The 51,221-nt window shown below is 70.2% G+C and carries 44 protein-coding genes, 1 tRNA gene, 1 pseudogene and 1 riboswitch; of the genes and pseudogenes, 17 read left to right on the top strand and 29 right to left on the bottom strand.

Annotation, left to right across the window (positions count from 1 at the left end; all coding sequences use genetic code 11):
• Positions 1-440: pseudogene (locus AB0J06_RS22070) on the bottom strand (glycoside hydrolase); the annotation flags it as partial.
• Between the two features lie 86 nt (positions 441-526).
• A riboswitch (cyclic di-AMP (ydaO/yuaA leader) is annotated at positions 527-667 on the bottom strand.
• Positions 668-1,106: 439 nt separating this feature from the next.
• On the opposite strand from AB0J06_RS22070, the gene AB0J06_RS22065 reads away from it, so the two are divergent.
• Positions 1,107-3,125, top strand: a complete 2,019-nt coding sequence (locus tag AB0J06_RS22065) for an N-acetylmuramoyl-L-alanine amidase (RefSeq protein ID WP_357430838.1) — start codon at positions 1,107-1,109, stop codon at positions 3,123-3,125.
• A gap of 73 nt (positions 3,126-3,198) precedes the next feature.
• Here the strand turns inward: AB0J06_RS22065 and AB0J06_RS22060 are convergent, their stop codons facing one another.
• From AB0J06_RS22060 to AB0J06_RS22050, 3 genes are all read right to left on the bottom strand, one after another.
• A complete protein-coding gene (locus tag AB0J06_RS22060) occupies positions 3,199-4,257 on the bottom strand; it encodes an NlpC/P60 family protein (RefSeq protein WP_357430837.1) in 1,059 nt (352 codons plus the stop codon).
• A gap of 369 nt (positions 4,258-4,626) precedes the next feature.
• Positions 4,627-6,834 carry a (Fe-S)-binding protein gene (locus tag AB0J06_RS22055; protein ID WP_357430836.1) on the bottom strand — a complete coding sequence of 736 codons (2,208 nt, stop codon included), beginning with the start codon at positions 6,832-6,834 and terminating at the stop codon, positions 4,627-4,629.
• Between the two features lie 251 nt (positions 6,835-7,085).
• Positions 7,086-7,349, bottom strand: coding sequence for a cell division protein CrgA (locus AB0J06_RS22050; protein WP_357430835.1), 264 nt, complete (start codon positions 7,347-7,349; stop codon positions 7,086-7,088).
• Between the two features lie 235 nt (positions 7,350-7,584).
• Here AB0J06_RS22050 and AB0J06_RS22045 point away from each other — a divergent pair, with 235 nt between their 5' ends.
• From AB0J06_RS22045 to AB0J06_RS22030, 4 genes are all read left to right on the top strand, one after another.
• The gene (locus AB0J06_RS22045) at positions 7,585-8,397 is read left to right on the top strand and encodes a DUF881 domain-containing protein (protein WP_357430834.1); all 813 of its coding nucleotides are present in this window, start codon (positions 7,585-7,587) and stop codon (positions 8,395-8,397) included.
• 572 nt (positions 8,398-8,969) lie between these two features.
• A complete protein-coding gene (locus tag AB0J06_RS22040) occupies positions 8,970-10,007 on the top strand; it encodes a class E sortase (protein WP_357430833.1) in 1,038 nt (345 codons plus the stop codon).
• Positions 10,008-10,011: 4 nt separating this feature from the next.
• Positions 10,012-10,320, top strand: coding sequence for a hypothetical protein (locus AB0J06_RS22035; RefSeq protein ID WP_357430832.1), 309 nt, complete (start codon positions 10,012-10,014; stop codon positions 10,318-10,320).
• Positions 10,321-10,324: 4 nt separating this feature from the next.
• On the top strand, positions 10,325-10,975 hold the full coding sequence (locus AB0J06_RS22030) for an aminodeoxychorismate/anthranilate synthase component II (protein ID WP_357430831.1): 651 nt from the start codon (positions 10,325-10,327) through the stop codon (positions 10,973-10,975).
• A gap of 57 nt (positions 10,976-11,032) precedes the next feature.
• Here AB0J06_RS22030 and pknB read toward each other — a convergent pair whose 3' ends face one another.
• The 7 genes from pknB to AB0J06_RS21995 all read right to left on the bottom strand — a co-directional run bounded on the left by pknB (position 11,033) and on the right by AB0J06_RS21995 (position 19,909).
• Positions 11,033-12,823: a Stk1 family PASTA domain-containing Ser/Thr kinase gene (pknB, locus tag AB0J06_RS22025; RefSeq protein ID WP_357430830.1), complete on the bottom strand. Its 1,791-nt coding sequence runs from the start codon at positions 12,821-12,823 to the stop codon at positions 11,033-11,035.
• Entirely contained in the window at positions 12,820-14,175 is a 1,356-nt protein-coding gene (locus AB0J06_RS22020; RefSeq protein WP_357430829.1) for a protein kinase, read from the bottom strand. The genes pknB and AB0J06_RS22020 overlap by 4 nt, the downstream gene beginning before the upstream one ends.
• Position 14,176: 1 nt before the next feature.
• A complete protein-coding gene (locus AB0J06_RS22015) occupies positions 14,177-15,679 on the bottom strand; it encodes a penicillin-binding protein 2 (RefSeq protein WP_357430828.1) in 1,503 nt (500 codons plus the stop codon).
• Positions 15,676-17,121 (bottom strand): FtsW/RodA/SpoVE family cell cycle protein, encoded by a 1,446-nt coding sequence (locus tag AB0J06_RS22010; protein WP_357430839.1) that lies wholly within the window; start codon positions 17,119-17,121, stop codon positions 15,676-15,678. Before AB0J06_RS22010 ends, AB0J06_RS22015 begins: the two co-directional genes overlap by 4 nt.
• Positions 17,122-17,200: 79 nt before the next feature.
• Positions 17,201-18,640 (bottom strand): PP2C family serine/threonine-protein phosphatase, encoded by a 1,440-nt coding sequence (locus AB0J06_RS22005; RefSeq protein ID WP_357430827.1) that lies wholly within the window; start codon positions 18,638-18,640, stop codon positions 17,201-17,203.
• Positions 18,637-19,119, bottom strand: coding sequence for an FHA domain-containing protein (locus AB0J06_RS22000; RefSeq protein ID WP_357430826.1), 483 nt, complete (start codon positions 19,117-19,119; stop codon positions 18,637-18,639). The genes AB0J06_RS22005 and AB0J06_RS22000 overlap by 4 nt, the downstream gene beginning before the upstream one ends.
• Positions 19,120-19,123: 4 nt before the next feature.
• A complete protein-coding gene (locus AB0J06_RS21995) occupies positions 19,124-19,909 on the bottom strand; it encodes a DUF3662 and FHA domain-containing protein (RefSeq protein ID WP_357430825.1) in 786 nt (261 codons plus the stop codon).
• Positions 19,910-20,149: 240 nt separating this feature from the next.
• Between AB0J06_RS21995 and AB0J06_RS21990 the strand changes: the two genes are divergently transcribed.
• The 5 genes from AB0J06_RS21990 to AB0J06_RS21970 all read left to right on the top strand — a co-directional run bounded on the left by AB0J06_RS21990 (position 20,150) and on the right by AB0J06_RS21970 (position 24,520).
• A tRNA-Leu gene (locus AB0J06_RS21990) sits at positions 20,150-20,235 on the top strand.
• Between the two features lie 107 nt (positions 20,236-20,342).
• Positions 20,343-21,458, top strand: a complete 1,116-nt coding sequence (locus AB0J06_RS21985; protein ID WP_357430824.1) for an NAD-dependent epimerase/dehydratase family protein — start codon at positions 20,343-20,345, stop codon at positions 21,456-21,458.
• Entirely contained in the window at positions 21,455-22,261 is an 807-nt protein-coding gene (locus tag AB0J06_RS21980) for a WecB/TagA/CpsF family glycosyltransferase (RefSeq protein WP_357430823.1), read from the top strand. Before AB0J06_RS21985 ends, AB0J06_RS21980 begins: the two co-directional genes overlap by 4 nt.
• Positions 22,262-22,352: 91 nt before the next feature.
• Entirely contained in the window at positions 22,353-23,744 is a 1,392-nt protein-coding gene (locus AB0J06_RS21975) for a hypothetical protein (protein WP_357430822.1), read from the top strand.
• Positions 23,741-24,520: a 3-ketoacyl-ACP reductase gene (locus AB0J06_RS21970; RefSeq protein ID WP_357430821.1), complete on the top strand. Its 780-nt coding sequence runs from the start codon at positions 23,741-23,743 to the stop codon at positions 24,518-24,520. Before AB0J06_RS21975 ends, AB0J06_RS21970 begins: the two co-directional genes overlap by 4 nt.
• Before the next feature lie 75 nt (positions 24,521-24,595).
• Here AB0J06_RS21970 and AB0J06_RS21965 read toward each other — a convergent pair whose 3' ends face one another.
• Positions 24,596-26,467 carry a S8 family serine peptidase gene (locus tag AB0J06_RS21965; RefSeq protein ID WP_357430820.1) on the bottom strand — a complete coding sequence of 624 codons (1,872 nt, stop codon included), beginning with the start codon at positions 26,465-26,467 and terminating at the stop codon, positions 24,596-24,598.
• Between the two features lie 215 nt (positions 26,468-26,682).
• Here AB0J06_RS21965 and AB0J06_RS21960 point away from each other — a divergent pair, with 215 nt between their 5' ends.
• Positions 26,683-27,270 (top strand): hypothetical protein, encoded by a 588-nt coding sequence (locus tag AB0J06_RS21960; RefSeq protein WP_357430819.1) that lies wholly within the window; start codon positions 26,683-26,685, stop codon positions 27,268-27,270.
• Here the strand turns inward: AB0J06_RS21960 and AB0J06_RS21955 are convergent.
• From AB0J06_RS21955 to AB0J06_RS21945, 3 genes are all read right to left on the bottom strand, one after another.
• Positions 27,238-27,645, bottom strand: coding sequence for a hypothetical protein (locus AB0J06_RS21955; RefSeq protein WP_357430818.1), 408 nt, complete (start codon positions 27,643-27,645; stop codon positions 27,238-27,240). The genes AB0J06_RS21960 and AB0J06_RS21955 overlap by 33 nt on opposite strands.
• Before the next feature lie 145 nt (positions 27,646-27,790).
• The gene (locus AB0J06_RS21950; protein WP_357430817.1) at positions 27,791-28,018 is read right to left on the bottom strand and encodes a DUF397 domain-containing protein; all 228 of its coding nucleotides are present in this window, start codon (positions 28,016-28,018) and stop codon (positions 27,791-27,793) included.
• On the bottom strand, positions 27,982-28,863 hold the full coding sequence (locus AB0J06_RS21945; protein ID WP_357430816.1) for a helix-turn-helix transcriptional regulator: 882 nt from the start codon (positions 28,861-28,863) through the stop codon (positions 27,982-27,984). The genes AB0J06_RS21950 and AB0J06_RS21945 overlap by 37 nt, the downstream gene beginning before the upstream one ends.
• Positions 28,864-29,442: 579 nt before the next feature.
• Here AB0J06_RS21945 and AB0J06_RS21940 point away from each other — a divergent pair.
• On the top strand, positions 29,443-29,730 hold the full coding sequence (locus tag AB0J06_RS21940) for a hypothetical protein (protein WP_357430815.1): 288 nt from the start codon (positions 29,443-29,445) through the stop codon (positions 29,728-29,730).
• 54 nt (positions 29,731-29,784) lie between these two features.
• Here AB0J06_RS21940 and AB0J06_RS21935 read toward each other — a convergent pair whose 3' ends face one another.
• Both AB0J06_RS21935 and AB0J06_RS21930 read right to left on the bottom strand, forming a co-directional pair.
• Positions 29,785-30,675, bottom strand: coding sequence for a PASTA domain-containing protein (locus AB0J06_RS21935; RefSeq protein ID WP_357430814.1), 891 nt, complete (start codon positions 30,673-30,675; stop codon positions 29,785-29,787).
• Positions 30,676-30,784: 109 nt separating this feature from the next.
• Entirely contained in the window at positions 30,785-31,483 is a 699-nt protein-coding gene (locus tag AB0J06_RS21930; protein WP_357430813.1) for a PASTA domain-containing protein, read from the bottom strand.
• A gap of 185 nt (positions 31,484-31,668) precedes the next feature.
• Here AB0J06_RS21930 and AB0J06_RS21925 point away from each other — a divergent pair, with 185 nt between their 5' ends.
• Complete coding sequence (locus AB0J06_RS21925; RefSeq protein ID WP_357430812.1) at positions 31,669-32,835, top strand: hypothetical protein; 1,167 nt, start codon at positions 31,669-31,671, stop codon at positions 32,833-32,835.
• Between the two features lie 50 nt (positions 32,836-32,885).
• On the opposite strand, the gene AB0J06_RS21920 is transcribed toward AB0J06_RS21925, so the two are convergent.
• Positions 32,886-34,367 (bottom strand): glutamate-cysteine ligase family protein, encoded by a 1,482-nt coding sequence (locus AB0J06_RS21920; RefSeq protein WP_357430811.1) that lies wholly within the window; start codon positions 34,365-34,367, stop codon positions 32,886-32,888.
• Between the two features lie 249 nt (positions 34,368-34,616).
• Positions 34,617-35,195: a YceI family protein gene (locus tag AB0J06_RS21915; protein ID WP_357430810.1), complete on the bottom strand. Its 579-nt coding sequence runs from the start codon at positions 35,193-35,195 to the stop codon at positions 34,617-34,619.
• A gap of 104 nt (positions 35,196-35,299) precedes the next feature.
• On the opposite strand from AB0J06_RS21915, the gene AB0J06_RS21910 reads away from it, so the two are divergent.
• Positions 35,300-35,800, top strand: coding sequence for a MarR family transcriptional regulator (locus tag AB0J06_RS21910; RefSeq protein WP_357430809.1), 501 nt, complete (start codon positions 35,300-35,302; stop codon positions 35,798-35,800).
• Positions 35,801-36,035: 235 nt separating this feature from the next.
• Here AB0J06_RS21910 and AB0J06_RS21905 read toward each other — a convergent pair whose 3' ends face one another.
• The 7 genes from AB0J06_RS21905 to AB0J06_RS21875 all read right to left on the bottom strand — a co-directional run bounded on the left by AB0J06_RS21905 (position 36,036) and on the right by AB0J06_RS21875 (position 44,936).
• The gene (locus AB0J06_RS21905) at positions 36,036-38,618 is read right to left on the bottom strand and encodes a helix-turn-helix domain-containing protein (RefSeq protein WP_357430808.1); all 2,583 of its coding nucleotides are present in this window, start codon (positions 38,616-38,618) and stop codon (positions 36,036-36,038) included.
• Positions 38,619-38,727: 109 nt separating this feature from the next.
• Positions 38,728-39,876 carry an acyl-CoA dehydrogenase family protein gene (locus AB0J06_RS21900; RefSeq protein ID WP_357430807.1) on the bottom strand — a complete coding sequence of 383 codons (1,149 nt, stop codon included), beginning with the start codon at positions 39,874-39,876 and terminating at the stop codon, positions 38,728-38,730.
• A gap of 69 nt (positions 39,877-39,945) precedes the next feature.
• Positions 39,946-41,478, bottom strand: coding sequence for an acyl-CoA carboxylase subunit beta (locus AB0J06_RS21895; protein ID WP_357430806.1), 1,533 nt, complete (start codon positions 41,476-41,478; stop codon positions 39,946-39,948).
• A gap of 150 nt (positions 41,479-41,628) precedes the next feature.
• Positions 41,629-41,811 carry a hypothetical protein gene (locus AB0J06_RS21890; protein WP_357430805.1) on the bottom strand — a complete coding sequence of 61 codons (183 nt, stop codon included), beginning with the start codon at positions 41,809-41,811 and terminating at the stop codon, positions 41,629-41,631.
• Positions 41,812-41,949: 138 nt separating this feature from the next.
• Positions 41,950-42,858, bottom strand: coding sequence for a hydroxymethylglutaryl-CoA lyase (locus AB0J06_RS21885; protein ID WP_357430804.1), 909 nt, complete (start codon positions 42,856-42,858; stop codon positions 41,950-41,952).
• A 118-nt stretch (positions 42,859-42,976) separates the two neighbouring features.
• On the bottom strand, positions 42,977-44,314 hold the full coding sequence (locus AB0J06_RS21880) for a biotin carboxylase N-terminal domain-containing protein (protein ID WP_357430803.1): 1,338 nt from the start codon (positions 44,312-44,314) through the stop codon (positions 42,977-42,979).
• Between the two features lie 28 nt (positions 44,315-44,342).
• The gene (locus AB0J06_RS21875; RefSeq protein WP_357430802.1) at positions 44,343-44,936 is read right to left on the bottom strand and encodes a TetR/AcrR family transcriptional regulator; all 594 of its coding nucleotides are present in this window, start codon (positions 44,934-44,936) and stop codon (positions 44,343-44,345) included.
• Between the two features lie 212 nt (positions 44,937-45,148).
• Between AB0J06_RS21875 and AB0J06_RS21870 the strand changes: the two genes are divergently transcribed.
• Positions 45,149-46,399, top strand: a complete 1,251-nt coding sequence (locus tag AB0J06_RS21870) for an MFS transporter (RefSeq protein WP_357430801.1) — start codon at positions 45,149-45,151, stop codon at positions 46,397-46,399.
• Here AB0J06_RS21870 and AB0J06_RS21865 read toward each other — a convergent pair.
• From AB0J06_RS21865 to AB0J06_RS21855, 3 genes are all read right to left on the bottom strand, one after another.
• Positions 46,350-46,913 (bottom strand): VanZ family protein, encoded by a 564-nt coding sequence (locus AB0J06_RS21865; protein WP_357430800.1) that lies wholly within the window; start codon positions 46,911-46,913, stop codon positions 46,350-46,352. The genes AB0J06_RS21870 and AB0J06_RS21865 overlap by 50 nt on opposite strands.
• A gap of 26 nt (positions 46,914-46,939) precedes the next feature.
• Positions 46,940-47,842: a sulfurtransferase gene (locus AB0J06_RS21860; protein ID WP_357430799.1), complete on the bottom strand. Its 903-nt coding sequence runs from the start codon at positions 47,840-47,842 to the stop codon at positions 46,940-46,942.
• 190 nt (positions 47,843-48,032) lie between these two features.
• Positions 48,033-48,800, bottom strand: coding sequence for an SGNH/GDSL hydrolase family protein (locus AB0J06_RS21855; protein ID WP_357430798.1), 768 nt, complete (start codon positions 48,798-48,800; stop codon positions 48,033-48,035).
• Between the two features lie 160 nt (positions 48,801-48,960).
• On the opposite strand from AB0J06_RS21855, the gene AB0J06_RS21850 reads away from it, so the two are divergent.
• Together AB0J06_RS21850 and AB0J06_RS21845 are read left to right on the top strand one after the other, a co-directional pair.
• On the top strand, positions 48,961-50,703 hold the full coding sequence (locus AB0J06_RS21850; protein WP_357430797.1) for a proline--tRNA ligase: 1,743 nt from the start codon (positions 48,961-48,963) through the stop codon (positions 50,701-50,703).
• 57 nt (positions 50,704-50,760) lie between these two features.
• On the top strand, positions 50,761-51,186 hold the full coding sequence (locus AB0J06_RS21845; RefSeq protein ID WP_357430796.1) for a CBS domain-containing protein: 426 nt from the start codon (positions 50,761-50,763) through the stop codon (positions 51,184-51,186).
• Positions 51,187-51,221: the final 35 nt, after the last annotated feature.

The raw sequence follows: 51,221 nt of genomic DNA, 5'->3' as shown, positions 1-51,221 counted from the left end.
GCGTCCAGCGGCGCCTTCACGCCGGTGTAGCGCGCCTTGAGTTCCACCACCGCGTGCACGTCCCGGGCCTGTTTGCGGGCGAACTGGTCGAGCAGCTCCAACTGGTCGGCGAACGCGGCCGGCGATCCGCTGGCGAGCATCGCGTTGACCGCCGAGGTGTTGGCGCCCTTGTAGGAACGGGCGGCCAGGACGCTGACCTTCGCCATCGCGACATCCACCTGGCGTTGCAGCGGGTCGATCTTCTTGGCCAGTGCGTCGGCCTGCTTCTTCTTGGCCGCTAGCTGCTGCCGGGTCGAGTTGTGTCGCTCGATGACCGGTTCGAGGTTGTTCCACGCCTGGTCGATCTGGCGTTCGATCTCGGTGACGGACGGCTCGGCGTGGGCGGGCGCTCCCGCGAGCAGGACGGCGACGCCGACGGCTGCGGCGATCGCGGCGGTCATGGCGCGACGCGTACACGTTGCCGTTGATCGTCGGCCGTGAGCCGCCGAACGTGACCACGGCCGCGGGGCAGGGATTGCCACCGGACTCCTTCTTTCCAGACCGCCTACCGGGTTAGCTGACGGGTTCGGGCGGGAAAGAGTGGCGCCCTACCGCGAAATGCGGATTCACCCCGGTGTTGCGTGGGTCCCCGGCTCGTGATGCGTGAACGACTCGGCGGTGTCGAGTCGGGGTCGCCCGGTTGGACGACCGGCTTCCGGCTCAACGATCTCCAACCTAGAGACGCCCGTTCTCCAGATGCAAGCGTGACGACTACTCAGTTCGGTACACATATCCACCAGTAGCGCATCGTGCGCTTCTGGCTACTCAATCAATGGAGAGGAATACGTCGTCTATCCGTCCGGCCTACTGATCGTTGTTGGGGCCGACGTTCTTGCCCCCGATGCGCAGCGGTTCATTGTTCGCGATCGATAGCGTCTCCGGCACCCCCACGCTGCCCCGGGAAACGCCGTCGACGACAAGGCTCAGCGGGAAGCTCGGCAAACCACCGCCGCCACCCGAGCTCGTGAAGGTTTCCTACGGGCGGCATCGACCATGCGCAAGCCATTGACGGCTGACACCGGACGGGCCAGGGTGACCGTGGAGCCATCCCCCTGAATGGAGGTTCGATGCAACGTCTCAAAGCACCAACGGGCAGGCTCATCCTGCTCAGCACCGCGGTGATCGGCGCGACCACACTCATGCCGGCCGGGTACGCGCCGGCCGCGAGCACGCCGGCCAACAGCCGTCAGCAGGCGTACGCAGCCGCGGCCGCCGCGTACGGGGTGCCGGAAAACGTCCTGCTCGGCGTCTCCTACCTGGAGTCGCGCTGGGACACCAATGCCGGCACGCCGAGCACCAGCGGCGGCTACGGCCCCATGCACCTCACCGACGCCGCCTACGTGGCCTCCCTCGGCGGCCAGCACCACGACGGGGACGAGGACCCGCGCGGCGACGACAGCCGGGCGGTCAAGAAGGTCGACTCGCACGACACCTCCACGCCCTCCATGGAAGGGCTCCAGACCCTCGACGCGGCCGCCACGCTCACCGGCGCGCGCGAGGAGTCGCTCCGCGCCGACCCGGTCGCCAACATCCGCGGCGGTGCGGCACTCCTCTCGTCGTACCAGAAGGCGCTCGGCGCGCCCCACGGCGCCGACAGCGATCCGGCGGCCTGGTACGGCGCGGTCGCCCGCTATTCCGGCGCCGACAACGCCAACGCCGCGGCGGTCTTCGCCGACGAGGTCTTCGGCACGATCCGCGACGGCGCCAGCCGGGTGACCGACGACGGACAACGGGTGACGCTCACGCAGCACGCGGGGCTCACGCCGGCGACGTCATGGCTCGAGAAGCTCGGCCTGCGCAAACCGGCGCGCCCGGACGGGCTGGAGTGCCCGGTGGATATCTCCTGCGAGTGGATCCCGGCGCCGTACGGGGAGTACCGCCTTCCCAACGGCACCGTCGACTACGGCAACCACGACCTGGGCAACCGCCCCGTGCAGCAGAAGATCGAGTACATCGTCATCCACGACACCGAGGGCTCCTACGCGGGCACGGTCAACATGGTGCAGGACGTCACGTACGTCAGCTGGAACTACTCGCTCCGCTCGGTGGACGGGCACATCGCCCAGCACGTCAAGGCCAAGGACGTGGCCTGGCACGCGGGGAACTGGTACGTCAACGCCAAGGCCGTCGGCCTCGAACACGAGGGCTTCGCCGGGGCGGGCACCTGGTACACCGAGGCGATGTACCGGACATCGTCGAAGCTGGTCCGCTACCTCGCGCACAAGTTCGACATCCCGCTGGACCGCAACCACATCATCGGCCACGACAACGTGCCGGGCACGATCCCGTCGACCGTGAGCGGCATGCACTGGGATCCGGGCCCCTACTGGGACTGGTCGCACTACTTCGACCTGCTCAAGGCGCCCTTCCGCCAGATCGGCACGCCGCGCACCGGCCTGGTCACCATCGACCCGGACTTCGCCACCAACCGGCCGGCGTTCTACGGGTGCAACCTGCTCCCGCCCAACCGACCGACCCCGCCGTTGCCGCCGTCGGAGCCGTGCCCGTCGCGCGGGTCGTCCGCGGTGATCCTGCACAGCGCGCCGAGTTCCGACGCGCCGCTGGTGAAGGACGTCGGTCTGCACGACAACGGTGGACCGTCCACCATGCACGTCTCCGACCACGGCGCCCGCGCCTCGGCCGGTCAGACGTACGCGGTGGCGGGCCGGCAGGGCGACTGGACCGCGATCTGGTACCTCGGACAGCAGGCCTGGTTCCACAACCCGGCCAGCGCCCCCGCCGCCAAGTGGTCCGTCGGCCTCGTCGCGACGCCCAAGCCCGGCAAGGCGACGATCCCCGTGTACGGCAGGGCCTACCCGGAGGCCGCGGCCTACCCGGCCGGCGTGCCCGTGCAGGCGCTCGCCCCGCTGCAGTACACGCTCTCGGCCGGCCAGCGCTACGCGGTCGGCAACGTCCTGCCGGGCGAGTACTACCGGGCGGTGAGCTTCGACGGCTCCGCGCCGGGTGACCGCACAGTGATCCGCGGCGAGATGAAATACGTCCAGATCCAGTTCGGCCACCGGATCATGTACGTCAACAAGGACGACGTGCAGCTTCTGCCGTCACCGGTCGGCGCTCCGCGCTGACCTCGGCGCACGAGAAAGGGCCCCTTCTCGACGGCCAGCGCCGAGAAGGGGCCCTTTCGCTGATCAGGGCGGGTCAGCCGGGACGGCGGAAGCCCGCGATCGGCAGGGTGTCGATGGAGGCCATCCGCACCACATCGCCAGAGGTCGGCGCGTGCACCATCAGGCCGTTACCGACGTACATGCCGACGTGGGACAGGTCGCCGCGGAAGAAGACCAGATCTCCGGCGCGCGCTTGGCTGCGGGTCACCGGGGTGCCCTCGTTCCACTGCGCACCCGTGTAGTGGGTGAGGCTGACGCCCGCCTTGCCCCACGCGAACTGAGTGAGGCCGGAGCAGTCGAAGCTGCTGGGACCGGTGGCGCCCCAGACGTAGGGCTTGCCGATCTGCGCGCACGCCGTCTTCACCGCGGTGCCCGCCTTACCCCCAGGGTATTCCGGAGGGCACGGACCGATGCGCAGCGATCCGCCGGACCCGCCGGCGCCGTACGCGGTGAGGCGGAGCTTCTGCAGCCGACCGATCTCGCCGTCGACCTGCTTCTTCTTCGCGGCCAGCTCCGCGTCCTGCTTCTGCTGCTGCGCGACGAGCGCGTCCAGCTTGCGCTTCTCCGCGTCGAACTTGTCCCGCGCGGCGGTCACCCCGGCGATCTGGTCCTGCTGCTGCTGGGTGAGCCGGTCAAGCATGGTGAGCTGCTCGGTGAGGGTGTTGGCCGAGCCGGTCTCGAGCAGCGCGTTGAGATCCGAGGAGGGCCCGGTCCGGTAGTACTGGTTGGCCATCTGGCCCACCCGGAAAAGGGCCAGTTCGGCCTGCAGCGACAAGGGGCGGATCTTCTTCTCCAGCGCAACCTGCTTCTTCTGGTTGGCCTTGAGCTGGCTGTGCACCTTGTTGTACTGCTCGATCACGGGCTCGAGCTGCTGCCATTGGGCGTCGATCTGCCGCTCAATCTCATCCACCGAGGGCGCTGCCTGAGCCTGCCCGGCGGGCAGCACGCCAACTGTCACGGCGGCCGCGAGGACGAGCAGGCCATGGGCCGCGGTACGCAGCCGACCTCGGTCGCGCGCACCACGTGGGTACGCCTGCTTGTGCTGATGTTCTCGGTTCTGTGGCTGGCGCGGATCTTCGAGCGCACGTGCCATCGGGCACCGACTCCTTCATCACCGAACGCTGGGGCCTCCCGCGGGGGAAGTGGAGGCCGACGTCCACAGCGGTCGGTGCCTCACATTAGGAGAGATCCCCGAGCAAATCAAGGCGACAAACCAGCCCTGTTCGCTGCGCTGTTACGTCAACACAATGCGTTGCACGAGAACGAATCTCGTAAATCACACAACGCCATTTGTGAATGTGTCTTTCCTCGCCCACGCGTGGCGCGGGCTCAGTCGGGCGGACCGCCGCTCGTTTCGGGATCGGCGACGAATTGACGCCGACATGCGGCGGCTGCGTTCATCGGAGACACCGACGCCGCACCGGCCTGTCGCCGGAGCGACAGACCGGTGCGGCGGGTGATGCTAGGCGCCGGTCGGCGCCGACTCGCGCTCCGGGGTCACCTCCGGCTTGACCGACCGGAGCAGGACGGTGGCGACATCGACGACCTCGACGTTCTCGCCGGCCTCACCGGTCGACTGCTTCCCGGTGACGCCGTCGCCGAGCATCGTGTAGCAGAACGGGCAGCCGACGGCGATCGTCTGGGCGCCGGTCGAGATGGCCTCCTCGACCCGGTCGACGTTGATGCGCTTGCCGATCTTCTCCTCCATCCACATACGCGCGCCACCGGCGCCGCAGCAGAAGGAGCGCTCGGAGTTGCGCGGCATCTCGGTCAGCCCATCGGCCACCGCCGAGCCGAGCACCTCGCGCGGCGGGGTGAAGACCCGGTTGTGCCGGCCCAGGTAGCACGGGTCGTGGTAGGTGACGCCGCCGTCGACCGGCTGGACCGGGGTGAGCTTGCCGGTGGAGACCAGGTGGGCCAGCAGTTGCGTGTGGTGTACGACCTCGAACTCCCCGCCGAGTTGCCCGTACTCGTTGCCCAGGGTGTTGAAGCAGTGCGGGCAGGTGGCGACGATCTTGCGCTTCGCCGGTTCGCGGTCGCCGAACGCCTCGTTCAACGTCTCGACATTCTGCTGCGCCAGCATCTGGAACACGAACTCGTTACCGATACGTCGGGCCGGGTCGCCGGAGCAGGTCTCCCCCTCGCCGAGAATCGCGAAGTTGACCCCGGCCTCGTTCAGCAGCGTGGCGACCGCGCGGGTGGTCTTCTTCGCCCGGTCCTCGAACGCGCCGGCGCAGCCGACCCAGAACAGGTATTCGAAGTCGTCGACCTCACCCACCCGCGGCACCTCGAAGTCCAGGCCCTTGGTCCAGTCCTCGCGGGTGTTCTGCGGGGCGCCCCACGGGTTGCCCTTGTTCTCCAGGTTGCGGAGCATGACGCCGGCCTCGGACGGGAAGCTCGACTCGATCAGCACCTGGTAGCGACGCATGTCGACGATGTGGTCGACGTGCTCGATGTCGACCGGGCACTGCTCGACGCAGGCGCCGCAGGTGGTGCAGGACCAGAGCACGTCCGGGTCGATCACGCCGCCGTCCTCGGCGCCGCCAATCAGGGGACGGTTCGCCTCGGCGAGCGCGAGCACGTCCATGTGCGCGAGCTGCGCGGCGGTCGCCTTCTCCTCACCGGTGAGGTCCTTGCCGCCGCCGGCGAGCAGGTAGGGAGCCTTGGCGTACGCGTGGTCGCGCAGCGAGAGGATCAGCAGCTTGGGTGAGAGCGGCTTGCCGGTGTTCCAGGCGGGGCACTGTGACTGGCAGCGACCGCACTCGGTGCAGGTGCTGAAGTCGAGCAGCCCCTTCCAGGTGAACTGCTCCACCTGGGCGACCCCGAACTGGTCCTTCTCCGGGTCGGCCTCCTCGAAGTCGAGGGGCTTGCCGTCGCTCATCATGGGGCGCAGCGCGCCGAGCCCCGACCCGGCCTTGGCCTCAGGGTCACGCTTGAAGAAGATGTTGAAGAAGGCCAGGAACCGGTGCCAGGCCACGCCCATCGTGACGTTCAACGCGATCACGATCAGCCAGGTCATCGAGATGGCGATCTTGATGAGGGCGGTGATGCTGAGCGCGGCCTCGGACGCGGGCAACAGCGCCCCGACCGCGTGGCTCACCGGGGTGGCCCACAACGGAAACTCGAAGTGGTCGGTGGCGACCTTGAAGCCACGGATGAAGAATCCGCACACCAGCACGGCGAGGACGACGGCCTCGACGAAGTAGCCCTGCCACATGGTCGAGCCGGTGAAGCGCGAGCGGCCACCCGGGCGGGTCGGGCGGTTCCAGACCCGGACCGCGATCAGCATCAGGATGCCGATGACGCCCAGCACCCCGATGGCCTCGGTGACCAGGCCGTACAGCAGCCACCCGCCGATGATCGGCAGTCCGCCCTTCGGATTGGCGACCTCGAAATAGGCCTCCAGCACCAGCGACGACAGCAGGATGAAGCCCACCATCACGAACCAGTGCGCCGCACCCACCACGCTCCACTTGAGCATGCGGGTGTGGCCGACCGTCTCGGTCAGCATGGTCTTCGTGCGGGCACCCTTGTCGGTGAAGCGCTCGGGGGCGGGCTGCCCGAGCCGGATCACCGCCGTCATCTGGCGCACCGCCCGTACGGCGAGCACCACCGCGACGACCGTGATGGCCGCGGCGAGCACCGTTGTGACGATCTGGACGCTGCCCATTGCCTTGGCCTCCCGATGTGCTGCTTGGCAAGCGGCTGGGTGACCGGAACACGCCGGTCACGGATGGAGCCTACGCGCTAGGTTACCCATCGGTAACGTGAGTAACCTCGCAACCGGCCTAATGCCCTACTACTACTGCGACGCACCCGTCACAGCTTTCGGCGACCGCCATCGAATGACGGTCGCCGTACAGGTCAGACGAGTTTACGGCCGTGCGCCCGGACTGCGGCGGGGCGCCGGCATCCACCGGGTCAGCGCCAGCGGGAGAGCAGGATCAGGGAACCGACCATGGCACCGAAGCCCACGGCGAGGTTCCAGTAGCCCCAGGAGACGACCGGGTAGGCGGTCTCGGAGAGGTAGTAGACCACCAGCCAGCCGATGCCGAAGACGATCAACGACACGGCGGTGACCGGCAGCCAGACGGGGCTAGGCTTACGGGTCGCCGCGGTCGCCGTCGGCCGGACATCGGTCGGCGGGGTGTACACCTTCTTCTTGCGGACCTGAGACTTTGGCACGACGCTCTCCTGAAGGGGTTGCGATCCTTGTCCGGCCTGACAACCGGACGCAGCGGCGACGGTCCATGGCCAATAATGTTCGACAGCTAGCGTAGTCAAGTCAGCGCGCTGAGGCCACGAACGGGGGCATCGCGAGCGCAAAGATCCGGCACAATGGGTCCGACCAGGACAAAAAGAGCAGGCAAGGACCCGCTGACACGGGCGAAGATCGATGCCGGAGGGCGGAGGGGGCTCGATGGAGTACACATCCGGCGCCTCGTCCTGGGGTAAGGCGTTCCGGCGGGCCGCTGTGGGGCTCGTCCCCCGCCGGTCCACGCAGCGACGCGGCGGCTGGTCGGTCGGTGTGCCGCTGATCGCGCTCGCCGCCGGCCTGCTCTTCACGACCACGGCGACGACCGCCGGCGGAACCGCGCTGCGAGAGGACCGCCGGCCGCAGATCACCCAGGTGATCAACGACCGACGCGAGCAGGTCGCCGCGAGCGAAAGGCGCGCGGCCGAGCTGCGGCAGCAGACGGAGCAGCAGGCCACCGCCGTCGCAGGCTCCGACGTACCGATCGCCCGGCAGCGGGAACGGGTCGGGCTGGGCCTCGCCGGAGCCGGCTTCACCGCGCTGCACGGCCCGGGTCTCACCGTCGAACTCAATGACGCCCCCCGACTAAACGACAGCAGCCGCCCCGGCAACCCCAGCAACGATGATCTCGTTGTTCATCAGGGGGACGTTCAGGCCGTAGTGAACGCCATGTGGGCCGGGGGTGCCGAAGCTATGTCGATCATGAACGTTCGGGTGCTATCCACCAGCGCGGTGCGCTGTGTAGGTAACACCCTCCTGCTGGACGGGCGGGTCTACTCGCCGCCATTCAAGATCACCGCAATCGGCGATCCGGCGGCGCTCCAGCGCGCCCTCGCCGGTGACGCCGGGGTCCGGGAGTTCAAGGACGCCGTCCTCCACTACCAACTGGGCTACCGCGAGACGGTCGAATCCAAGGCGACCGTGCCGGCATACGACGGTTCGAGCGCCCTGCGCTCCGCCAAAGTCCCCGCGGAGTGACCGGAATGACCGGCGACCCACGCAGCGATCGACATGGGCGGCACCGCGCGCCGGAGGCCGACGACTCGACGGCGGTGATGCCGCGCGTGAGCGGTGCGGCGCGTCCGGCGCCCCCGGCTGGTCCCCCCGGCGCCCCCGTCTCGCCCTCACCAGCCGCGATGCCCCCCGGCCCCCGCCCCGGACCACCTCCCGGCGCTGGCGGCTGGCCCCCGCCGGCCACAGACACCCCCGGCGGCCCGACCGCCCCGCACGACTCGCGCGCCCTCCGACCCGCCCCGCGACCCGCCGCCCCGCACGACGCCCGGAGCCCGCAACCAGGTCCACCCCCCGCCGCCCAGCCCCACGCCCGCAGTCTGCGACCCGGTCCGCCCCCCGCGGCAGCGGACGACGCCCGCAGTCTGCGACCCGGTCCGCCCCCCGCGGCAGCGGACGACGCCCGGAGCCTGCGACCCGGTCCACGCCCCGCGGCCCCGGCGAACGGCTACCAAGCCGGCCGCGGCCCGGGCCCATCGCCGGAGCGACCCCCGGCCCCCGACCGAGGGGCCCGGGGCAGACCCCAGCCGCCTCGTCCGATGCCGCTCGCCGACGCGCCCACCATGATCCAGCCGCTCACGGTGGTACCAACGGTCGACGACGCCACGATGGTCCAGCGGCCCGTCGTGGTGCCCACGGTCGACGTCCCGACCACGATCATTCCGGCGATCTCCCGCGACGACCACGAGGCGACCACCGTTCTCCCGACGATTCCCGCTGCTCCCCCGGCAGAGCGCGTCGAGAACGATGACGACCCCCTCCCCGCACTCGCCGACGGGCCGGACGAGGCGAAGGACGCATCGCAGCCACGCCGGGGCGAACAGGTCGTGCAGCTGCGTCCGGAGCGCACGGACGAGGGCTACAAGAGCGTGTACTCGGAGTTGACGCGGCCGACGATCGGTTCGCGCATCCGCACCGGCGCCCGCGTCATGGGCGAAATGCTGATGACCTTCGGGCTCGTGGTTCTGCTCTTCGCCGCATACGAGGTGTGGGGCAAGTCGGTGATCGTCAACGCCCACCAGGAGGATCTCGGTACGCAGCTGGCGCAGGAATGGGACCAGCCCGAGCCGGACCCGACGGTCGGACCGACCCCATCCGCGACCGCGTCGCCCGCCGCGCCGAAGATCGGCAAGCCGATCGCCTGGCTGCACATCCCGAAGCTGGGTAAGAACTGGGTCGTCGTCGAGGGTGTGACGCAGCAGGACATCCGCTACGCCCCCGGCCACTATCCCAAGAGCGCCAAGCCCGGCCAGGTCGGCAACTTCTCGGTCGCGGGACACCGCAACCCCGCCACCTTCTGGCGCCTGGACGAGATACACACCGGCGACATCATCCTGGTCGAAAACAAGAACACCTGGTTCGTCTACGAGGTCACGCGCAACCACATCGTCAAGCCGTCGCAGGTGGAAGTGGTAGCGGCGGTGCCGAACAAGCCCGGCGTCAAGGCGACCGAGGCCATGCTGACGATCACCACCTGCAACCCCAAGTACGACAACTACGAGCGGCTGGTCGTGCACGCCAAGCTCGTACGCAGCCAGCCGAAGTCCGCCGGCAAGCCCGCAGAATTGGGAGGCTGAACCCGTGTACGCCTGGATCTGGCGACGGCTCCCCTTCGGGCTGGCCGGCAAGCTCACCGGCTCCGTGGTGCTCGCCACCGCGTTCGCCGCGCTGCTCTGGTTCGTGGTCTTCCCCTGGGCCGAGCCGCTGCTCCCCTTCGACGACGTCCAGGTCAGCCAGGACAGCGACGCGCCGGGTGGGCTGGACGGTCCGGCCGGTCCGGGCGGCGGGGACTCGAGCGTCGACGGCGGCGACCCCGGCCTCGACGGGCACGACCTGCCCTACGACACCGGACAGAACAACTCCGGCCCCTCGCCGACGGCTGACAGGTGATTCGATGCGCGTTCTCGTGATCGACAACTACGACTCGTTCGTCTTCAACATCGTCCAATACCTCGGTCAACTCGGCGCGGAGTGCGAGGTACGGCGCAACGACGAGATGGACCTGGCGGACGTTGGCCGCGCCGGCGCCGACGGGGTGCTGCTCTCGCCCGGTCCGGGCACGCCCGAACGGGCGGAGCTCTGCCTCGACATCATCCGCGAGTACGGCGGCTCGCTGCCGATCTTCGGCGTCTGCCTGGGCCACCAGGCGATCGGCGCGGCGTTCGGCGCCACGGTCACCCGGGCCCCCGAACTGCTGCACGGCAAGACGTCGCAGGTGCACCACAAGGGCGACGGAGTGCTCGCCGGCCTCCCTGACCCGTTCACCGCCACCCGCTACCACTCGCTGGCCGTGCTGCGGGAGACGCTGCCGGACGAGATCGAGGTCACCGGCTGGACGGAGTCGGGGGTGGTGATGGCGATGCGTCACCGCACCCTGCCGATCGAGGGTGTGCAGTTCCACCCCGAGTCCGTGCTCACCGAAGGTGGCCACACCATGCTCGCCAACTGGTTGGCCGCCTGCGGCCTGCCGGAGGCGCTGGACCGGGCCCCGGCCCTCGCCGCCGAGGTCGACGACCGTCGGCGCGGGGCCTTCATGGCCGCCTGACCCCTGAACGCCGAACGGCGCTCCGACCCGGATGGGTCGGAGCGCCGTTCGGCGTTATCACGGGCGCGTCAAGCGTCGGTCGTCGAGGCCAACCCCGCCCCCGATGCCGCCGAGTGGGCCAGGAGGGCTCGCAGAGGGCGACACGCTGGGATCAGCGGTCGGCTCCTTCCGGAGCTGCGTCACGACGATCGAGACCGTGCTGCCGGACTTGGCGGGCTGGCCGCCGCTCCCCGGGGTCTGGTCAACGACCTTTCCGGCGTTGGCCGCGTCGACCTCCGCACCCTTGATCACTCTGACGTCGAATCCCGCGTTGTCGAGCAGCGCCTTCGCCACGTCCTCCGTCTTGCCGACCACGTTCGGGACGTCCCGCAGATTGCCCCGCGAAACCTCGACCCGCACCCTCGACTTCGGCGCCACCGCCTGGCCCTGCTGCGGGACCCGGACGACCTCGCCCTGGCGGGCCGTGCCGTCGATCTTCACGATCTCGGCCTCGAGCCCGACCTTCCGCAGCTCTGCCGTCGCCTCCTGCTCGCTCAGGCCGACGAGCCGAGGCACCTGGACCGTGTCCTCGCCCACGCACACCTGCAGCGCGACCGGCTCGTTCTCCCTCACTGGCGTGCCGTTCTTAGGGTTCTGCTCCACCACCTCGTTGAGCTCGCAGCCGGTTTTCTTGACGTTCGTGACCGTCGACTGCAGCTTCATCCCAGCGAGCTCCGCCTGCGCCGCGCCGAGTTGCTTGCCGATCAGCTGCGGCACGGACACCTGGGTCGGCAGCTTGTCGTCGTTCTGGTCAGCGAAGATCAATCCTGCGATCACGGCGATCACCGCCAGCACGCCGACGGCGCTCAAGGTGGCGAGCACCCACGCGGAGGTCTTCCGCTTGGGCTGGCCGCTCCGCGCGGGCATCGGGCGGGTCGCCGGGCCCGACGTACGAACGCCGGCGCCCTGCGGCCCCATCGCGACCGTCTCGTCGTCGCGCAGCACGGGGGTGGCCATCACGGGCCGGCCGGCGGCGCAGCGGAGCAGGTCGGCGCGCATCTCGCCAGCGCTCTGGTAGCGGTTGGCCGGGTTCTTCGAGAGGGCCTTGAGGACGATCGCGTCGATCGGCGGCGTGACGTCCGGGTTGATCTCGCTCGGTGCCCGCGGGTCTTCCCGCACGTGCTGGTAGGCCACGCTGACCGGGCTGTCACCGACGAACGGCGGATGCCCGCAGAGCAACTCGAAGAGGACACAACCGCCGGCGTACACGTCGGAGCGTGCGTCCACGGCCTCGCCGCGGGCTTGCTCCGGTGAGAGGTACTGAGCCGTCCCGATCACCGCGCTGGTCTGGGTCATCGTGGTGGCACCGCTGGCCAGGGCCCGGGCGATGCCGAAGTCCATGACCTTGACCTGGCCGTTCTGCGTGAGCATCACGTTGCCCGGCTTGATGTCACGGTGGATGATCCCGTGCCGGTGGCTGAACTCGAGCGCGGCAGAGATATCGGCGGTGATTTCCATAGCGCGACGGGGCTGCAGCCGCCCCTCAGCGGCGAGCACCTCTTTGAGCGTGCGCCCGTTGACGAACTCCATGACGATGAAGGGCAGCGCCTCACCGGTCGGCGCGTACTCCTCGCCCGTGTCGTAGACCGCGACGATCGCCGGGTGGTTGAGCGACGCGGAGTTCTGCGCCTCCCGACGGAAGCGCTCCTGGAAGGTCTTGTCCCGGGCCAGATCGGTCCGGAGCATCTTGATAGCGACATCGCGGCCGAGCCGGAGGTCACGCCCCCGGTGCACCTCAGCCATGCCGCCGTAGCCGAGGAGCTCGCCGACCTGGTACCTGCCACCTAGCAGGCGGGCCTGCGCCGTCATCTCGTCTGTCGTCCTTCGCTCATGTGGTCGCCACCTTGCCGAAATGCAGAATGCGCGCCTACCTGGCGGTACGGCGCGCCCCACGAAGCGGCGTTATCGACGCCTACCTGTCTCGATGTCGTGATCATGCGCTCGGGCTCGCCGAGGCTGTTGGTCGGATTGTCCTGCCGCCAGTTGTAAGAGATCGCCGCGGAGCAGACCAACACCAATACGCCGAGCAGAATCGCCAGCACTATAAGTAACTGACGGCTTCCCGCATTCCCGCTGCGCTGCGCTGGGGCCGCCGTTCGGGCATGTCCGTAGGGATTCGGGTTCTGCGGGCGCGCTGGGGGTATGGACGCGGCCCCCCGATTGTATCCGGGCCCCGCGGGCGGGCTGGTCGGCGCGGCCATCGACGGGCCCCGCTGCGGCGCCGGCGCCGCCACGGAGGCGGCGGGCCGGTACGGCGGCGTCGACGTCGGTCTCCCTGGTGCGGGCGAGACCGGAGGACGTACCGGTGACGTGGCCCGGACCTGCGGCGCTGTCGGACGAGCGGGCGCGAGGGTTGCGGCCTGCCGTGCCACCGCCGCCAGAGTCGCAGCACTCGGCCAACGCGCTCCCGGGTCCTTGGCCAGCGCCCGTTCGACGATGGATCGGACCGCGGGGGGCGTGTCGGCCGGAAGGGGCGGAACGGGCTCCCGTACGTGCTTCATCGCGATATCGAGTGGGTTATCGCCTTCGAACGGGCGGCGACCGGAGAGGCACTGGTAAGCGACCACACCGAGGGCGTACACGTCCGAAGCCGGGCTGGCGGTCGACCCGGTCGCCTGCTCGGGCGAAATGTACGAGGCGGTGCCGAGCACCGAGCCGGCCGCGGTGAGCTGCCCCACGAGCTCGGACCGGGCGATGCCGAAGTCGGTGAGCACGAGCGTGCCGTTGGGGCGTACGAGCAGGTTGCCCGGCTTCACGTCGCGGTGCACGATGCCCTTGTCATGGGCGGCCTGCAGCGCGTCGGCCGCCTGCGCGACCAGCGCCATGGTGCGGGCGGGCGTGAGCCGTCCGACGCGGCTGAGCGTTCGCGACAGCGCGTCGCCCTCCACGTACTCCATGATCAGAAAAGCAATCTGCTGGTCACTGCCGTAGTCGTAGACATCGACCACGCCAGGATGGTTGATCGTCGCCATGGTGCGCGCCTCGCCACGGAAGCGCTCGGCGAAGCCCGGCTCGTCGAGCAGGGCCGGGAGCAGTACCTTCACCGCGACGGTGCGGCCGAGCACGTCGTCCGTGCCACGCCAGACGTCACCCATCCCGCCGCTGGCGATGCGCTCGTCCAGGCGATATCGCCCGCCGAGCGCGACCCCGGGGCTCAGCATGTCACTTGCCTCCCCGGTCAGCGATGACCGCCTTCATGATCTGACCGGCGATACGGGTGGCCTCGGCGCTGCCGCCGCTGCCCGCGGATTCGAGCATCACCGCGACGGCGCTGATCGGCTGTCCGTCCTTCATCACGAAGCCGATGAACCAGCCGTGGTCGTCGCTGGTCTCCCCGGCCTGCGCCGTGCCGGTCTTGCCGCCGACGGTGTAGCCGCTGATCCGGGCGTTCGTGCCCGTCCCGTTCTCCACTACGCTGCGCATCATGGCCTGCAGGTCGCGGGCGACCTGGGTGGTGACCGGCTGGCGCAGTACGCGCGGATCGGCGGTGTAGTGGATCGTCGTGCGGTCGGGGCCGAGGAGTTGCTGCACCAGGTAGGGCCGCATCTGACTGCCCCCGTTGGCCACCGCGGCGGCGATCATCGCCCCCTGCAACGGAGTCATCCGGACGTTGTTCTGCCCAATCGCGGACTGCGCGAGCGCGGCCTTGTCCTCGCCGCCGTCCGGGTTCTTGATCTCCCCCGTGCGGCTGGCCGCCACCGGCAGGCCACTGCCGGTGAGCCGCCCCACGCTCAGGCTTTCGTCCTCGAAGCCGAAGTCGCGCGCCTTCTTCTTGATGGTCTCCGCGCCGAGCCGCACCGCGAGCTGCGCGAACCCTGTGTTGCAGGACTCGGTGAGCGCGTCCGTCAGGGTGACCTGGGACTCCGGGCAGATGGACGGGTGGGCGTTGCGGATCGGGGTGCCCGAGGTCGGCGCGGTGTAACTGGGACCGGCCGGAATGTTGCTGCTGGTGGTGAGGCCGCTCTCCAGCGCCGCCGCCGCGTCGATGACCTTGAAGGTCGATCCGGGCGGAAGGACCTCACTGAGCGCACGGTTCTTCAGCGGACCGTTCTTGTTCTCCTCCAGGCTCCGGAACGCCGCGCCCGCCGCTTCGGTGTCGGGGCTGACCAACGGGTTGGGGTCGAAGCTCGGCATCGAGACCAGCGCCTGGATCGCGCCGGTCTTCGGGTCGATCGCGACCGCTGCGCCCTTCTTGACATTGACCCTGTTGTTCGCGAGTTCGCGGTACGTGGTCTCCTGCGCGCGGCGGGAGAGGCTCAGCAGAACGTTCCCGCCGGCGGTGTGGTTGCCGGTGAACAGGTCACGCACCCGGTCGGCGAAGAGTTGGTCGCTGTTGCCGGCGAGGAACTCGTTTTCGCTCTTCTCGATGCCGCTGGCGGCACCGTTGACCGGCTTGTAGCCCAGGACGTGGGCGTAGATGTCGTTGTTGGGGTAGACGCGCTGGTACTTCAGCTCGCCGTCCGTGGCCTTGCTCGTGGCGAGCGCCTTTCCGGCGGCCTCGATGTTGCCGCGCTGCCGGTCGTATTCGGCGACCTGGACACGCCCGTTGTAGTCGCTCGTGCGGTATTCGTCGGCCTTGTAGGCCTGCACCCAGTTGAGGTTGGCGAAGAGCAGGCCGAACAGGATCATGACGACCACGCCTACCCGGCGAAGCGGAGCGTTCACGGCTTGATCACCTCCGTGGGAGCGCCGTGCAGCTGGGCGGGTGGGCGGGCCGGCGCACCGGCGGGTCGGGCGGACGCGCTGCCGGTGATCGGCTGACCGGCCGCGTCGGAGATCCGGAGCAGCATCGCGATGAGTAGCCAGTTGGCCATCAGCGAGGAACCACCGGCCGACAGGAACGGTGTGGTCTGGCCGGTGAGTGGGATGAGCCCGGTGACGCCACCGACGATCACGAAGACCTGCAGGCCGAGGGTGAAGGCCAGACCACCGGCGAGAAGCTTGCCGAAGGAGTCCCGGACGGCCAGGCCGGCGCGCAGCCCGCGCTCGACGATCAGCAGGTAGATCACCAACAGCGCGGAGAGGCCGAAGAGACCGACCTCTTCGCCGATGCCGGCGAAGATGAAGTCGTTGTGCACCTCAGGCACCTTGTCGGGCTGACCGCCGCCGGGGCCGGCCCCGAAGAGCCCCCCGGTGCCGAGCCCGAGCAACCCCTGCACCAACTGGTAGCCCTCGTCGTATGCGCGGGCAAAGGGATCGAGCCAGATCGCGGCGCGCTGGTAGAAGTTGGCGAAGGGTCCACCGATGGTGCTGCCCAGGAAATACGCGAGGGAGGCGCCGCCGAAGAAGAGCACCAGACCGATGATCAGCCAGCTCACCCGCTCGGTGGCGATGTAGAGCGTGACCACGAACATGCCGAAGTAGAGCAGTGAGGTGCCGAGGTCCTTCTCGAAGACGAGGACCAGAAGGCTGAGCATCCAGACCCCCACGACCGGTCCGAGGTCGCGCCCACGGGGAAAGTCGATGCCGAGGAAGCGCCGGCTCGCCAGCGACAGCACCTCGCGCTTGCGTACGAGGTAGTAGGCGAAGAACGACAGCAGGGCGAGCTTGGCGAACTCACCCGGCTGGATCGAGAACTGGCCGACCCTGATCCACAGCTTGGCGCCGTTGATCTCCGAGTAGGCGCGCGGCAGCGCCGCCGGGATCATCACCAGCACGATGCCGGCCAGGCCCAGGGTGTAGGCGTAGCGGGAAACGGACCGATGGTCGCGGACCAGGATAAGCAGCCCCGCGGCGAGAACGACCGCTCCGAGCGTCCAGGCGAGCTGGCGGCCGCCCGTCCCGGCGAAGACCGGGAAGCTGAGTCGCTCGGCCGGGGCCACGTCGGCGAGATCAAGGCGACGCAGGAAGCCGACCCCGATCCCGTTGAGCAACGCCACAGCGGGCACCAGCGCCGGATCGGCGTAGGGAGCCCGGAAACGGATCACCATATGGAGGGCGAAGAAGACCGCCGCCAGCGATGCCGTCGGCACCCAGAAGTCCAACGTCACCGTCTGGAGCATGTTGGCTTCGATCGTGGCCGAGTACGCCGCCACCACCGCCAAGGACAGCGCCAGCAGCGCCAACTCGGCGTTCCGTCGGGTCTTGGATGGCCGGATGCGCGGCATCTCGCCCGTAATGCTGGGCGTGGCTGCCGATCCGGCGGGCGCGGTCACAGTGGGATCCCTCGGGTCGTCGAGTTGGCGCTCAGTCTGTCGGCCGACAGCCCGCCGGATCGGTGACCGGCGGCACCGTGTCGGAGGGTTGAGCGTCGGGTGTGGTGGCCGGCGCGCTGGGGGTTGGCGTCGGCGTCGCGCCGGGTGTCGGACCCGTCGTGGCCCTGGGGGCGGGCGTCGCAGCGGTCGTCCCGGTCGGGGCCGGCGTGTCCGGCCGTTGGATCGGGGAGCAGGTCGGCTTCAGGTTGGGGTTGAGCGGGTTTTCGTTGGTCAACTCGGCGAGTCGGCGCTGCGCGTCGGACTCGCTCTTGGCCTGAATGCCCTGCTTCACCCGCTCCTGCGCCACCGTGGTGAGGTCGTCCAGCGCGGTGTCGCTGCTCGCGTGCACGCTGGAGAGGCTGACCCCGGCGATCGCCCCCGGCATGCCCTGGAAGACCGCGAGTTGCCCGTCCTCCGTGGCGCCGACGTAGTACTGACGCTGGGTGTAGTTCCAACCCAACCAGAGGCCACCACCCAGAATACCCAGCAGGACCACGAGCAGGGCGGCTGTCCGCACGGGGTGCCGGCGCGGACGTTCGGGATCGTCACGACTCGCCGACGCGGCCGTCTCCGAGGACTCGGGGGTCGCCGCCCGGGGCGCCGGGGCGAACGCGGCCGAGGCACGAGCGGCCGGGGTCGACTCGTCCGCCGCGGTCGCCATGCCCCGGTCACGGGCGGCTGCGCCGCCAACGATCGGCGCCGCCTCGAGAATGTCCTGGTCCGTGGCGTCCGCCACGATCACCGTGATGTTGTCGGGGCCGCCGCCGCGCAGCGCCAGCTGCACGAGGCGCTCGACGCACTGCTGCGGATCGACGTATTCCCGCAGCGTGTCGCCGATCGTCTCGGCGCTGACCACGCCGGACAGCCCGTCACTGCAGATGAGGTAGCGGTCGCCCGGGAGCACCTGCCGCACCGAGTATTCCGGGTCGATGTCGCGGCCGTCGAGGGCGCGCGTCAACAGTGACCGCTGCGGGTGGCTGCTGGCCTCCTCGGGGCTGATCCGCCCCTCGTCGACCAGCATCTGGACGTAGGTGTCGTCCTTGGTGATCTGGGCGAACTCGCCGCTGCGCAGGAGGTAGGCGCGTGAGTCGCCGATATGCACCATGCCGATTTTGCTGCCCGAGAAGAGGGTCGCGGTCAGCGTGGTGCCCATGCCCTCCATCTGCGGGTTGGCATCCACGGTGTCACGCAGATTCTGGTTGGCGGTGTCGACGGCCGAGCGCAGGGCATCGACGAGAGCGTCACCGGGGACGTCCTCGTCGAGCGGAGCCATGGCACCGATGACGATGTTGCTGGCGACGTCACCGGCGGCCATGCCGCCCATGCCGTCGGCAACGGCGAGTAGCCGCGGTCCGGCGTAGACGGAGTCCTGGTTCCCGTCTCGGATCAGACCGCGGTCGCTGTGGGCCGCATAACGGAGGGTGAGAGTCATGGCCGTAACTCGAGAGAAGTGCGGCCGATGCGAATCGGCACGGCGAGGGGGACGGGGGTGGGCCCGGTGACCTTAGCGCGATCGAGGTAGGTCCCGTTAGTGGAACCCATGTCCTCGATGTACCACTGGCCCTCACGCGGGACGAGCCTCGCGTGCCGGGCGGAGGCATAGTCATCGGTGATGACCAGCGTGGAGTCTTCGGCGCGGCCGATCGTTATATGGGCCTCGCCGAGGGTGATCCGGGTGCCCGCCAGCTGGCCGGCGGTCACCACCAGTTGGCGTGCGGCGCGACCCCGCTTCACCTTCGCCGGACGGTTCTGCCCCGTCGCCGCGCCGACCCCCCGTGGCGCGGCGACCAGGCGACTGGATTTGGCCCCGGCGAACAGATCCCGGCGAATCACCCCGACCACGGTGAACACGAAGATCCACAGTAGGACGATGAACCCGATCCGGGCGACGGCCACAACGAAGTCGGGCAAGGCGTTAGCCGTCCACTCGGAACGTGAGCGTGGTCGTTCCGAGCTGGATCATGTCGCCCGGGTTGAGGGCCACGGCCGAGACTCGCTGACCGTTGACCATCGTCCCGTTGGTTGAACCCAGATCGGTGAGCACCACCTGCGCACCGTCGAAATCGAGCCGCGCGTGCCGGCGGGAGATGCCGACGTCGGGCAGCCGCAGGTTGGCCTGGTCGCCCCGGCCGATCACGGTCGAGCCCATCTGCAACGGATAGTTGCGGCCGTCGCCCGAGACCAGCCGGATGTTTCGGCCACCACCCTGCCCGGGCGGTGGACCGTACCCCCCGCCCTGCTCGTACGGCGGGTAGGCCGGCGGCGCTTCGTATGCCTGTTGCGGCACCGGCGCCACGTCACCCCCCGTGTAGACCTCGGCTGTGACCCGGAACATACCGGTGTCCAGCCCGTCGCCGCGCTCGATCTCGACGATCACGTCGCCGTAGACCGTCCAGGCCTGCTCGCCGATGAACTCCGCCTGTGACTGGGCGAGCTCCTGGGCGAGCGCCGCGGCGTACGGCGCGAGGCGGCTATGGTCATATGGCGAGAGATCGATCACATAGCGGTTCGGCACCAGAGTGCGCCCACCGGCCAGGATAGCCTTGTGCGCCTCAGCCTCCCGCTGCATGGCGTTGAGGATCTCCACAGGGTGGACGACCCCCTTGAACACCTTGGCGAAGGCCCCTTCTACCAGGCCTTCCAGACGCTTCTCGAAGCGTTGCAGCACGCTCACCGGCTCCTCCTCGGGTTCCGAGGACATGATGGTATCCGGCCGTCGCCCGTGCAGCTCGCACGACGATCGACCCCTGCTTACGGCCTGTCGTTAACGACCGATGTTGCCGTGCTATTCTTCCCAAGCGCCACGGCCGGTAATGCTGGTCGTGGCCAGCCAGGGACAGCGTAGTATGTCCCGGCACCTGCCGAAGGGCGGGATTGCAGATGCTCCTGGTGGAGCGGAGCAATCCACACGGGATTGAGTAGTATGTCCCGAGCCAGTCCTGGGGGAGTGGCGGAATGGCAGACGCGCACGGTTCAGGTCCGTGTGCCCGAAAGGGCGTGGGGGTTCAACTCCCCCCTTCCCCACCATCGAAGTAGGGGCCTCGCGAGACGCGGGGCCCCTACTTCGTGTCCGCGGTCACCGACGGGTGGCCGATGCCCGCCGCGCGCTCAGGCAGCGCTCAGCGGACCGCGTTATGCTCCTGACGTTCTGCTGCCCCCCACGTCTGGAGTGCCGTGTGAGTGTCGCGTTGGTGACCGGATCAGGTGGCCTGATCGGGTCGGAGGCAGTTCGGCATTTCGCCGGCCTCGGTCTCGACGTGGTGGGCATCGACAACGACATGCGTCGGGAGTTCTTCGGCGCCGAGGCCTCCACCGCGTGGAACGTGCGGCGGCTGAGCGCCGACCTCGGTGGGGCGTACACGCATCTCAACGTCGACATCCGCGACCGCGACGCGCTGGCGGGCATCTTCGGCCGTTATGGCCGCGACGTCGCGGTGGTCATCCACACCGCCGCGCAGCCCTCGCATGACTGGGCCGTGCGCGACCCCTTCACCGACTTCGACGTCAACGCCGGCGGCACGCTCAACGTGCTGCAGAACGTGCGCGACCACTGCATCGAGGCGCCGGTCATCCACTGCTCGACCAACAAGGTCTACGGCGACCGCCCGAACAGCCTCCCGCTCACCGAGCGCGACACCCGCTGGGAGATCGAGCCGGGCCACCCCTACGAGGGCGGCATCAAGGAGGACATGTCGATCGACTCCTGCCTGCACTCCGTCTTCGGCGCCTCGAAGGTGGCGGCGGACGTGATGGTCCAGGAGTACGGACGCTACTTCGGCATGAAGACGGCGTGCTTCCGCGGTGGCACGCTGACCGGGCCGGCCCACTCGGCGACCGAGCTGCACGGCTTCCTGGGCTACGTGATGCGGTGCAACATGGAGCGCCGCACGTACAAGATCTTCGGCTACAAGGGCAAGATGGTGCGCGACGCCATCCACAGCCACGACGTGGTCGCCGCCTTCGAGGCGTTCTTCCGCAATCCGCGCTCCGCGGCGGTCTACAACCTCGGTGGCGGCCGGCACTCCAACTGCTCGCACCTGGAGGCGTTCGCCCTCGCCGAGCAGATCTCCGGCCAGGCGATGGTCACGGAGTACCACGAGGCCAACCGGGTTGGCGACCACCAGTGGTGGATCGGGTCCAACGAGGCCTTCCAGCGGGACTACCCGGAGTGGAAGCAGATCTACGACGTGCCGATGATCCTGCAGGAGATCTACGAGGCCAACGTCGACAAGTGGGTGCCGCAGGCATGATCACGCAGGGTAAGCGCAACGTGCTCGGTGTCCTGGTCGACGCGGTCGACTACGAGGCCGCCGCCACCCGGGTGATCGCCGCGGCACACGAGCGCCGTCCCCTGGCGCTGACCGCGCTCGCCGTACACGGCGTGATGACGGGCGTGCTCGACCCGGCCCACAACGCGCGACTCAACTCCTTCGACGTGGTCACGCCCGACGGGCAGCCCGTGCGCTGGGCGCTCAACCTGCTGCACCGCGCCGGCCTCACCGACCGGGTCTACGGTCCCACCCTGACGCTGAAGGTGCTCGAACGCTGCGCGGCCGACGGTCTTCCCGTCTATCTCTACGGATCCACCGACGAGACGCTCGCCCGGCTCGTGCCCGCGCTCGAGCGAATGTTCCCGGCGCTGAAGATCGCTGGTGTCGAGTCCTCCAAGTTCCGCGCGGTGCAGCCGGGCGAGGACGCTCAGATCGCCGACCGGATCCGCTCGTCGGGCGCCCGGCTGGTGCTGGTCGGGCTGGGCTGCCCGCGCCAGGAGGTCTTCGCGTACGCGATGCGGCCGCTGCTGGACATGCCGCTGATGGCGGTCGGCGCGGCGTTCGACTATCACGCGGGGCTGCTGCGCAAGCCGCCGCCGTGGATGCAGCGCGCCGGACTGGAGTGGTTCTGGCGCCTCGGTCTGGAGCCGAAGCGGTTGTGGCACCGGTACGTGGTGCTCAACCCGGCCTACCTGGCCCGGCTCGCGGCGCAGAAGGTGAAGCTGTGGGCCGCCACGCCGCCTCCTGCGGCCACCGAGCGCCCGGCGTCCTTCAGCGTCTGACCCCGAGGGCTGACGCCGCTCTTCCCGGGATTCGTCAGGAAACCCCGGTCAGGCGCTGGCGAACGGGAATGCGCTTTCCTATGCTGACCGAATGATGAAGATCGACGACGCTCTGACTCCCGCGCTGCTCTTACCGAAGATCGATCGGTTGTGGGAGGCGTCAGCACAAAAGATCGACGCCATCGAGAAGAGCTGCCCGCCCGGCTCCCCGTCGCCGGTCTTCACCGTCGAGGGGCGGTACACGGCGCGCGGCTGGACCGAGTGGACCCAGGGCTTCCAGTACGGCTCCGCGCTGCTGCAGTTCGACGCGACCGGCGAGCAGCGGTTCCTCGAATCCGCGCGGGAGCGGACCGTCCAGGTCATGGCGAGCCACGTGAGCCACATCGGCGTGCACGACCACGGCTTCAACAACGTCAGCACGTACGGCAACCTGTGGCGGCTGATGAACGAGGGCCGGATCCCGTTCGACCGCGCGGAGCGCGACTTCTACGAACTCGCCTTGAAGATCACGGGGGCCGTGCAGGCGTCCCGTTGGCGCACGACCTCCGACGGCACCGGCTACATCTACTCCTTCAACGGTCCGCAGTCCCTCTTCGTGGACACGATCCGGTCGTGCCGGGCGCTCGCCGTCTCGCACCTCCTCGGCCACGTGCTGATGGGCGAGCGGGACGAACGGATCTCACTGCTCGGCCGCCTGATCGAGCACGCCGCCAACACCGCCCGGTGGAACGTCTTCTACGGCGACGGCCGCGACAGCTACGACCTCCGTGGCCGGACCGCCCACGAGTCGATCTTCAATGTCAACGACGGCAGCTACCGCTGCCCGAGCACGCAGCAGGGCTACTCCCCCTTCAGCACCTGGACCCGCGGCCTGTCCTGGGCCATGGCCGGCTTCCCGGAGCAACTGGAGTTCGTCGCCCTGCTCAGCGACGAGGACCTCGCCCCGTACGGTGGCCGCGGCGAGGTCGAGCAGATGATGCTGCGGGCGGCGACCGCGACCTGTGACTTCTACCTGGAGCACACGCCGGTCGACGGCGTGCCCTACTGGGACACCGGCGCCCCCGGCCTGGCGAAGCTGGGCGACTACCTTTCCCGCCCCGCCGACCCGTACAACGACCACGAACCCGTCGACTCCTCGGCGGCCGCCATCGGCGCGCAGGGGCTGCTCCGCCTGGGCCGCTATCTCACCGCGCGCGGTCGCGAGGAAGAGGGACGGCGCTACTGGCAGGCCGGACTGACCGTCTGCGCCACCATCTTCGACGAGCCCTACCTGAGCACCGACCCACGCCACCAGGGCCTGATCCTGCACTCCATCTACCATCAGCCGAACGGCTGGGACCACGTGCCCGCAGGGCATCAGGTCGCCAACGGCGAATCCAGCATGTGGGGCGACTACCACGCACGCGAGTTGGCGCTCTACGTGCAGCGCGTGGCCCGCGACGAGCCCTACTACGCGTTCTTCGGTCCCGGAGCGGACCGGTGAGCGGGACGCGGGCAGCGATCGTCACCGGCGGGTCGCGTGGCATCGGGCGCGGCATCGTCGTCGCGCTGGCGGGCGCCGGATACGACGTGGTGGTCAACTACGCGCGCAACGCCGATGCGGCGCGGGAGGTCGGCAAGGAGGTCGAGGCGCTCGGACGGCGCGCGCATCTCGTACAGGCCGACGTATCGCGGGCCGCGGACCGGCAGCGGCTGGTCGACGAGACCGTCTCGGCGTTCGGGCGGATCGACCTGCTGGTGAACAACGCCGGGGTGGCGCCCGACGTACGGGCCGACATTCTGGAGGCCGGCGAGGAGTCGTTCGACCGGCTGGTCGGGATCAACCTCAAGGGTCCGTACTTCCTGACCCAGCTCGCCGCACGGGCCATGATCGACCAGATCGACCGCGGCGTGCTCACCGCCCCGAAGATCGTCACGATCTCGTCGATGAGCGCCTACACCGCGAGCGTCAACCGCGGCGACTACTGCGTCGCCAAGGCGGGCCTCGCGATGTCCACCCAGCTCTACGCCGCCCGGTTGGCCGAGCACGGCATCAACGTCTACGAGATCCGGCCCGGCATCATCGAGACCGACATGACGGGACCGGTGAAGGCGAAGTACGACGATCTGATCTTCAACCAGGGGCTGACGCCGATCCGCCGCTGGGGGAAGCCGGACGACGTCGGCAAGGCGGTCGTCGCGGTCGCCACGGATCTGTTGCCGTTCAGCACCGGTCAGGTCATCGATGTGGACGGCGGGTTCCACCTGCGGACGCTGTAACCAAATAGCTGAGGTCCCGGCGCGGACACGCGCCGGGACCTCAGCCGACCCTCCCCAGGTCGGTCGGGGGGCTGACTAGAGCGTCAGCGTCCAGGTGTTGAGGTAACCGGTGTCACCGGAGTAGACGTCGCGGACCTGGAGCCGCCACGTCCCGTTCGCCGCCTCGCTCGACAGGTTGACCGTGTAGGTCGTGTTCACGTTGTCCGTGCCGTCGAGGAAGCTGCTGTTCTTCAGCCGGTAGGACGACCCGTCCGGAGCGAGCAGGTCGATGACCAGGTCACCGCGGAAGGTGTGCACGATGTTCACGGCGACCGTCGCGGTCGCGGAGGCGGCCCGGCCACAGCCGGCGATCGTGATGCCGCTGGTCACCGCCGCAGCGGCGTCCGGGATCGCGACGTCGGTGCCGTTGGTGCCCGAGCAGCCGCCACCGCCGGTGACGGTCAGGGTGTACGTCGCGGTCCGGCTACCCGAGGCGCCGGTGCCGGTGATGGTGACCGGGTACGTCCCCGCCGGGGTGCCGGCCGACGTCGAGATCGTCAGCGTCGAGGAGCTTCCCGACGTGACCGTGGCCGGGCTGAACGCGGCGGTCGCGCCGCTCGGCAGACCGCTCGCCGCGAGGGCCACCGACTGCGCCGACCCACCGGTGGTGGCCGTCGAGACGGTCGCGGTCACGGATCCGCCGGGAGCGGTGGAGCCAGCGGTCGGCGAGACCGACACGGAGAAGTCGTTGACCGGCGGCTGCCCGCCACCGCCGACGAAGAGCAGACGGTTGGGGGTGCCCGTGCCGACGTTGGTCACCACGTCGGGGGTCGACGTGTTGACCAGCTCGTCGCGCACCTGCTGCGGGTTCCACGACGGGTGCGCTGCCAGCACCAGCGCCGCGGCGCCGGCCACGTGCGGGGAGGCCATCGACGTACCGCTGATCGTGTTGGTCGCGCTGTTGTCCGTGTACCAGGCGGAGGTGATGTTGACGCCCGGCGCGAGGATGTCCACGCAGGTGCCGTAGTTGGAGAAACTCGCCGCGGCGTCGTTGTTCTGCGTGGCGCCGACCGTCACCGCCGCCGGGACCCGCGCCGGCGAGGTGTTGCAGGCGTTCTGCCGCTGGCCGAGGAAGTTGCCGTTGCCGGCGGCGATCGCGTACGTGACGCCGGAGTTGATCGAGTTGCTCACCGCGTTGTCGATCGCCGTGTCAGCCGACCCGCCGAGGCTCATGTTGGCGACGGCCGGCTTCACCGCGTTGGCGGTCACCCAGTCGATGCCGGCGACGACCTGCGCGGTGGTGCCGCTGCCCTGGCAGTTGAGCACCCGTACGCCGACGAGCTGGACGCCCTTGGCCACGCCGTACGCGGAGCCGCCGACCGTACCGGACACGTGGGTGCCGTGGCCGTTGCAGTCGTCGGCCGACCCGCCGTCGACGGCGTCGTACCCGCTGCTCGCCCGGCCGCCGAAGTCACTGTGGGTGAAGTTGACGCCCGTGTCGATGACGTACGCGTGGACCGTGCCGGCCGTGGTCGGATAGGTGTACGAGTTGTTCAGGGGCAGGTTGCGCTGGTCGATGCGGTCCAGCCCCCAGGACGGCGGGTTGGTCTGGGTGCCGGAGATCGTCACGGTCTGGTTCTGCTGAACGTAGGCGACCGCGGGGTTGGCGGCGATCCGCGCCGCCTTCTTCGCGTCGGCCTGCACCTCGAAGCCCCGCAGCGCGGCGCTGTAGGTGCGGCCGACCCGGCCACCGTGCAGGGCGGCGAGGTCGCGGGCGGCCGCGTCGACGCCGGTCCGGGTGACGGAGCTGTCCTTGAACACGACGATGTAGCTGTCGGCAACGGCGACGTCGCCACCCGCGTTCAGGATCACGCCTTGGGGTCCGGCTGCGGCGGCGGGTACGGCGGCCGCGGCCAGCATGGTCAGGGCGGCGGCCCCGACGAAGACGGATCTACGTGCGATGGGCATGACGTTCCTCCCCTCCGACCGGGACACGACCGCCCGCTCGCCCTCGGCGACGGATCAGCAATGTCCGATCAATGGAAGGCTATTGGCTCACCCTCGTCAGGACCAGATGCCGAAGTTCCTATATCACGCCGCGATGCCCTTACGGGTCGCTTGTCGGGGCGCGACCGGGGCCGCGCCCTGATGTGCGCACGCGGCCGGACGGCGAGGCTGAGGCCGTGGACATCAACCTCGCCATCCTGCTCGCGATGGCCGCTGTGTGGCTCACTGCCGGCGTCATCGCCGAAGGACTGCCGGGGATTCGGTCGGCCCGCGCGCTGCAGCGCCGGCTCGCCATCGTCCTGGTGCTGGTCGTTATCGGGCTCGCCGCGATGACCGGGGCCGGCCTCGTCGCACTCGTGACCGCGACTCCGGGCCCCGATCAGCTGGTCGGCGCGCTCGCGCTGCCGGCCGTACCGGCATCGGCGGTGGCGTTCGTGACCGTGCGCCGGCTGCGGCGGTTGCGGCACGGGGCCGCGGCGTTCGCCACGGCCCCGCACGTGCCCGCACCACCCACGCTGCGCGCCGGCGCCGCTCACCCCATGGTGGCGCTACCGGTGCAGCTCACCGCGCTGGGGGTGCTGCCCGCGGCGGTCACCGCGGCCGGCGTGCTCCGGCTGACCGGCGCGGCGATGATCGGGCCCGTGCTCACCGCCGCCGCGATCGGGGCGGCGGTGATCGGCGTGCATCACGCGCTACGGCACAGCCGGCTGTCGGAGCGAGCCGTGACGCGGTCAGCGACCGCGGTTCACGTCCTGCGCGTATAGCAGTTCAAGGATGGACCGGGCCGCCTCGAACCACCGGTCGAGCCAGTCCGGGCTGGGCGCGCTGCCCTTCGGCGGCAACTCCATCAGGAGGCCGCGCAGGACCGGGTGGTCGGCCAGTGATCCCCCGCCCGGCGCGTCGAGCCACCCCGCTGGCGGGAAGACCGGCTCCTTCAGCCCGCTGTCCAGCGACGGCAGCGTGGGAGGACGGCCGGCCGTCGGCGTCGGGCTCGTGGCGGAGCCGTTACGGGGAGCCAGGTCGGCATCGGCGGACTCGCCGTTGAGCACGGCGTCGCGGCGGCTGCCCCGGTACTGGCTGCCGAACCGATCCTGCGTGGCTGAGCCGTTGGTCAGATTCTCGGACCCCATCGTCATCACGTGTCGCCTGCCCCTCGCTCGGTCTGCGAACCCGCGCGGCGGGTTGACGCGGCATCCACCGCGCCGTTGGGTACAACGACCCGGTGCCACACCGGCGACGCCCCGAGCGGGTGATTACCACCACGCGGGATCCGGAGAGGTGGGATCAGGACAGGTCGAACTCCCCGTCCTTGGCGCCACCCACGAAGGCGTTCCACTCGCCGGGCGTGAAGATGAGTGCCGCCCCGGTCGGATTTTTCGAGTCACGCACTGCGATGGCGCCACCGACGAAGGCGACCTCGACGCAGTTGTCACAGTTGGGTCCGCTGCGCGAGCTCTTGTGCCACTCGGCGCGGCTCAGGTCAACTCGGAACCCCTTGATCTCAACGTCCACAATGGCTCCTTCGCCAGCTTTGCGATGACCGATGCGGATTCCTCCGGACGGAGGGCCGCCGCGCGGAGGTGATCGAAGATGAACACGTACTTCCGCAACTCGTCGGTCTTCTCCAGGAACAACCCGCCTGTGGCGTTCTCTGCGTAAACCACATCCGGATCACTCGGCTCGGGAAAGTCGAGAATCGCGAACGTGCCGTCCATGCCGGCATGCGCTCCCGCGTCGAAGGGCAGGATCTGCAGCGTCACGTTCGGCAGGGCAGTAGCTTCCACGAGCCGCTCCAGCTGGGCACGCATGACCTCATCGCCCCCGACCGGTCGGCTCACCACCGCCTCATCGAGCACCACCCACAGGTCGATCGGATCGTCCTGGATCAATAACGATTGGCGGCCCAATCGGACGCGGACCCGGCGTTCCACCTCGTCGGCGGTGATGTCCGGCCGAGCCGCCCGGATCATCGCCTTGGCGTAGTCCGCCGTCTGCAGGAGGCCCGGCACCACCTGCTGCTCGTATGCGCGGACGGACGAGGCCGCCGCCTCCAGGCCGACGTACGCCCCCGTCAGCACGGTGCTGTACGGATGCCACCAGCCCTTCTGCCGCGCCTCCCGGGCGATCTGCACGAGCTCGTCGCACTCGGTCCCGACGACGCCGTAGATGGCGAGCATGTCCCGCACGTCGCGCGGGGTCGCCGTCGTGTGGCCGGTCTCGACCCGTGAAACCTTGGACGCCGAACACTCCAGCCGCTCGGCGACACGGTCGATCGTCACTCCGGCCGCTTCCCGGCGACGGCGCAGCTCGGCGCCGAGTCGACGGCGGCGGATGGTCGGGCTCCGGCGCTCGGTCACCGGTCACCTCCAGGATCGGGGGTCGGGCGAGCGCGCCTATGGGACACGACGCGGGTGGCAGGCGGAGCAGTCCGGTCCGGCCTGCGGCAGCGCCGCAGTCGGCCGGCTGGGGCGCCGGAACATCAACTAGCAATTCCACCCGTACCAGGCATGCACGCAGGCCCATCTTGCAACTTGCATTGAGCATACGGTTCGTGCACCCTGTCCGTATGCCACGGGTTACTCAGCGTCGCGGATCGGTCGGGAAAGGCGTTCAGCCGCGTCTCCCACGATCCACCGGACGGGTGACCACGGCACCACAAATGCATTGTCAGGAGGCACCACCACGCTCCGTGGTGAAGGCCTCGGCGCTGTATGCCGCAGGTGCTACGGCGGCGGGTGCGGCTGCGGAGTCGACGGGTGTTGGCCGGGCCCCGACGGGGCGCCCGACGACGGGACGGCCGTGAAGCGCAGGCCCGGCCAACGCCCCGATCGGGTCAACCTGACCGGCTGATCCCGGGCGGGAGATGCCGGGTGGGTGCGCCCGGGAGTGAAACTCGATCGCACGGCGAAAACGGCAGTTTCGGGACAGGAGTCGATGTGCTACCCCGCTCTGGTGACGTCCTCCACGTGACCCGCGCGGCGAGCGTCCAGTTCGCCGAGCCACTGCTCTTTCGGGTGATCCGGGTGCACGACTGGCCGACGTACGACGGCTGGATCTGGCTCGACGGGTACGAGCTCAACGCCGCGGGCGACGCCGTGGAGCGGCGATCCATCTTCGTTCAGGTCAGCGGCCTCCGCCAGGTGCATCCGAGCGCCGAGTTGCGCCCCCGCACGCTCCGCCGCGCGGGCACCATGTCGGCCGCCGTGCCGGTCCGCGCCGGCTGACCGCGAAACGCGGCCGCGACCACGGCTCGCGCCCGCCCGCCGATCCCGCCGTCATCACCGTGTCGCGGTCGCCCGCGGCGTGGCCGTCCGAGGGGGCGTGGTCGGCGCCGACGGAGGTACGGCGATCACCAGCGTGACGCGCGTGCCCGGCCGAACGGCGGCGCCCTCGGGTGGGTCGGTGGCGATCACCGTTCCGAGCGTCTGCTCCGAACCGCGGTACTGCAGCCGGTAGATCAGCCCCGCGTCGTCGAGCAACCTGCGCGCCTCCTCCTCGGGCAACCCCAGCACGGGCGGCACCTGCACGGGAGCGATCGTGGTCGCCGAGGGCGTCGGTTCGGCGGTCGTCGGCGCGGCGGAGGTGGGCCGCACCGGCGCGGGCGTCGTGGCGGCGCTCGGAGACGGCGACGGTGACGGCCGCACCGGGCCGGGTCCTTCATCACGCGCCTGATTGATCAGCCATATGCCGAAGCCCAGGAGAGCGAGGAGCAGCAACGCCACGAGCCCCAGGAGGATCGGCAGCCACCATCGGCGCGGCCCCTCGTTGTCGCCGGGCCCCCAGTCCGCGGGCGCCTGATCACGGACCGGCGCACCGCCCCATGGCGGAACCTCTGCCCGCCCCGCCCAGGATCCGGGTGTCGACGGCAACGGGGCGGTCTGGTCTCCTCCCGGCCGGTATGCCGTCTCATCACTCCGGGGCAACCGGGCGGTCTGGTCCCCGGGAGGGAGCGGCACCGTGTCGTCACGACGGGGCAGCGGGGCGGTCTCGTCGACGCCGGACGTACCCGTGTCGTGCGTCGGCCGCGCGCCCTCCGTTGGTTCGGAGTGGGGCTCGGCGTCCCGGTCGTGGAACGGATCGAATCTCTGCGTCTGGTCCGGGCCCTCGTCCCGGCCCGGTCCGCCCGGGCCGTGCGCCGGATCGCGGGGCTGCTGAGGGTCGTCGGCCATGTCACGTCCTCTCCGCGCCGCTGGCGATCCGGCCAACAGTGACCAACTTATCCCGTCTGTGCCCCATTCCGAGCCTCGGCACGTAAGCATCCGCGACTTCGGGGTGGACTCATGGCGCGGGGGATCCGCTCGGCGCGGCTCCGCAGAACAGCTTCACCCGGTCGTTCCACTGCCGCTCACCCGACGGGTCCGGATCCTGCCGCACCACCCGGCCGGACCGACCCGTCGGATATTCCGGGTAAAGGCCGTGATCGACGACCAGGGCCGCCGCGTCGGCGCAGGAAACACCCGTCACCGAGGGGACGGTGGCGGCGGGCGCGGCTCCCCCGACGTGCACCTTCACCGTGACGCCGCGGCGCACCATCACGCCCCCGGCCGGCTCCGTCCGCTCGACGCCGCGGTCGTCCCCCGACGCCGCGAAGACCAGTTGCACGCCGAGCCCGAGCGCGCGCATCTGCCGTCGGGCCGGTTCGAAGTCGACGCCGACCATGTCGGGAAGGACGAACTGCCCGGACTGTGGGCGCTCCGTCGCGGCGGAGGGCCGAACCGGCGAGGCCGTGACCGGCGCGGTGGCGGCGCGGGAGGGCGTCACCGAGGTCAGCGCAGGAGTGGGCGACCCGGAGGCGACGCCACCGGCGTTCTTCGACGGGTTGTCCCGGCCGGGATCGGCCAGCAGCCAACCGCCGATCGCACCGATCGCGCTGAGGAGCAGCAGCCCGGCAGCACCCGCCGCGATGAGCCTCGGACGACCCGGCGATCGGGATGTCGCGGCGTCGGTGCCGCCCCAGGTCGCGCTTCCGTCACTCATTGCGACCGCCTCACCATCCAGCAGGCCATGACCGTCCCGCCGATATCTCAGATCCGACCGTTACCAGTGTGCGGGCCCGGGGCAACTCGGGTCGTCCCGCTACGCCCGGTTACCGACGGAGTACGCGCGTCGACATCGATGCCCGCGGTTCGCCTCGCCAGCGGCTGAACGCTACGCTGCCCCGCATGGCCGTACGAGGCTGGGTTGGATCCGTCGCCGGCGCGATCGGCATCGCTGCTGGTGTGAGTGCCGCGCAGCTCGGGTTGGGCTATGGGCTCGGCATCATCGCCTGGTTGCCGGCCACGGACCGCGCCGGTGAGGCGGCCTGGGTCGCGAGCCTCGCCTGGGCGGCCTGGATCGGCGCGACGTCCACTGTCGTCGGCTCGGTCTGCGCCCAACGACTGTTCGCCGAGCGCACCCCGCAATCCACTCTGGACGGGGAACGGATGCGTCCGTCCGCCGTCGTCACCGTGCTCTCGCGGCTGGCACTCGCGACCGCGGCCGCGGTCGGTGCGCTCGTCACCGTCGCACTGGTCGCCGTGCCGGCGAGGGGGGCGACCCGCGCGGACACCTTCTCACCGCAGACGATCGCCGCGGGATACGCGGTGGTCGGCGTGGTCGGCGGGCTGCTCATGGCGATCTGGGCGCTCGCCTCGCGCGCGGCCGCCGCGAACGTGGTCGCCACCGTGGCGTGGCTGTGGCTGCTCGCCGTCGTGGCGGTCGTTGATGGTGCGCTCTCCGGACGAGGCCTGACCAGCGCGCAACTCGGCGTCTGGCAGATCACCACGGACAGCGACCGGTTCTGGTTCCGCGACTACTTCTACTGGCCGGGAGCGGTCCTGTCGCTCGGTTCGGCGCTGCTGATCGGTGCGCTCGCGGCATGGCCGGCGGCCCGACGATCGGAGAACCGCGTCGGTGGCGCGATCTCCGGCGGCGTCGGCCCGCTCCTCGTGGCCGCCGCCTATTTCCTGGCCGCGCCCCGGTTGGCGGGCATCCGCGCCGAGCAGTTGTCGGCGCATCTGATGGCGCCGTACGCGGTGATCGCCGGCCTCGCGGGCTCGGTGCTCATCACGGCGATGATCCAGCGCGCGCAGCCGTCGCCGCGTTCCGCCGACGCCGCCGCACCGGAGCACGACGAGCCCGCGCCTTCGCCGTCGGCCGAACAGAGCGACAATCCGCTGCCGACGGATCAACCGGCGCCCGTCTACACGCCGGCGCCCGTCGCGGAGCGACCCAGAAACCGACCGGCACGCGGGACCGCGGCGGTTTCCACCGCGGTCCGTCCCGTGGCGTCGTCCGTGCAGGACGCGCCGAAGGGAAAGCCGCGCCGCGCCGGCCGCCGACCGCAGTGACTGGCCGCAGACGCGCCTAACGACAGCGGCCGGCGGAGCAGGTTGCCCCGTCAGTCAGGGACCGGCCACGTGTGCACCGGGGCGTTGCTCCGCTGCAGCTCGCCGTAGCGCTGCAGCATCTCGTGCAGCGCTGCCGTGCGACTCATCCCGCGTCCGCGCTGGGCAGCCGACACCGCCTCGGTCTGCCAGACCGCGCCGTTACGGCCGGTGCGGCATCGCTCTTCGATGATCCCGAGCAGCCGGTCGCGGTCCGCCGGCCGGACCCCGAACCGGTCCAGCCCCGCGTACGCCTTGGGCAACAGCACGTCGAGAACCAGGTCCGTGACGCGCACCTCGCCCATACGCGGCCAGTAGACCGTGGCCGCGATGCCTCGCCGCGCCGCGGAATGGAAGTTTTCCTCGGCGGCGCTGAACGGCAGTTGACTCCAGATCGGACGATCTGCCTCGGCGAGCTCCCGCGCGAGTCCGAAGTAGAACGCCGCGTTGGCGAGCATGTCGACCACGGTGGGTCCCGCCGGCAGCACCCGGTTCTCCACCCGCAGGTGTGGACGCCCGTTCATAACGTCGTAAACCGGCCTGTTCCACCGGTAGACCGTGCCGTTGTGCAGCCGCAACTCCCCCAACATCGGCACGCCACCGTTGTGCAGCACCTCGACCGGGTCCTCGTCCTCGCAGATCGGGAGCAGCGGCGGGAAGTAGCGCACGTTCTCCTCGAACAGATCGAAGATCGACGTGATCCAGCGTTCGCCGAACCAGACGCGGGGCCGTACGCCCTGGGCCTTAAGCTCGTCGGGGCGCGTGTCAGTGGCCTGCTCGAAGAGGGCGACCCGCGTCTCGGCCCACAACTGCTTGCCGTAGAGGAAGGGAGAGTTGGCGCCGACCGCGACCTGGATGCCGGCGATGGCCTGCGAAGCGTTCCAGTAGTTGGCGAAGCTGTCCGGTGCGACCTGCAGATGGAACTGGACGCTGGTGCAGGCCGCCTCGGGCGCGATCGAGTCGGTGTAGGTCTGCAAGCGCTCCACGCCAGCGATGTCCAGGCCGATGTCCTCACCGCGGGCCGTGACGATCTGGTCGTTGAGCACCCGGTAGCGCTCGTTGGTCGAGAGGTTGTCCAGCACCAGGTGCCGAGGCGTGAGCGTCGGCAGGATGCCGATCAGGATGATCGTGGCGTGGGCCTTGACGGCCCGGTCCTCCGCCCGGCCGAGACTCGCCCGCAGGTCCTCTTCGTAGTCGGTGAAGCCGGCTCCTTCGATCAGCCGGGGGCGCGCGTTCAATTCGAGGTTGAACTGGCCCAACTCGGTCTGGAAGGTGGGATCGGCCAGGTTGGCCAGGATCTCGGCGTTGCGCATGGCCGGCTCGGCCTGACCGTCCACCAGATTGAGCTCGACCTCGAGGCCGGTGGTGGGGCGGTCGGCGTCGAAGCCGAAGTCGTCGAGCATCAAGGCGAAGACGTCGAGACATCGGCGCACCTTCTGCCGGTAGCGCACGCGGTCCTCTCGAGAGAACACGCCCGGCGGGACGTCCTTGCCCATGTGCCCTCCCGGCGCGAGGCGGTGTCGACGCGGTCCGGGGGCTATTGCCCACCGTGCAGCCCGATGCAACTTCCACGGTAAAAGCGCCGACTCCTCATGACCAGGGACACAGGAGGCAGCGGTCACCCGTACGTGACCGGGCGAGCGCGCTACGTCCACCTTTTCATATGTCGGCGCAGTCCTCCAGCAGAGATCGGAAACGCGTGTGTCCCGGCCACCACCGGTGACCGGGACACATGCGAGTCGTCATCAGGCCTGGCGGATCGCTTCGCCCTCAATCTCGATCTTGATCTTCTTGCCGACCAGCACGCCGCCCGTTTCCAGGGCCACGTTCCACGTCAGACCGAAGTCCTCGCGATCGATCTCGGTCGTCGCGGTGAAACCGAAGATGTCCTGCCCGTACGGGCTGCGGCCGACGCCCTCGAACTCGACCTCAAGCTCGACCGGACGGGTCACGTCCTTGATGGTCAGTTCGCCGGAGAGCACGAACTCCGTGCCGCTGTGCGACTTCACACCGGTGCTGCGGAACTCGACAGTCGGGAACTTCTCCGCGTCGAGGAAGTCGCCACTCTTGAGGTGCCCGTCGCGGTCGGCCTGGGCAGTGGTGATGCTGGCGGCGTTGAGAGTCGCCGTGACGGCGGACTGCAGGGGGTCCTCGCCGACGGTGATCGTGGCGGTCGCCTCGGTGAACTCACCGCGCACCTTGCTCACCATCATGTGCCGGGCGACGAAGCCGACCCGCTTGTGCGCCTGGTCGAGGTCGTAGGTGCCGGCGCTCGGGATGGTGACGCCGTTCCAGTCGCGGGTGTTGAGGTCGGTGGTCGTCATATGTCTCGCCTCTCCGGGAGCAAATAGTTGAGGATGCCAACGGCTGACGTAGCAATTATAGGCTACGCAATATTCCTCGTGTCAAGCACTGATAGGATGAACCGGTGAGCGAGAACATGTCCGACGACCCACGGATCACCGCAGTAGGCCTCTTCGTCGAGGCCCATGCCGGGCTGACCGCCCGGTTCGCCTCGCAGTTCGACGAGCACGATCTCTCTCCGGTCGAGTTCGAGGTCCTCATGCGGCTCTCGCGCTCGCCCGGGCTGCAGTTGCGGATGACCGACCTCGCCGCGCAGACCTCGCTCTCGACCAGCGGGGTGACGCGGGTGGTGGACCGGATGGAACGCGACGGCCTCCTCTGCCGACGCGCCTGCCCGTCGGACCGCCGCAGCTCGTTCGCGGTCCTCACGGAGGCCGGGCTGGCACGGTTGAACGAGACGCTCCCCGGTCATCTGCGCATCATCGATGAATGGTTCACCGGTCAGCTCACCCCGACCGCCTTGCAGAACCTGCTCGACGCACTGCGGACCGTGCGCGACGCCGTACACCCGGGCGCCACCGCCGGGAGCGCCGGCTCCGAGCCGGTCAACCCGCCGCCGGTATGACGCACGCCGCGGCGCGGGTGGGAGACCGGCAGAAAAAGCGGCAGAAGTGCATGCCATAAACGGACATTAGCTACTAATCAGACAGGCGTCCTGCGACACGCAGATACCGTGCACGGACGAGGCGCCACGGGGGGTGCCGGCGTGGGTGACGAACGCAAGGGGCTCTGTCGGGGAGCGTTCGTCCGCGCCGAACCGGGGGCGTGTCGACAGCCGGCACTGATCAGCCGTCAGGCGGTCAGCGCCGGCTGTCCACGCCGCCGCTCCTCCGCCGCTGCGTCGGGACCCCTAAATCCGCCGACCCGATCAGCGCGCGTTCCCGGGGCAACAGAGTGATCGCCCCCTGCTGGCAGACCGCCGCGAGCCGGTCGAGCGCCGACCTCCGCAGCGTCGGATCCTCCGTGCTCGCCACCAGGCCCACCAGCGCCTCCACCACGTCGCGCGGATCATGACCGCCGCGGTGCGCCTCGGCGGCCACCGCGAACCATTCCGCCGCCACCTCGCGCTCACCCCGCCGCAGCGCGATCGTCGCCTCGACAGCGGCGCAGACCGCGTCGTCGGCGCCGTCCGGACCGGCTCCACCCGACCCCGCCTGCGCACGCAACTCGGCCAGGACCTCCGCCGCCTCCGTCAGCCGGCCATCCTGCGCCAGCGCCAGACCGATCGTGCCGAGCAGCCCACGCCGGTGTCCCGGGTCGCCGAGCTCGGTCAGTGCGCCGAGAACGCGCCGGCCGCGGATCACCGCATCGCCGTACCGGCCGTCGAGCCGGACCAACTCGGCCAGGTTGGCCCGGACGAGTGCCCGGAGCCGCTCCTCACCGCACTGTGCCGCGAGCCGGTCCACCGCGGCCAGTCGGCGTCGCGCCGCCCGCAGCTCACCGCGCCGCATCTCATGCCACGTCAGGTTGTGCTGCGCCACCATCATGTCGCGGACCCGGTTCTCCCGGCCCGCCAGTTCGAGCATCGCCTCGCCATGCCGCTGGGCCTCGGCGTAGCCACCCGCCGCGCTCCAGAGCACGCCGAGCACGGCGTGCGTCGCCAGCTCGCCGGTCACGTCGCCGAGGCGCTGGAACTCCGCCAGCGCCGACCGCGCCGCCGGCAACTCCTGCGGTCCGGCGCCGTGCTCGACCGCGAGCTGCGCGACGCCCACCTGTGCCCAGGCCCGTACCGCGGGGTCGGCGTCGGCCGTCCGCGGATCGTCCAGCAGGCGGCGCAGCCACTGTCGTCCGGTCACGTCCCGGCCCCGGAACCGCCACCATCGCGGAAGGCTCGACGCCAGGCAGAGCGCGGTGTGCGGATCATCGGTGGCGGAGTGGGCGAGCGCGGCCCCCAGGTCGCTGCTCACCTCGTCCAACCGCCCGACCGCGGCGGTGAGGTCCGCGCCCGTCAGCTCCGGAGCGATCCGCGCGGCGAGCCCGGCGAAGATCACGGCGTGGCGGCGCCGCACCGCCGTCAGCTCACCCTTCGCCGCCGCCCGCTCGGCGGCGAAATCCCGTACGACGTCCAGCAGCCGGAACCGGAACGGCCCGGTCCCCCGCGCGTTCAGCAGGCCGAGCGCCATCAGACGGTCGAGGAGCGGCACCGGGTCGCTGTCGAACGGTCCAGCCGGATCCGGCCCGCCGCTCAGCATCCCCTCCGCCAGCTCCACGGACCACCGGTTACGGAACACCGAAAGCCGGCGTAGCGCGCTGCGCTCGTCCGGAGCGAGCAGACGGTAGCTCGCGGCGACCGCGTCCCGCAGCGTCACCGCGACGGCCTGCCGGGTCGTCGACGGAGCGGCCAGGTCCAGCATCCGGTCGCCGTACCGGTCGAGGATCTCGTTCAGGTCGAGGACGCGGCCGCGGGCCGCGGCCAGTTCGAGGGCGAGTGGCAGACCACCGAGGCGACGTACCAGGCGGACCAGGGCGGAGACCTCGGCCGGATCGAGCGGGTCGCGACGGACCTGACGCAGCCGGGCGAGGAAGAGCGCCGCCGCCGGGTAACCGGCGACGACCTCAAGTTGGGGCTCGACGTCGGCGGGCGGCACCTCCAGCGGTGTCACCGGCCACACCCGCTCCCCGGCGAGCCCGATCGGGTGCCGGCCGGTCGCCAGCACCCGCAGCCTCGGCATCGCCGCCGCGAGCTGGTGCAGCGCCTCGGCCACCGCTTCCGGTGCGCGTTCGACCGCGTCGACGAGGAGCAGTGCCGGGGCGTCGGCGAGCCGGGTGGCGAGTTCGGCGGCACGGCCGGCACCGAATACGGCCGCGACGGCGGTCAGCACGTCGCCGACCGTCGAAAGCTCGGCGACGACGATGCCCGCGGTTGGACCCGGGTGCTGGTCGGCGATCCGCTGGGCCACCGCGAGGGCGAGCCTCGTCTTACCGGCGCCGGCGAGCCCGACCAGGCTCACCACCGACGCGTGGCCACCGACGACCAGGTCCGCGACCTCGGTGACATCGCCGTCCCGCCCGATCAGATGGCCGGGGGCGGGCAGACCTCGGGTGAGCGACGGCCATCCGTCGGACGCCACCGGGTCGGGGACGCTCGTCGCGATCGCACCGCCATCCGGTGCCCCCGCTCCGGGCGGGAGCACCGGGCCGCGGGCGGCGGCGAAGAAGTCCGCCCGGTCGCGCCCGACGAGCCCGATTGCGCCGGCGAGAAGCTCCACCGTCGTTCGCTGCGGGCGCGAGGAACGACCCCGTTCCAGATCACGCACCGTACGGACGCCGACGCCGGCCCGCGCGGCAAGATCGACCTGGGTCAGCCCGGCCGCCAGCCGCCGCCGGCGCAACAGCCCGCCGAAACCGACCATGCCCTGGTCAGGGCCATGATCCAGCGTCATGGGGTGGAAGACTACGCACACCCCGCGAGCCGCGTCAGCCGTAAGTCGCGGTGCCGACCGACGAAGGTTCGGATATCCGACAGCCGCCGGTCGGCTCCCTACGAAGGCCCTACAGGCCGAGATCCCGGGCGATGATCATCCGCTGCACCTCGGACGTCCCCTCACCGATCTCCAGGATCTTCGAGTCCCGCCAGAAACGCGCCACCGGGAACTCGTTCATGAAGCCGTACCCACCGTGGATCTGGGTGGCCTCCCGCGCGTTGTCGACCGCGCTCTCGCTGGCGTACAGCTTCGCTATCGCCGCCTGGCGCTTGAAGTCCTCGCCGGCCAGCATCCGCGCCGCCGCGTCGTAGTACGCAAGCCGGGCAGTGTGCGCCCGCAGTTCCATGTCCGCGATCTTGAACTGGATCGCCTGGAAGTTGCCGATCGGCCGGCCGAAGGCCTGGCGCTCCTTGGCGTAGCGGATCGACTCGTCGACGCAGCCCTGGGCCAACCCCACAGCGAGCGCGGCGATCGCGATCCGTCCCTCGTCGAGGATCTGCAGGAACTGGGCGAACCCGCGGCCGCGCTCACCGAGCAGGTTCTCGGCCGGAACGCGGCAGTCCTCGAAGGTCAACTCATGGGTGTCCGACGCGCACCACCCGACCTTCGAATATCCGGGCGCGACCGTGAAGCCGGGCGTGCCCGAGGGCACGATGATCGTGGAGAGTTCCTTGGACCCGTCCGGCTTGACGCCGGTCACCGCGGTGACCGTGACAAGGGCGGTGATATCGGTCCCGGAGTTCGTGATGAACGCCTTCGAACCGTTGATCACCCACTCGTCGCCGTCGAGCACCGCGCGGGTCGCGGTGCCGCCAGCGTCGGAACCGAAGCCCGGCTCGGTCAGGCCGAACCCCGCCAGCGCCTCACCCGCGACGAGTTTCGGCAGCCACCGTTCCTTCTGCTCCGCGGTGCCGAAGCGGTAGATCGGCATGGCGCCGAGCGAGATGGCGGCCTCCAGCGTGATCGCCACGCTGGAGTCGACCCGGGCCAACTCCTCCAGGGCCAGGCAGAGTGCGAAGTAGTCGCCACCCATGCCGCCGTGCTCCTCGGGGAACGGCAGGCCGAACAGCCCCATCTTCCCCATTTGCCGGACGATGTCGTACGGGAAGGTGTGTTGCTCGTAGTGCTCCGCGATGACCGGCGCGACCACCTCGCGCGCGAAATCGCGGACGCTCTGCCGCAGCGCTTCGTGCTCCTCGTTGAGCCTGAAGTCCATCGTTCCTCCTAGATCACCTGCGACGACCGGTGGCGCGGCGCGGACCATGCCCGGCCCGCCACCGGGCGCTCAGACGGGTGTCACGCCGTGGCGTCGACGCGAGAAATGGCGGTCCTTACCGCGGGCGGCGGCGAAGCGCCGCACGAGTTCGGACCGGAGCGCGTGCGGCTCGACGATCGCGTCGACCACCAGTTCGCTGGCGAGGCGGACCACGTCGATGTCGCGCTCGTACTCCTCGCGGCGCGCCGCGACGAAGGCCGCGCGCTCATCGGCGTCCTCGATGGCGGCGATCTTGTTGGCGTAGACCGCGTTGACGGCCGCCTCCGCGCCCATCACCGCGATCTTCGCGGTCGGCAGCGCGATCGTCGCGTCGGGCTCGAAGCCGGGACCCGCCATCGCGTACAGACCCGCCCCGTACGCCTTGCGGACCACGACGCAGATCTTCGGGACCGTCGCCTCCGAGATGGCGGTGATCATCTTGGCGCCGTGCCGGATGATGCCCTGCTTCTCCACCGCCGCGCCGACCATGAAGCCGGGCACGTCCGACAGGAAGAGCAGTGGCACGTTGAAAGCATCGCAGAGCTGGACGAAGCGGGTGGCCTTGTCGGCGGAGTCGACGAAGAGGACCCCGCCCTTGAACATCGAGTTGTTCGCGACCACCCCGACGACCTCGCCGTGCAGCCGTCCGAACCCGATGGTCAACTCCTTGGCCCACAACGCCTGGATCTCCAGGAACGAGCCGTCGTCGAGCAGCCCCTTGACGTAGCGGCGCATGTCGAACGCCTGCCGCTCATTCGCCGGCACGAGCGCCGCGAGGTCCACCTTGGACGACGACTCGACCGGGGCCGCGACCGGCGGGTTCTGGGTCCAGTTGTCCGGTAGGTAGGAGAGATAGTCCTTGACCACGGCCAGCGCGTCGGCCTCGGTCTTGCAGAGGAAGTGGCCCACCCCCGACTCGGCGCAGTGCACCCGCGCGCCGCCCATCGCTTCGAGCGTGGTCTTCTCGCCGGTCACCATCTCGACCATGCGGTCCGAGCCGAGGTACATGCTCGCGTTGCCCTCGACCATCGCGACCACATCGCAGAAGGCCGGGATGTAGGCGCCACCGGCGGCCGAGGGGCCGAAGAGCGCGCAGACCTGCGGAATCGCGCCGGAGGCACGGACCTGGTTCCAGAAAATCTTGCCGGCGCCGCGGCGGCCCGGGAAGAGGTCGACCTGGTCGGTGATCCGGGCGCCCGCCGAGTCGACGAGGTAGACCATCGGCTGCCCCGTCGAGTACGCGCGCTCGATGATCCGAATGATCTTCTCGACCGTCCGGGCGCCCCACGAGCCGGCCTTGACCGTCGAGTCGTTGGCCATGAGGCAGACCGGACGCCCGTCGATGGTGGCGACGCCGGTGACCACGCCGTCGGCGGGCAGCCCTTCGGCCATCGCGTTGGCGTAGAGACCATCCTCCACAAACGAGCCCTCATCGACGAGCAGCGCGATGCGCTCCCGCGCGAAAAGCTTGCCCTTCGCGGCGTTGGCCGCGTGGTACTTTTCGGCACCGCCGGCGCGGGCCCGCTTGCGCAGTTGCTCCAGCGCCTCACCGTCGAGCGTCACGTGGACTCCCTCGCCATCACCGACCTGAACGATCGTTAGGCTAGCGCATCGAGGCATGGCGCGGCGAGTCGGCAGGGCCCGAGAAATCACATGGCACGAGGGGCCTCCGCTGGATGCGGAGACCCCTGGAGAGCGTCAGATCGGAGCGGCTCAGGCGATCGGCAGCCCGGCCAGCAGCTTCTTCGCGTTCAACTGCTTGGTCGCCGCCTTGAGCTGCTTCGCGGCCTGGTTGCCGGCCTTGTTGACCGCCTGGTTGCCGTAGCCGGGCTGCTGGTTGCCGTAGCCACCGTCGTCGTCGCCCGCGCCACCGTCGGTGTTGCCACAGGCGGCCATGCCGATGCCGTTACCCAGCGGGCCCGGCCCGGTGCCGCACCTGTGACAGCCCGGACGTTTCGTCCGGTATGACCCCAAATGTCATGGGTAACGAAGAGATCCTGGACGAGTCACGCGTCTATTCGAAATAACTGCGCGCTACACCAAACGGGTACGCGGACCGGCCCGCAATACGCCGGACGGCAACTGCCGCCCCACCAATTCCTCGGCGAGCGCCGCCGCCTCGATCATTGCGTCGAGATCGATCCCGGTTTCAATCCCCATGTCGTGCAGCATGTGCACCACTTCCTCGGTGGCCACGTTGCCGCTCGCCCCCGGCGCGTACGGGCAGCCGCCCAGGCCACCGACGCTGGCGTCGAACTCGGTGACCCCGAGTTCGAGCGCGGCGAGGATGTTGGCCAGCCCCGTACCTCTGGTGTTGTGGAAGTGCAGCAGCAGCGGGGCCTCGCCATGACGCTCGCGCACGGCCCCCAGCAGCTCGCGTACCCGTCGGGGGGTCCCCATGCCGGTGGTGTCACCGAACGCGATCCGGTCGGCGCCATCGGCCCGGACCCGGTCCACGATGCCGGCCACCCGGATCGGGTCGATGTCCCCCTCGTACGGGCAGCCGAAGCTCGTCGCGACGATGACCTCGACCTGCGCCCCGGCATCGTGCACGAGCGAGATCAGCGCCGCGATGTCGTCGAGCGACTCCGCCGTCGAGCGGTTGACGTTCCTGCGGTTGTGCGTGTCGCTGGCCGACACCACCACTTCGATCTCGGTGAAGCCGGCGGCAAGGGCGCGCTGGGCGCCGCGGGAGTTGGGCACCAGGGCCGAGTAGCGCAGACCCGGGGTCTTCGCCGCCCGCTGCCACACCTCGTCGGCGTCCGCCATCTGCGGGATCGCCTTCGGATGGACGAAGGAGACGGCCTCGATCCGTCCGACGCCGGTGGCCGAGAGCGCGTCGATCAGCCGTACCTTCGCCCCGGTCGGCACCGGCTCCTCGTTCTGCAGCCCGTCGCGCGGGCCGACCTCGCGGATCGACACCGAATCCGGCAGTCCTGCCATCGGTCACCTCACTGTGACGTAGCCCTGAATATTGTCGCGCGCGACCGTGCCCCGCCTCCCCCACAGGAAACACGCGGGAGGCAGAGCAACGGAAGCCGTGCCGGTCGCCCGGGAGCGGTCAGCGCATCCGGCCGACGATGCCGGTGTCGTAGTCGCCGGAGAGGAACTCGGCGTTGTCGAGCAGTTCGGCGAAGAACGGCAGGTTGCACTTCGGGCCGGCGATGGCGAAGTCGCCCACCGCCGTCCGCGCCCGCGCGACCGCCTCGTCCCGGTCCGCGCCGTAGACGATCAACTTGGCCATCAGGGAGTCGTAGAACGGGGTGACGGTGGTGCCGGCGGCGTAGCCGGAGTCGACCCGCACCCCGTCGCCGGCCGGCTCGACCCACGTCGTGATCGCTCCCGGGCCCGGCAGGAACCGCTTCGGGTCCTCGGCGTTGATCCGCAGCTCGATCGCGTGGCCGCGGGGGGTGAGAGCGTCCGGGTCGAAGGTCGGCGCGAGGCCGGCCGCCACCCGCAGCTGCTCCTCCACGAGGTCCACGCCGTAGACCAGCTCGGTCACCGGGTGCTCCACCTGGAGCCGCGTGTTCATCTCCAGGAAGAAGAACTGCCCGGCCGTCGGGTCGAGCAGGCACTCCACCGTCCCGGCGTTGCGGTAGCCCACCGCCTCACCGGCCCGCACCGCCGCCGCGAGAAGCTCGGCGCGGAGCTCGGGCGAGACCGCCGGCGAGGGCGACTCCTCGACCAGCTTCTGGTTGCGGCGCTGGACGGAGCACTCGCGCTCGCCGAGCGCCACGACGCGCCCGTCGGCCAGCCCGAGAATCTGGACCTCCACGTGGCGGACCCGCGGGAAGTACCGCTCGATCAGCACCGAACCGTCGCCGAACATCCGCTCGGCGAAGGCGCGGACCTTCTCGTACTCGGCGCGCAGGGCCGGCTCGTCGACGGCGACCCCCATGCCCATGCCTCCGCCGCCCGCAGCGGCCTTGACCATCACCGGGTAGCCGATGTCGGCGGCAGCGGTGACCGCGGCGTCGGCGTCGGCCGCCGGGTCGGTGGTGCCGGGCGCGACCGGGACACCGGCGGCGGCCATCAGGTTACGAGCGTTGATCTTGTCGCCCATCGCGGTGATCGCGTCGGCGCCGGGGCCGACCCAGATCAGGCCGTTGGCCTCGACCGTACGGGCGAAGTCCGCGTTCTCGGACAGGAAGCCGTAGCCGGGGTGAATCGCCTGTGCGCCGGTGCTCTTCGCAGCGGCGAGGATCGCCTCGGTGTTGCGGTAGCTCTGCGCGGGGTTGGCCGGTCCGACGCAGATCGCCTCATCGGCCTCGGTCACGAACGGCATGCCCGCGTCCGCCTCGGAGTGCACCGCGATCGCGCGGATGCCGAGCCGCCGGGCGGTGCGGATGATCCGGCGGGCGATCTCGCCCCGGTTGGCGACGAGAAGCGACTCGATCATGTCTTTCCCTTTCGGTTGCGCGCGGTGCCTAGCCAAGCAGGGCGGCGAGGGTGGCCGCCCGCAGCAGCGTCGCGCGGAGCTCCCGGTCGACCTCACCGCCGAGGAACGGGGTGGAGTTCATCAGACCGAAGGCGGCGTGCGCCAGCACGCGGGCCTCGGCCGGGGAGAGTTCGGCGCGCAGAGCGGTCAGTACGGTGACCCACTCTTCGACGTAGAGCCGCTGCAGCCGGCGGATCTGTCGGCGTGGCTCCTCCGGCAGTCGGTCGAGTTCATGCAGGTGCAGCGCGATGACCGCGGGATTGGCCAGAGCGAACTCGACGTGGAAGTCGATCAGCGACTCCAGCGCCTTCCGCGTGTCGCCCGGGTGCTCCGCGACCCGCGCCCGCCCGCCCTCGAGCAGCCCTTCGCTCACCGGAATCAGCGCGGCGACGAGCATCGCTTCCTTGCCGGCGAAGTGGTGGTAGAGGGCGGGACCGGTCACCCCGGCCGCGGCGCCGACGTCATCCATCGACACGCCGTGATATCCACGCGATGCGAAGAGTCCTACCGCGATTTCCAGGATCTCGTCCCGACGCGACCGCCGACGCGGCGCGCTTCCCGTCACCCGTTGCTCCACCGTCACCCGGCCAGCCTAATCACCTGTCAATCGTCGGCTCCTGAACGGTTACTCAGTCCCACCCCTTGCCACTCCTCCACCCACGTCGCGCCCGGCCGGCGGCGTCCCGGCCCGCCGTCCGCTCCCGCTCAGGCCGGTGTTACTTGACCCTCGACCCGGTCGAGGCCCAAAGGTCACACCCGGCGGTACGGACGGCAGCGCGACGGGGGCGGTCACTCATGACGAACACGGCAACAGCGGCGTCGACCGGCTCGGCCGATCAAGCCGGTCGGCTCGGTCCGGCCTACTGGCGGCTCTGGAGCGCCACGGTGGTCTCGCGCCTCGGCGACGCGTTACGCGTACCAGCGTTGGCGCTGCTCGCCGCGACGGTGACCCGCGATCCCCGCCTGGTCGCCACGGTGGTCGTCGCCGGTCACCTGGCTCCGCTGCTGCTCGGCGTGATCGGCGGCGTGTACGCCGATCGGTGGGACCCGCGGCGCACGATGGCCACGGTTGACGCGCTGCGCGCCGCGCTGGTCGCGGCCTTCGCCGTGGTGGTCGCGACCGGGCACGCGGGGATCATGTCGCTCGCCGCGTGCGCGTTCACGCTCGCCGCCCTCGGGATCTTCTTCGACGCTTCGGCGTTCGCCGTCCTGCCGTCGCTGGTGCCGGCCGAGCGGCTACCCACCGCCAACGGGCGGCTCCAGGCCGGCGCCGCGGTCGCGGGCGGCTTCGTCGGCGCCCCGGCGGCCGGGATGCTGTTCGCCGTCGCCACGGCGCTGCCGTTCGCGATCGACGCCGTTTCCTTCGCGATCGCCGCGACGGTGGCATTGACCCTGCGACCCGCCCCCGATCGGACCGGGTCGGCGCCGGCACCAGCACGACGCAGCGTGTGCCGGGAGGCCGGCGACGGACTGCGCTGGATCTGGCGGGACCGCATGCTCCGCCTGATCACCGCGCTGACGGCGGTCACCAACATGGCGATCAGCGGCCTGATCGCCGTCCTCGTGCTCTTCGCCCTCGACACGCTCGCGGTGCCGCAGGCCAGCTACGGGTTGTTCATGTCCACCGCGGTGCTCGGCGCCCTCGCCGGCGCGCTGACGGCCGGGCGGCTGGCCCGGCGACTCGGCACCCTGCGCACGCTGGGCTGGGTGCTCGCGATCGAGACGCTCGCACTGGCCACCCTGGCGCTGTCCCGTCACCCGCTCCCCGGCGCGCTGGCGCTGGCCGCCTTCTCGGCCGGCACCGTCACCTGGAACGCCCTCTGGGCCGCCTACGGACAGCAGCGTGTGCCGGCCGGCTTGTTGGGCAGGGTGGGAAGTTCGCAACGGATGGTCGGGCTGATCACCGCGCCGATCGGCGCGGCCGCCGCCGGCATGGTCGCCCACGCTGCCGGGGTCGGATCGGTCGTGGTCGCCGCCGCGATCCTGTTCGCGCTGGTCACCGCCGTGGCATGGCCGGTGTTGCGGCGGGGCGCGCCGACCGGGTAGCCCACCAGTGGCGGGAGGCGAGACCGGCGAGCATCGCCCCGGTCGCGTTGACCAGCACATCGTCGACGGAGGAGACCCGGTGCAGGTCAAGTTGGTACTGGAGCAGTTCGACGAACGCCGAACCGGCGGCCCCGAGCACGAAAAGCCGCACCGGGCCCGCCAGCGCGGCGAGCCTGATCGGCGCGCAGAAACCCAACGCAGCGAAGACCAGCAGATTGCCGCCGATCTGCACGGTGGCGAAGACCGGACCGACGCTGAGCTGCCCGGTCAGATCCCGCAGCGGCACCAGGTGGACCTCGGCCGGAGCCGATCCGGGCGACAGGATCATCCAGATCCAGGGCACCGTCCCGGCGACCATGCCCACCTCCGTGAGGCTGCGCACCCACGCCAGGGACGCCGGCATGCCCCGTCGCCGCCGCCACAGCGTCAACGCAAGGACCACGAGTGCCATGAGCGGTAGCGCCAGGAACGACGCGACCAGCACGTCACCCCACTGCTGCCAGACCTGCGTCACCGCAGCAGGTTAGCCGGAGACCGCGGCTACGGGGTGATGCCGCCCGGCTCGTCGCCGCGCGCGACGGGGGCCCGGACCAGGTTGCCCCACTCCGTCCACGACCCGTCGTAGTTGCGCACCTGCGGGTAGCCGAGCAGGTGCCGCAGCACGAACCAGGTGTGGCTGGACCGCTCGCCGATGCGGCAGTAGGCGATGATGTCGTCCGCCGGCGACAGGCCCAGTTGATCGGCGTAGATCGCGCGCAGCTCCTCGACCGGCTTGAACGAGCCGTCGGAGTTGGCCGCCGACTTCCAGGGCTTGTTCACCGCGCCGGGGATGTGCCCGCCGCGCATCGCCCCCTCCTGCGGATAGTCCGGCATGGAGAGCAGTTCACCGCTGTACTCCCCCGGCGACCGCACGTCGACCATCGGCCGCCCCGCGGACATGTGCGCCATCACCTGGTCGCGGAACGCGCGGATCTGCGCATCCTCGCGCACCGGCACCGGGTAGTCCGCGCGCGGCCGTGCCACCCGCTCCCGGCTCAGCTCCCGCCCTTCGGCGATCCACTTCTGCCGGCCCCCGTCGAGCAGCCGAACATCGGGATGGCCGAACAGCTCGAACACCCAGAGCGCGTACGCGGCCCACCAGTTGAAGTTGTCGCCGTAGAAGACGACGGTGTCGTCGCGGCCGATGCCCTTCGCCGCACAGAGCTTGGCGAACCCGTCGGCATCCAGGTAGTCGCGGCTGAGCTGATCGTTGAGTTCGGTGTGCCAGTCGACCTTGACCGCGCCCGGAATATGCCCCGTCTCGTAGAGCAGCACGTCCTCGTCGGACTCCACCACCACGAGCCCCGCGGCGCCGAGATTCTCGGCCAGCCACTCCGTGGTCACCAGCCGCTCCGGCTCGGCATAACCCTGCAGGCTCGGTGCGGGATCCTTCGGTACAGCCATGTGCTGACCGTATCCCGCGCGGATGTCCCCGTGGATTGTGACCCTCAACCCGGGGCGCCCGTCCACGTGATTCCGGCCCACCGCCCGAGCGTGCGGGACCCAGCCCAGATGAGCTTACGGGAGCAAACGGACAACGGAGCGGACAACCGCTTGTACCGGTCGTAACAGAAGATCCGACGCCGGCCGGGACTCAGTCGGTGAACGGAGTCAGCGTGGGGCGCTTCGCGGTCACCGTGTCGCCGGACGATCGCCCCGTCAGCCGCCGCCTGATCCAGGGGGCCAGGTGCTGCCCGGCCCAGCGCAGGTCGGCGCTGCGGGCCGCGAGCCACGGCGTCGGTGCCGGCCGCGGCGGGACCAGCAGCCACTCCGGGTCGGCATCGACACCGAGCGCGGTCAGCACCCGCGCGGCGACCCGCCGGTGACCGTGCTCGGACAGGTGCAGCCGGTCGAGACTCCACATCTGCGGGTGGCGGAACGCGTCGTCGGCGTAGAGGTCGACCAGGGTCGCGCCGTGCCGCTCCGCCGTCTCCCCCACCGCCTTGTTGAGGATCGCGACCCGCGGCGCGACGAGCCGCTGCCCGGGGAGCCGGGCCATCACGTCCGCGAAGCGGAACAGCAGGACGTCGGCGCCGCCGGCCCGCAGTGCGCCGACGACCGCGTCGAAGCGCTCCATCAGGACGTGCGGGTCGAAGTTGCGGCGCAGCACGTCGTTCCCGCCGGCCGCGAAGCTGATCAGGTCGGGGCGCATCGCGAGCGCCGCCGGCACCTGCTCGGCGACCACGCCGGTGAAGAGCCGGCCCCGGATGGCGAGGTTGGCGTACCCGAAGTCGGGGCCCGCCTGCGCGGCCAACGCGGTCGCGACCAGGTCCGCCCACCCGCGGTAGGTGCCGTCCGGGTACGCGTCATCCATCCCCTCGGTGAAGCTGTCCCCGACCGCTACGAAGCTGCGCCAGCGCACGTCCCGCCCCCTGCCCGTACTCCATCAGTCGTGCCGGCCAGTTTGACACCCGGCGCGGCCGCGGCTGCGCCGACCGTCCCCGCACGTGGCGCAGACCGCACGCGTCGGCCCCCTTCGGAATTTCGTCGACAGTCCCGGTGGGCCGTGTCAGGCTGCGCGGATGCTGCTGCGGATGTCGACGTTGATGCTGCGTACGCTCCGGGACGATCCGGCCGAGGCCGAGGTGCCCAGCCACCGGTTGCTGTTGCGCGCCGGCTACATCCGGCGGGCCGCGCCGGGGGGCTACACCTGGCTGCCGCTGGGCAAGCTGGTCCTCGACCGGGTGGCGCAGGTGGTGCGGGAGGAGATGGCCGCCATCGGCGGCCAGGAGGTGCACTTTCCGGCGCTACTGCCGCGGCAACCGTACGAGACGAGCGGGCGGTGGGCCGAGTACGGCGACGACATCTTCACCCTGGCCGACCGGCGCGGAGCGGAGCACCTGCTGGCTCCGACGCACGAGGAGATCGCCGCGCTGCTCGTGCGGGACGTGTTCAGTTCGTACCGCGACTTCCCGGTGACGATCTACCAGGTGCAGACGAAGTTCCGCGACGAGGCGCGGCCGCGGGCGGGGCTCCTGCGCGGGCGCGAGTTCCTGATGAAGGACGCCTACTCGTTCGACCTGGACGACACGGGCCTCCAGGCGGCGTACGACCGGCACCGGGTGGCCTATCAGCGCATCTTCGACCGTCTCGGCCTGGACTACACGATCGTCGCGGCGATGTCCGGGTCGATGGGCGGGACGGCGTCGGAGGAGTTCCTCGCCGCGACCCCCGTCGGGGAGGACAGCTTCGTCGGCTGCACCCGGTGTGACTACGCCGCCAACACCGAAGCCGTCATCACGCCGACGCCCACGGTGGGTGACCCCGCGGCACACCCGTCGATGTCGGTCCACGACACCCCGGACACCCCGACGATCGAGACGCTGGTGGCGCTCGCCAACGACCGGCGCCTCGGTGGGCGCGCCGACTGGACGTCCGCGGACACCCTCAAGAACGTGGTCGTCACCGTCGAACGCCCGGACCGGGACACACCCGAACTACTGGTGATAGGTGTGCCCGGCGACCGGGAGGTGGACCTCAAGCGGGTCGGGGCGGCACTGCACCCGGCCACCGTGGCGATGTTCGACGGCTTCGCCGAGCACCCCGAGTTGGTGCGGGGCTACATCGGCCCGCAACTCCTGGCCAAGCTCGGCATCCGCTACCTGGTCGATCCCCGCGTGGTGTCCGGCAGCGGCTGGCTGACGGGCGCCAACGAGCCGGGCCGGCACGCGGTCGACGTGGTCTGCGGGCGGGACTTCACCCCGGACGGCACGATCGAGGCCGCCGAGGTCCGGGCCGGCGACCCCTGCCCCAGTTGCGGCTCCGCACTGACCATGCGGCGCGGCATCGAGATCGGCCACATCTTCCAGCTGGGCCGCCGGTTCACGGACGCGTTCGAGGTGGACGTCCTCGGTCCGGAGGGGAAGCCGGTGCGGCTGACGATGGGTTGTTACGGCATCGGTGTCTCGCGGGCGGTGGCGGCGATCGCCGAGCAGCATCATGACGAGCGGGGTCTGATCTGGCCGGCGGCGGTGGCGCCGTGCGACGTGCACGTCATCCACGCCGGCAAGGGCCCGCAGGTCGACGCCGCGCTTCGGATCGCCGACGACCTCGCGGCCCGTGGGCTGCGGGTGCTCCTCGACGACCGGCCGCACGTCTCGGCCGGGGTGAAGTTCACCGACGCGGAGCTGGTCGGCGTGCCGCGCGCTGTCGTGGTCGGTCGCCGCCTGACCGACGGGTACGTGGAACTGCGCGACCGTGTGACGGGTGACCGCGGTGACGTCCCGGTTGGGGACATCGTGACTCGTGTGCTCGACGGGGTGTAACGCGGCCATCAGCGGGTATCCGCAGGGTATCGACGTTTCGACCCCCCGGAGGCTCTCATGACAAATCACAGGGTCGCCGACCTGATGACGAAGCAGGTCATCTATCTACCGGCGGAAACCACACTGGAGGAAGCCGCGCGCGCGATGCGGGACGCGGACATCGGTGACGTGGTGGTGACCGACGGCCCCAATCTCGCCGGGATGGTCACCGACCGGGACATCGTGGTGCGTGCGATCGCCGAACGGAAGGACCCGGCCCAGACGACGATCGGCTCGGTCGCGACGAAGGAGATCGTGCTGATCGAGCAGAACGCGAGCCCCGCCGACGCCGCCCGCCTGATGCGCAGCCGCGCGGTACGTCGTGTGCTGGTCTGCGACGCCGACCGGCAACTGGTGGGCATCATCTCCCTCGGCGATCTGGCGATGCTGATGGACCCGGATTCCGCGCTGAGCGACATCAGCGAGGCCAGCGCCAACAACTGACCTGCCGACGCTTTCGGGCCTGCCGACGCCTCGGC

Origin of the sequence: Micromonospora sp. NPDC049679 (assembly GCF_040659735.1) — a bacterium.
GTDB lineage: Bacteria > Actinomycetota > Actinomycetes > Mycobacteriales > Micromonosporaceae > Micromonospora_I.
This window is presented reverse-complemented; position numbering and strand designations above follow the sequence as displayed.

Coding starts and splice junctions, on each gene's coding strand:
- AB0J06_RS22065 (WP_357430838.1), top strand. CDS start 1,107: ATGCAACGTCTCAAAGCACCAACGGGCAGGCTCATCCTGCTCAGCACC.
- AB0J06_RS22060 (WP_357430837.1), bottom strand. CDS start 4,257: ATGGCACGTGCGCTCGAAGATCCGCGCCAGCCACAGAACCGAGAACAT.
- AB0J06_RS22055 (WP_357430836.1), bottom strand. CDS start 6,834: ATGGGCAGCGTCCAGATCGTCACAACGGTGCTCGCCGCGGCCATCACG.
- AB0J06_RS22045 (WP_357430834.1), top strand. CDS start 7,585: ATGGAGTACACATCCGGCGCCTCGTCCTGGGGTAAGGCGTTCCGGCGG.
- AB0J06_RS22040 (WP_357430833.1), top strand. CDS start 8,970: ATGCCGCTCGCCGACGCGCCCACCATGATCCAGCCGCTCACGGTGGTA.
- AB0J06_RS22030 (WP_357430831.1), top strand. CDS start 10,325: ATGCGCGTTCTCGTGATCGACAACTACGACTCGTTCGTCTTCAACATC.
- pknB (WP_357430830.1), bottom strand. CDS start 12,823: ATGACGGCGCAGGCCCGCCTGCTAGGTGGCAGGTACCAGGTCGGCGAG.
- AB0J06_RS22020 (WP_357430829.1), bottom strand. CDS start 14,175: ATGCTGAGCCCCGGGGTCGCGCTCGGCGGGCGATATCGCCTGGACGAG.
- AB0J06_RS22010 (WP_357430839.1), bottom strand. CDS start 17,121: ATGCCGCGCATCCGGCCATCCAAGACCCGACGGAACGCCGAGTTGGCG.
- AB0J06_RS22005 (WP_357430827.1), bottom strand. CDS start 18,640: ATGACTCTCACCCTCCGTTATGCGGCCCACAGCGACCGCGGTCTGATC.
- AB0J06_RS21995 (WP_357430825.1), bottom strand. CDS start 19,909: ATGTCCTCGGAACCCGAGGAGGAGCCGGTGAGCGTGCTGCAACGCTTC.
- AB0J06_RS21985 (WP_357430824.1), top strand. CDS start 20,343: ATGCTCCTGACGTTCTGCTGCCCCCCACGTCTGGAGTGCCGTGTGAGT.
- AB0J06_RS21980 (WP_357430823.1), top strand. CDS start 21,455: ATGATCACGCAGGGTAAGCGCAACGTGCTCGGTGTCCTGGTCGACGCG.
- AB0J06_RS21975 (WP_357430822.1), top strand. CDS start 22,353: ATGATGAAGATCGACGACGCTCTGACTCCCGCGCTGCTCTTACCGAAG.
- AB0J06_RS21965 (WP_357430820.1), bottom strand. CDS start 26,467: ATGCCCATCGCACGTAGATCCGTCTTCGTCGGGGCCGCCGCCCTGACC.
- AB0J06_RS21935 (WP_357430814.1), bottom strand. CDS start 30,675: ATGGCCGACGACCCTCAGCAGCCCCGCGATCCGGCGCACGGCCCGGGC.
- AB0J06_RS21930 (WP_357430813.1), bottom strand. CDS start 31,483: ATGAGTGACGGAAGCGCGACCTGGGGCGGCACCGACGCCGCGACATCC.
- AB0J06_RS21925 (WP_357430812.1), top strand. CDS start 31,669: ATGGCCGTACGAGGCTGGGTTGGATCCGTCGCCGGCGCGATCGGCATC.
- AB0J06_RS21920 (WP_357430811.1), bottom strand. CDS start 34,367: ATGGGCAAGGACGTCCCGCCGGGCGTGTTCTCTCGAGAGGACCGCGTG.
- AB0J06_RS21915 (WP_357430810.1), bottom strand. CDS start 35,195: ATGACGACCACCGACCTCAACACCCGCGACTGGAACGGCGTCACCATC.
- AB0J06_RS21905 (WP_357430808.1), bottom strand. CDS start 38,618: ATGACGCTGGATCATGGCCCTGACCAGGGCATGGTCGGTTTCGGCGGG.
- AB0J06_RS21900 (WP_357430807.1), bottom strand. CDS start 39,876: ATGGACTTCAGGCTCAACGAGGAGCACGAAGCGCTGCGGCAGAGCGTC.
- AB0J06_RS21890 (WP_357430805.1), bottom strand. CDS start 41,811: ATGGCCGCCTGTGGCAACACCGACGGTGGCGCGGGCGACGACGACGGT.
- AB0J06_RS21885 (WP_357430804.1), bottom strand. CDS start 42,858: ATGGCAGGACTGCCGGATTCGGTGTCGATCCGCGAGGTCGGCCCGCGC.
- AB0J06_RS21880 (WP_357430803.1), bottom strand. CDS start 44,314: ATGATCGAGTCGCTTCTCGTCGCCAACCGGGGCGAGATCGCCCGCCGG.
- AB0J06_RS21870 (WP_357430801.1), top strand. CDS start 45,149: ATGACGAACACGGCAACAGCGGCGTCGACCGGCTCGGCCGATCAAGCC.
- AB0J06_RS21860 (WP_357430799.1), bottom strand. CDS start 47,842: ATGGCTGTACCGAAGGATCCCGCACCGAGCCTGCAGGGTTATGCCGAG.
- AB0J06_RS21850 (WP_357430797.1), top strand. CDS start 48,961: ATGCTGCTGCGGATGTCGACGTTGATGCTGCGTACGCTCCGGGACGAT.
- AB0J06_RS21845 (WP_357430796.1), top strand. CDS start 50,761: ATGACAAATCACAGGGTCGCCGACCTGATGACGAAGCAGGTCATCTAT.